Source organism: Duganella sacchari (assembly GCF_900143065.1).
Classification (GTDB): Bacteria; Pseudomonadota; Gammaproteobacteria; order Burkholderiales; family Burkholderiaceae_D; genus Rugamonas; species Rugamonas sacchari.
In genome coordinates this window covers 339,799-396,998 of sequence record NZ_FRCX01000006.1, presented here as the reverse complement: position 1 = coordinate 396,998, position 57,200 = coordinate 339,799, and the positions used below count along the sequence as shown (strand labels likewise).

Sequence of the window (57,200 nt, the reverse complement as noted above, 5' to 3'; positions counted from 1 at the left end):
TTGGCCTCGATTTTGATGCCCTCGTCAATACGGGCCTGGAACGCGCGCTCTTCGGCGCTCATGTCGTCGGCCGTGCGGACCTGTTTCAAGCCGGTCTCTACCAGTTGTGCGTACATGGCTGTCTCCTCCTTCCTCACATATTACGATACATATTTTCGTTTGACTACGATTATTTTGACTCATATTAAAATGGTGCATTATGTTAATTTTTTGCTGCGGCCAGCGTGCGGCAAAAGTAAACTATTGATTCCATGTACAGATTAGTAAGCTGCCTATGAATTGCAACGACTGGATTGCCGGATTTCTGGCCAGTGACCCGCCGCGCTCGAAATCGCTGGTGGTCACCATCTTTGGCGATGCCATCGTGCCCCATGGCGGCATGGTGTGGCTGGGCAGTCTGATCGAGCTGCTGGCGCCGTTTGGCGTCAACGACCGCCTGCTGCGCACCTCGGTGTTCCGGCTGGCGCAGGAAGGCTGGCTGGGCGCACAGCGCGATGGCCGCCGCGCCTCGTATGCGATCACGCCCGATGCGATGGCGCGCTTTGTGCACGCCTACCGCCGCATCTACGCGCCGCCCAATGTGCACTGGGACGGCAGCTGGACCCTGGTGCTCAACGGCGACGGCGCGCTCAACGCGGCCGAGCGCGCCAGCGTGCGCAAGGAACTGCTGTGGGAAGGCTATAGCGTGATTGCGCCCGGCATCATGGGCCATCCGGCAGCCGACGGTCCGGCGCTCGACGAGCTGCTCAAGCGGCTGGGCGTGGCCGGACGGCTGTTTGTGGTGCAGGGCAAGTCGATGCGCCAGGTAGCGGCACGCCCGCTCAGCGACCTGGTGGCGGCGGGCTGGGATGTGGCAGGCGTGGCGGCCGGCTACAACCGCTTCATCGCCCAGTTCGAGCCGCTGCTGGCGGCGCTGCGCGCGGGCGCTGCCGATAGTGCGGCATTGGCGCCGGAAGCGGCGTTTGTGGTACGCACCCTGCTGATCCACGCCTACCGCCGCGTCCAGCTGCATGACCCGCAACTGCCGGTCGAGCTGCTGCCGACACCGTGGCCGGGCGCGCTCGCCTACGAACTGGCGCGGCAAATCTACCTGCTGGTCTACGCCGCCGCCGAACAGCACATCGACGCCGCCCTACACCGCGAAGACGCCGCCGCCCCCGCCGCCGAAGCAGCCTTCTTCGACCGTTTTGGCGGGCTGGCTTGAGGCCAGCCGGGGGCGTGGCAGCGCAGCAAACCGGCGCACTGGTGCATGAGCCTGTATCATGTCGGCTCCGCGCCATAAGCGCGTCCAACTATTTTCATAGAATTCACCAGGATTCCGCCATGCCTATCAAAATCAGCCAGCAGTTCGATGCCGGCGCTATCGAAGTGGTCCGCGCCGCTGATCCGGCCGCCATCGACCTGAACATCCGCAAGGACTCCCACGCCGATATCATTCAGTGGTTCTACTACCGCGTCCAGGGCGCGCAAGGCACGCCGCTGACCATGAATTTCCTGAATGCCGGCAGCGCCGCCTACCCGGATGGCTGGAAGGATTACCAGGCCGTCGCCAGCTACGACCGCGACAGCTGGTTCCGCGTGCCGACCACCTACGATGGCAAGACCATGACCATCAACCACACGCCCGAGTACGACAGCGTCTACTACGCTTACTTCGAGCCGTATTCGTGGGAACGCCATCTGGCGCTGCTGGACAACGCCCAGCTGTCGCCGCTGGTCAAGCTGGTTGACCTGGGCAACACGGTCGATGGCCGCGACCTCAACATGCTGGTGATCGGCGATCCGGAAGCGGAGCAGAAGGTGTGGGTCATCGCCCGTCAGCATCCGGGTGAAACCATGGCAGAGTGGTTTGTCGAAGGCTTCGTCGAAGCGCTGCTGGACCCGGCCAATCCGTTTGGCCGCCAGTGCCTGAAGGAAGCCGTGTTCTACGTGGTGCCGAACATGAATCCGGACGGCTCGGTGCGCGGCAACCTGCGCACCAATGCGGCCGGCGCCAACCTCAACCGTGAATGGCTGAACCCGACCATGGAACGCAGCCCGGAAGTCTTCCTGGTCAAGCAGAAGATGCACGAAGTCGGCGTCGACCTGTGCCTGGACATCCACGGCGACGAAGGCTTGCCGTACGTGTTCGTGGCAGGCAGCGAATCGCTGCCGGACTTCACGCCGGACCAGATCGAAGCGCAGCAGTATTTCATCGATAATTTCCTGATCGCCAGCCCGGACTTCCAGGACGAATTCGGCTACGGCGAAACGCCGTATACGGCAGAGACGCTGACCATGGGGTCGCCGCATATCAGCCACGCGTTCGGCTGCCTGTCGCTGACGCTGGAAATGCCGTTCAAGGACAACGCCAACGATCCAGCCCCGGACACCGGCTGGAACGGCGCCCGCAGCGCCGAGCTGGGCAAGGCGATCCTGCAGCCCGTGCTGCAATCGCTGCTGGCGCAGCAGTAACGGCCGGACATTGCGGCGCCAGATTGGGTGGCGCCGCAGCCGTACGGCTTAAGACCCCGCCACCACCATATTTTCAATCAGGATCGAGCCGGTCTGCTTGGTGCCGCGCACCAGCACATCGTTACCGACCGCCACGATCTGCGCCAGCATATCCTTCATATTGCCGGCAATCGTGATCTCCTCGACCGGATACTGGATCACGCCATTCTCCACCCAGTAGCCGGCCGCGCCGCGCGAATAATCGCCGGTGACGTAGTTGGTGCCCTGCCCCATGAGTTCCGTGACCAGCAGGCCCGTGCCCATCTTGCGCAGCATGCCGGCAAAATCATCGGCCGGCTGCGTCAGCGACGAGGTCAGCGACAGATTGTGCGAACCGCCCGCATTGCCGGTAGTCTTCATGCCCAGCTTGCGGGCCGAATAGGTCGACAGGAAATAACCCTGCACCACGCCATCCTTGACCACATCGCGCTGCACCGTCCGCACGCCCTCTTCGTCAAACGGCGCCGAGCCGACGCCGCCGATCACATGCGGATCTTCATAAATCTGCACGTGCGCCGGCAGCACCTGCTTGCCCAGCGAGTCGAGCAGGAACGACGACTTGCGGTACAGCGCGCCGCCCGACGTGGCCTGCACAAACGCGCCCAACAGCCCGGCCGCCAGCGGCGCCTCGAACAGCACCGGGCAGTTGCGCGTATCGATGCTGCGCGCATTCAGGCGTGCCAGCGCGCGCTCTGCCGCATAGCGGCCGATCTGTTCCGGCGACGACATCTTGGCCGCATCGCGCACCGACGAATACCAGTCATCGCGCTGCATTTTGGCGCCCTTGCCCGCAATCGGCGCCACCGACAGCGTGTGGCGCGAAAACGGATAGCCGCCGATAAAGCCGCGCGAGTTGGCCGCCACAAAGTGCGACTGCTGCACGTGCACGCCCGCGCCTTCCGAATTGGTCACGCGCGGATCGACCGCAAACGCGGCCGCTTCGGCGCGCTGCGCCAGCGCCACCGCCTCGGCGGTCGCGATCTCCCATGGATAGAACAGCTGCAGGTCGCGCGGCGCCATTTCCATCTGGTCGGCGTCGGCCAGACCGGCGCAATCGTCATCGGCGGTAAAGCGCGCGATGTTGTAGGCCGCCTCCACCGTTGCCTTCAGCGCGGCAGGCGAAAAATCCGAGGTCGAGGCATTGCCACGGCGCTGGCCGATGAACACCGTCACCCCCATGCCCTTGTCTTTATTTTGCTCGATGGTCTCGATCTGGCTCTTGCGCACCGACACCGACAGGCCGCTGCCCTCACTGATTTCGACGGCACAATCGGTGCCGCCCTGGGCTTTCGCATAGCCCAGCACATCGCGTGCGAGCTGCTTTAACTGGTCCTGGGTATGGGTAAAATAGGTATCGCTCATGGGCTGTTTTCTTCGGGTGACCGCTAAAACAGTTATCATAGCAGTCGTTTACAGTTTAGAGGGTGCAGCCATGCGCCCTAGCGAAAGTTAATAATATGGTAAATCCTAACCGCGGCGCCGTCGGCTTCAGCTCTTCCGAGTTCGAAGAAGAGTACGAGCGCCCTTCCAAATCCGAGGCCAAGCGCCAGTCCAACGCCCTGCAAAAGATGGGCGAAACCCTGGTCGAAGCCCCGCGCGACCGCGTCAAGCGCGTGCCCATGCCGGAAGACGTGCTGGAGGCCATCCTGATGTGCCAGACCATCACCAACCATGAAGGCCGTCGCCGCCAGCTGCAGTTTGTTGGCAAAAAGATGCGTACCCTGGACGAAGAGGAAGTCGCGCTGATCCAGAAAGCCATCGACAGCTGGAAGGGCGCGTCCAAGTCGGAAACCGCCGCCATGCACGCGCTGGAGCGCCGCCGCGAGAAATTGCTGGCCGACGACAACGCGCTGACCACGCTGCTGGCGGAAAATCCGCAGCTCGAGGTTCAGCACCTGCGCACGCTGATCCGCAACGCGCGCAAGGAACAGGCCGAGAACAAGCCGCCCAAAGCCTACCGCGAAATCTTCCAGATCCTGAAACAGCTGGAAGCCGACAAGCGCAAGGCCGCCGGCATCGCCGACGACGAAGACGCCGGCACCGACGCCGATGACGAGTAACACCGTCGCCGCCGAGCCGACGCTGCTGATCGGGCTGGTGTCGGTCTCCGACCGCGCCAGCGGCGGCGTCTACGCCGACCAGGGCATCCCGGCGCTGCAAGCCTGGCTGGCGTCCGCGCTGACCACGCCGTTCCGCGTCGAAACCCGCCTCATCGCCGACGAGCGCGCACAGATCGAAGCCACCCTGACCGAGCTGGCCGACAGCGCGCGCTGCCACCTGATCCTGACCACCGGCGGCACCGGCCCGGCGCGGCGCGACGTCACGCCGGAAGCCACGCTGGCCGTGGGCACCAAGGAAATGCCCGGCTTCGGCGAACAGATGCGCCAGATCAGCCTGCACTTCGTGCCGACCGCCATCCTGTCGCGCCAGACCGCCGTGATCCGCGAAAGCGCCGGCCACGCCGCGCTGATCCTGAACCTGCCCGGCCAGCCCAAAGCCATCGCTGAAACGCTGGGCGGCCTCAAGGACGCCGACGGCAAGCCGCTGGTGGGCGGCATCTTTGCCGCCATCCCCTATTGCATCGACCTCATCGGCGGTCCCTATATGGAAACCGATGCGGCCGTGTGCCCAGCCTTCCGTCCCAAATCCGCCATCCGCCCACAAGGAGCCGCATGAGCCTGCTGCAAACCATCGAAAAAGAAACCGGCGCCAACCCGGCCGTCTCCATCATCTGGATGCACGGCCTGGGCGCCGACGCCAACGACTTCGTGCCCATGCTGCACGAGCTTGACTTCACCGGCCTGCCGGCGATCCGCTTCATCTTCCCGAATGCGGACACCATGCCCGTCACCGTCAACGGCGGCTACGTCATGCGCGCCTGGTACGACATCGTCGCCACCGACCTCGGCCGGCAGGAAGACGAAGGCGGCCTGCGCGCCTCGCAAGCCAAAATCGAAGCCCTGATCGCGCGGGAAAACGCGCGTGGCATCCCCAACGAGCGCATCATCCTGGCCGGCTTCTCGCAAGGCTGCGCGATGACGCTGCAAACCGGCCTGCGCCAGACCGCGCCGCTGGCCGGCATGCTGTGCCTGTCCGGCTACGTGCCGATCGCCACCCAGGCCGCCACCGAACACACGCCGGCCAGCAAAGCCACGCCGATCTTCCTGGTGCACGGCCGCATGGACCCGGTCATCCCGATCGCGCGCGCCACCGCCTCGCGCGACCTGCTGGTGCAGTGGGGCTACAACGTCGAGTGGCACGAATACGCGATGCAACACTCGCTGTGCCAGGAAGAAGTCCAGCACATCAGCGCCTGGCTCAAAAAAGTCCTGTAAAACTCCGGGGTCAGGTCCGTCATTTCTACACGAGCTCATGTAGAAATGACGGACCTGACCCCGTTTTTGCGCTAGGCCAGCGCTGCCGCCAGTGCCTGCTCCCAGTCGGGCGCCGCGCGCTCGGAATTGGACAGGTGGATCACCGATAGCTGCTGTTGCGGCAAGCGCAGCAGCAGCGTATTGAAACCCCACAGGCAGCCGCTGTGAAATACCACCTCCTGCCCCTGCCGCTGCAGCCACTCCAGCCCGAAGCGATAGCTCGGCGCCATGCCGTCATTGAGCGGTGACGGCTGCAGCATCGCGTGCAACAGGCTGTCCGGCTGCGCCCATTGCGCGTGCCACGCGCGCTCCCACAGCAGCAGCTCGCGCACGCTCGCATACAGGCCGCCGTCGCCCACCGTATTCGCATTGCCCAGATGCTGTTTGTAGCCGCCCGGCCTAGTGCCGCCAGCATCGGCCTCGTAGCTGAACACGCGCCCTGGCAGCACCGTCTGCCGGTCCTCATCAAAGCCCATGCGCGCGATGCCCAATGGCGCCAGCAACTGGGCGCGCACATAGCGCCCCAGCGACATGCCGCTCAGGCGCTCCACCAGCGCCGCCAGCAGGATGTAATTGCTGTTGCTGTAGCCGTGCTTTTCGCCGGTCGTGAACAGCACGCGGTCCATGCGTGCAATCACCTTCAGGATGTCGGCGTTATTGAAGTAGTCCGCTTCGTGCCGGCCCGGCTGGCAGCGCAGGAACTGGAAGTAGTCCGGTATGCCGCTGCTGTGATTGAGCAGCGAGCGCAAAGGAAAAGCCTGCTCAAACTCCGCCAGCTCCGGCAGATGGCGGCACACATCGTCATCCAGCCCGATCGCGCCCGCGCGCACCAGCAGCATCACCGCCGCTGCCGTGAACTGCTTGGATTCCGATGCCATGTAATACATCGAATCCGCCGACAGCGGTACGCCCAGTTCCAGCGACGCCAGCCCGTAATGCAGCTCGAACGCCACCTCGCCATCGCGCAGCACCGCCGCGCTGAATCCCGGACCATCGGCCGGCAGCGTGGCCGCCAGCCCTTCGAAATACCTGCGTAATTGCATACTCACTCCGGTAGCGGCGCGGCGCTGGACGCCGGCACTGCTGTCTGCGCCGCATTCATCACCATCGCCAACAATGTGTAATAGCCGTTGATGCCCATTAGATCCACCACGCCTTGCTCGCCGAACGCCGCCAGCGCCGCCGCGTAAGTGGCGTCATCGACGCGCTGCTGCTGATGCAGCTGCATGCAGAAGTCATACACCAGCGTTTCATCGGCCAGCATCGCCGCCGGCCGCTGACGCGCCGCGATGGCCGCAATCACTTCCGCCGTCACGCCGTAGTCGCGTGCAATCGGCGCGTGAATCGCCCATTCCACTTGCTGGCTCCAGTGCCGCGCCGTGACCAGTATCGCCAGCTCCGTCAGCCGCGTGCCGATTGCGCTGCGGTAGCGCAGGTATTCGCCCATGCGCTGCGCCGCCGACATCAGCTCCGGGCTGCGTATCAACGGCACAAACGGCCCATACAGCGCGCCGCGCGGTCCATCGATCACCGCTTGCGCCGCCACCTGCTGGCTCGCGCTCATCTGCGCAAACGGAATGGGTCCGAGCCGGTCCTGGTCTTCCATGCTGCCTCCTGTTGTATTCAGCCATGATCCGGCATACATCAAAAACCCGCAAGCCAATCGCCGCTATCGTCGTCCTTCCGCCCCTGACAAAAGGACGTCCCATGAGCCACATCATCCACCGCAACCTGCGCCGCGCACCGCGCCTGGCCGTGCGCGCCGCCGGCCTCACCGTCACCGACAGCGAAGGCCGTCACTATCTCGATGCCAGTGGCGGCGCCGCCGTCTCTTCGCTGGGTCATGCCCATCCTGAAGTGCTGGCGGCGATGCACGCGCAGATCGAACGCAACACCTACGCCCACACCGCCTTCTTCACCTGCGAAGCGGCCGAGGAACTGGCCAGCCGCCTGGCCGGCGACGCTCCCGGCGACCTCGATCACGTCTACTTGGTCTCGGGCGGCTCGGAAGCCATGGAGACCGCGCTCAAACTGGCGCGCCAGTACTGGCTGGAGCGCGGCCAGCCGCAGCGCACCACCTTCATCGCGCGCCGCCAGAGCTACCACGGCAACACGCTGGGCGCGCTGGCGGTGGGCGGCAACGAATGGCGCCGTGCTCCGTTCGCGCCCTTGCTGATCGATGTTCCGCGCGTCTCGCCCTGCTACGAATACCGCGACCGCGCCGACGATGAAACCGGCGACGGCTACACCGCCCGCCTGCTGCACGAACTGGAACAAATCATCCTCGCCACCGGCCCCGAAAACGTCATCGGCTTCGTCGCCGAAACCGTGGTGGGCGCCACCGCCGGCGCCGTGCCGCCCACGCCGGGCTACTTCCGCGCCGTGCGCAAACTGTGCGACCAATACGGCCTGCTGCTGATACTCGATGAAGTCATGTGCGGCATGGGCCGCTGCGGCACGCTGTACGCGTTTGAACAGGAAGGCATGCTGCCCGACCTGGTGGTGCTGGGCAAAGGCCTGGGCGCAGGCTACCAGCCCATCGGCGCCGTACTGGCGCGCACGCCCATCGTGGCTGCGCTGCGCGAAGGCAGCGGCGCCTTCCAGCACGGCCACACCTACATGGGCCACCCGGTTGCCGCCGCCGCCGCGCTGGCTGTGCAAAAGGTCATCCAGCGCGACAATCTGCTGGGCGCCGTCACCACGCGCGGCGCGGCGCTGCGGCGCATGCTGCGCACCGCCTTCAGCAACCATCCGCAGGTCGGCGACATTCGCGGACGCGGACTGCTGATCGGACTGGAACTGGTGGCCGACCGCGCCACTAAAAAGCCGTTCGATCCGGCGCTGGCGCTGCACGCGGCCATCAAGGAGGCGGCCATGGCGCGCGGCCTGATGGTCTATCCCATGGGCGGCACCATTGATGGCCGCCACGGCGATCACATTCTGCTGGCGCCACCGTTTATCGCCAGCGAAGCGGAGCTGGCAGAAATCACCAGCCGCCTCGCCGACGCGCTGCAGGCAGCGCTTACTTCTTCGCCGTCCAGGCGATAACTTCCGCCTGCTGCTCGCCCAGACCGGCGATGCCCAGCCGCAGCGTATCGCCCTTCTTCAGATAGCGCTGCGGCTTGCGGCCCATGCCCACACCCGGCGGCGTGCCGGTCGCGATCACGTCGCCCGGCTCCAGCGTCATGAACTTCGACAGGTAGCTGACAATCTGCGCCACCGAGAAAATCATGGTCGCGGTATTCCCGGTCTGCATACGCTTGCCGTTCACGTCCAGATACAGGTCCAGATCCTGCACATCGTACAGATCCTCGGACGTCACCAGCCACGGGCCGACCGGACCAAACGTATCGCAGCCCTTGCCCTTGTCCCACTGGCCACCGCGCTCGAGCTGATACTCGCGCTCCGAGACATCGTTGACCACCGTGTAGCCGGCCACATACTTGAGCGCATCCGCCTCGCTCACGTACTGCGCACGTGTGCCGATGATGACGCCCAGCTCCACTTCCCAGTCCGTCTTCTTCGACCCTTGCGGCAGCATGATCGCATCGTCCGGGCCATTCAGCGCGCTGATCGCCTTCATGAACACGATCGGCTCCTTCGGCACCGGCTGGCCCGATTCCGCCGCATGGTCGGCATAATTGAGGCCGATGCAAATGAACTTGCCCACGCGCGCCACCGGCACGCCAAAGCGCGGATTGCCGCGCACCAGCGGCAGCGACGCATGGGGAATCTTTTCCAGCTTGCGCAGCGACTTCGGCGCCAGCACCGCCGCATCGACATCGGCGATCACGCCCGACAGGTCGCGCAGCTTGCCTTCCTCGTCGATCAGGCCTGGTTTCTCTTTGCCTGGACGGCCATAACGCACTAATCTCATACATCACCCTACAGTTAAAAAATCGCCGTCATTTTACCCGTAGCGCTCCTGCCGCAGCCATTTATTGGCGATGATCTTGGTGCCGCTGACCACCGGCGCACCACCATGCAGCGTTTGCGGGTCGGGCTGGTGGTTGCTGTCGGTGTTCAGGAACCACAGCGCATTGCCCTTCTTCGGGAACACCTCCAGCCCCAGATTCGGGAACACCGTGCCGCCGCCCTGGTCCACATCGCACAGGTACAGCACAAACGTCGCCAGCCGCTGGCCGCCGCGCGCCAGGTGCGAGCGATGGCCGGCGCTGTCCGGATCGAGCCAGTCGTAGTGCGGACGGTACTCCTGCGTCTTGCCGTATTTTTGCAGCTGGAATGGCTCGCTGCATTCGTGCGACCAGTGCGCCAGCGCCGCCAGCCGGCGGTCGATGCGCTCGGCCACTTCCGCCTCGCCGCGCTGGATGAACGCCATCTCCGAAGTGCGGCCCTCGTGCACCACGCTGGCGCCATCGGCTTCCGCCGTCACCGTCGACCGCGTGTAGCGCGCGCCGCAGTGTTCGACAATCGCATCGCACTCCTCGTCGCTGAGCACATTCCCGAGCAGGATCACCTGCGGCTTCTTGAGCACGAACAGCACCTCCACCTCGCGGTCCGGCACCACGATGCGGTTGCTGCTGACGTCAATGAAAGGCATCTCGCGCGGCGCCGAAAACACGCTTTCCGCCGCCGGTGAAGGCGCCGCCAGCGCGCTGCCGTCAACGCCGCTGGCGCGCAAGCGCAGCGCCTCGTCGATCGCCGCGCGCGCCACCGTCATGCTGTGCTGGCCCGAGCGGGCCATGCTGTTGGCCATGTCCAGCGGGCTGCAGCCGCGTTCCAGGTTGTCCATGATCCAGCCGCGCCAGGTTTGAGGCAGGCTGCTAAAAGCATTTGCAGAATCAGTCATCGCGTCGTCAAAGGCGGGAAGGATGGGAAGCCCATTCTACCGGATTGCCTGCCCGCCGCCGCATAAACCACAGCAATCCGGGCAGCTGCAACAACACCAGCGCGCCAAACGCCGTCTGGTACGCCGCTGCAGGATAGTGGCCCGGCCCATCCGGCCGCCAGCAGCCCACCACCAGCCCGAAGCCCGCCTGCACCGCAAAGGCGCCCAGGAAGATCAGCAGGTTCAGACAGGTGGCCGCCCGTCCTGTCAGCGCAGCCGGCAGGCTCTGTGCGACGATGGTGTACTCGATCCCCGTCACCGTGCCCACCAGCGTAAACAGCACCGACAGCAACTGATAGCTGGGCCGCCAGTTGCACACAAAGCCCAGCTGCACGCCGATGAACAGCGCCACCCCGACCGCCGCCACGCTGATGGTACGTACGCCGCGCCGCCCCATCCATTCGGTCAGCATGCCCGTCGCGATCGCGCCAAAGATCACCGCCGCCATGCCCAGGTACAGCAGATAGCCGACCGCCTCCTCATTGAATCCCGCCACGTCGCTGAGCCAGCGCGCGATCCACAAACCCTGCAGGCCAAAGAACACCATGTGCGGCACCAGCACCAGTGATGCCGTCTCGCGGAAAGCCGGATGGCGGTACACCGCACGCATCGCTTCCAGCAGCGCCGGTTTGCGCGCGTCATCCGGCGGCGACGGCGACAGCACGCGTATCAGCATGCCAGTCAGCGCCGCCGCTGCCGCCAGCCACAGAAACAGTCCGCGCCAGTCCATATAGTGCAAGGCCAGCCGCACCGGCAAGGTCGCCGACGCGGCCCCGAGGCCGCCGACCGCTATCAGATAACCCTGCACCGACGGCAGACGCGCCGGCGCGATCCAGGCCGAGATGGCCTTCACCGCCGACATGAAGCAGCCGCCCAGTCCCAGCCCGATGACAGCGCGCGCCGCCAGCAGCTGCGCAAACGTCTGGCCGCCGGCAAACGCCAGCGTCCCCACCGCCGCCAGCAACAGCATCGGCAGCTGCACGCGCGCCGGCCCCCAGCGGTCCAGCGCAATCCCGACCGGCAGCTGCGCCAGCGCGAACGCAAAAAAGAATGCGCTGGTCAGCAGGCCAAGCTGCCCCGGGGTCAGGCCCAGCGCCGCCACCAGTTGCGGCGCCAGCGTCGCATTCACCGTGCGGATCAGGCACGATAGAAAATGCCCCAGCGCGAACGGCAGGAACACCAGCACCAGCACCGCGCGGCCGGACAGTTCACGCCCGGCCGCCAGCGGCGATGTGGCGGCCGGTATGGAGTCGGGCGCGCGCATGCTCGCCGCCTAGGCCGCGTTGTGCGAATCGCAGCCGCCACCGCTGGCCGCTGCCCCCTCGCCGCGCGCGGACGTGGCGGCCATCAGCGGTATCACCTTGCGTGTGCCCGGCGGCGCGACGCCGTATTCGCTGCGGCTGCCGCCCTCCTCCTCGAAAAAAAACTTCTCCTTGCCAAACGCTGGTTTCAGCTGGTCCATCCAGGTCGCCTGTGGATCGAATTTTGCGTAGAACGGCTTGCGTACCCAGTCCGCGTTACGCGCCTGCAGGAACTGCAAGGCAAACACCTTTTCGCCGCCGATCTGCGCAATCCCGTCAATCACCACCTTGCCTGGAAACGCGCTCATCGACGGCCCGCGCACCGTGCGCGACAGGCCCGACACCATCTGGTAGGCCGCCTGGAAAATCTCATGCGCGCGCACCAGCGGCAGCTGGAAATACTCGTGCGGCCCGGTATCGCGCTCGACAAACATATAGTACGGAATCGCCCCCAGCCGCACGCCGGTCTGCCACAGCTCGGCCCACGAGGCCGGATCTTCATTGATATGCCGTATCAGCGGCCCCTGCATGCGCAAGGTCGCACCGGTGCCGACGATGCGCTTGACCGCCAGCTGCGCCATCTCCTGCCGCAGTTCCACCGCGTGGTTGTAATGGCCCATGATGGCCATGTTCTTGCCGCTCGCGACCACCCGTTCGAACAGCCGCAGCAAGTCGTCCGCATCGCGGTCCGAGACAAACCGCTGCGGCCAGTACGCCACCGACTTGGTGCCGATGCGGATGTTCTGGATATGCGCCAGCTCCGGCGCCAGCAGCGGCTCGATATACGCCGCCAGCGACCGCGTGTTCATGATCAGCGGATCGCCGCCCGTAATCAGCACATCGGTCACCTCGGGATGCACGCGCAGATATGCCGCCAGCTCGTGCGTTTCCCTGGCGTCGAACTTCATATCGTCCATGCCCACGAACTGTGGCCAGCGGAAGCAGAAGGTGCAGTAGGCATGGCAGGTCTGGCCCGAACTGGGGAAAAACAGCACCGTCTCCTTGTACTTGTGCTGCAAGCCCTTGAGCGGCGCATCATTCACGCGCGGCACATTGTGCGTCATCTGCCCCGCCGGATGGGGGTTCATCCGCATGCGGATGCGCCGCACCAGCTCCACCAGCGCCGGCTGGTTGGCCTTGCCCAGCACCAGCTCGCGCAAGCGCGCATAGTCGTCCGGCGCCAGCATGTCGCGGTGCGGAAAGGTCAGCCGGTAAATCGGATCGTCCGGGATATTGTTCCAGTCGATCAGATGATCGAGCACATACTCGTTGGTGCGGAACGGCAGCACATGCGACACCACCTGCACCGCCTCCTGCAAATCCGGCGGAATCCACTCCCACTGGCGGGAGTGCGAAATAGTCTGGCGTATAAACGGTTTGAATTTGGGCGTATCCATCGCGGGTTCCTGTTTGGGAGTCAGAGCCCTCATGCTAGGCCGCTTGCCATCAGGCAAATTGCCACAAATCAAGTGACACATGGAAATGTTGCAGGGCTTGCGCCAGCGCAATTCGCGGCCGCTGCAGATGCGTACAGTTCATCGGGCCATCCACCCACAGGAGCCGTCCATGCACACCCTGACCGCCGCCATCTGCCTTGCCGTCGCCGCCGCCGCCATGCCTCTGCCAGCCGCCGCCAATGAACCCACCGAAAAAGACGCCATCGCCATGGCGGAAAAAGGCGCCGCCTTCATCAAGGCCAACGGCAAGGACGCCCTGATTAAAAGGGTCGCCGCCAAGGACCCCGACTTCCTGCAGGGCGCGCTGTACGTCGACATCCGCGACCTCCACACCGGCATCGTGCTGGCGCACCCGGTCAACCCGTCCATCGTCGGCAAGGACCTGACCGACATCCCCGACGCCAGCGGTAAAAAATACCGCCGCGAGATCATCGAGCTGGCAGCAAAAAAAGGCCAGGGCTGGGTCGATTACCAGTACAAGAATCCCACCACCGGCAAGATCGAACCCAAGACCACCTACATCCTGCGCGTCGGCGACGTCGTGCTGGAAGCCGGCATCTACAAGAAATGAGCGAGAACGCCATGCTGAACAAACTGCGCATCGGTCCCAAACTGCTACTGGCGCCCGGCCTGGTGCTGGTGCTGCTGATCGCCACCGCGGGCGCGGCCTACCTCGGCATGGTGCGCCAGAACGCCTCGCTGGAAAACCTGGTGCAGGTACGCGCCGCGCGCCTGCAAGCGGCCGCCGACATCAGCGGCGAGGCGCGCTACGCCCACGCCCACATCTACCAGCTGCTGGCCTGGATCAACGGCAGCTTCGCCCCGGCCCGGCTCGATGCGCTCACACGCGACATCAAGACCCGCCACGCCGCCATCGACCAGCAGCTGCACCAGTTGGCCGGCGACACCACCGCCGCCGGCACCGAACGCGCCATCGCCACCCAGGCGCAGCAGGCGCTGGCCGCTTACCGCAAGGCCGTGCTGGACACCATGGAGATGGCGCAGATGGACCAGAGCATCGCCACCAACGCCATGGCGCGCGCAGAAAAGCAGTTCCTGCTGCTCAACGAACAGCTGGCCCAGCTCTCGGCGCTGGAAAAGCAGCTCAGCGTGCAGGCCCACGCGCGCGCCAAGGCCGACTTCCACACGCTGAACACCAGCATGCTGGTGCTGGTGCTGCTGTCGATCGCGCTGTCGCTGGGCGTCACCATGGCCGTGCGCAGCGCCATGCTGCGCGACATCCGCACCATCGCCGACGTGGTGATGGCGCTGGCCGCCGGCCGCCTCGCCACCAGCCAGCGCCAGCACGGCCGCGACGAAATCGCCGACACCGCGCGCATGCTGGACCAGACCATGGCCACGCTGACGCAAACGCTGACCACCATTCTCGGTTCGGTGCGCTCGATCGACACCGCCGCGCGCGAAATCGCCAGCGGCAACCTGGACCTGTCGACGCGCACCGAAATGCAGGCCAGCTCGCTGGAGCAGACCGCCAGCGCCATGAACGCGCTGACCCACGCCGTGCAGGCCAACGCCGCCCACGCGCGCGACGCCAGCCAGCTGGCAGCCGACGCCAGCCAGCTGGCCCGCCATGGCGGCGCCGCGATGGCGGACGCGGTACACACCATGGCCTCGATCCGCGCCAGCTCGCGCCAGATCGTTGACATCATTGCCGTCATCGACGGCATCTCGTTCCAGACCAACATCCTCGCGCTCAACGCCGCCGTCGAAGCGGCGCGCGCCGGCGAGCAGGGACGCGGCTTTGCCGTGGTGGCCTCCGAGGTCCGCACGCTGGCGCAGCGCTCGGCCGCCGCCGCCAAGGAAATCAAGGCCCTGATTGCCGCCTCGGTGGCCACCATCGACAGCGGCAGCGCCTCGGTGCAGCAGGCCGGCGCGCGCATGCAGGGCATCGTCGCCGCCGTGCAGCAGGTCAACGACATCATCGCCCGCATCAGCGCCGCCAGCGCCGAGCAGGCGCAGGGCATCACCGAAGTGAACCAGGCAGTGGGGCAAATGGATGATGTGACGCAGCAGAACGCCGCGCTGGTGGAACAGGCCGCCGCTGCGGCCGCCAGCCTGCAGGACCAGGCTGTGCAGCTGTCAACGGCGGTTGCCGTGTTCCAGATCGAGCCCGCCGCGCATGGGCTTGCTCAAAAAACGCGAACCGGCTTCCACGAAACGCCACGGCAGCTCCACCGCCTTGGAAATGCCAATCCGCGGCCCGGCTAGCACCTGCGGCGGATCGACCGGGTCGCGCGCGACCAGCGTAAACGGCGGCGCGCTGAGCGGCAGGTCGTTGAACGCGCGCGTCACGTCCAGCGCCTGGCACAGCCGTCCCGGCCCGGCGCACAGCAGCCGCTCGTCGTCCAGGCCGCGCCTTGCGCGCATCGTGTCGAGGCCGGCCAGCGGTTCCAGCGCGCGGATCAGCACGCCGGCGCCATGGCCCGGCTCGCGGCAGACAAAATTCAAGCACCAGTGCAGCCCGTGCGAGCGGTACACATAGCTGCGCGCGGGCGCTCCGAACATGGCAAAATTGCGCGGCGTCAGGCCGATATAGCAGTGCGACGCCGGCTCCGTGCCGTCATACGCTTCGACCTCCACAATCCGGCCGCCGACGCCGTTGACCAGCAGCATCACCCCGATGAGTTGCGGCGCCACGAGCTGGGCCGGCGCGCTGAAATCGATGTCTGCCAGAGTGGTAATCATGCATCTATTCTAAATGCCAATCTGGACCACACGATTACAAAAGTCGTGCCAAATGGTTATCGATTCCACGCAATACGCGACAAAATATGGTGCGGTGCATAGAAAATCACGACAAATTCACGCAAACCGTGCCTGCTTGCGGCGATAATCGAGGGTAAGATTGCGCATGTTGCGCAGGCCATGAGCCGCCTTTACCCTTGAATAACACAATGACGACAGTTGCTGCCCCAGCTTTGCCTACAGAAAACGCGGTGGAAGACGCGCTGATGCGCTCCATCCGTATTCCGCCACGGCCCAGCCTGCTCGTCGACCTGCAGCGCGAGCTCGGCAAGGACGACCCGTCGCCGCGCAGTATCGCCCGCATCATCGCCAACGACGTCGGCATGTCCGGCGCCCTGCTCAAGCTGGCCAATTCGCCGTTCTTTGGCGCCGCGCGCAAGGCCAAGTCGGTGGAACAGGCGATCAACTTCCTCGGCATCAACCAGTGCGCGGCCCTGCTGACCGGGCTGCTCGCGCGCCAGGCCATCGAAGGCAAGGAGGCCGACCTCAACGCCTTCTGGGAAATCTCCGCGCGCCGCGCGCAGGCGCTGGTGTTCACCTCGCGCAAGCTGCGCATCGCCCCGCCCGACATCGCCCACACCTTTGGCCTGTTCTGCGACATCGGCGTGCCGCTGCTGATGAACCGCTTCGAGGACTACGCCGACACCTACGACCAGGCCTGCAACGACGCCAGCGGCGTTTTCACCGCGATTGAAGATGCGCGCTACAGCACCAACCACGCGGCCATCGGCTGCCTGCTGGCGCGCAACTGGGGCCTGTCGCCGGACGTCTCCTGGGCCATCCTGCTGCACCACGACTACCGCGTGCTGGACGACCCGTCCACCGACGACGCCATCCGCTCGCTGGTGGCGCTGTCGCTGCTGGCGGAAAAAGGCATCCAGCGCCTGCACGGCCGCACCATGTCCTATGAATGGGACAAGGGCGGCGAAGCGGCCTGCCGCCACCTCGGCCTGTCCGAGGACGAAACGGCCGACCTGCTCGACGAGCTGAACGAAACCTTCCACACCGAACGATAAATGTCCAAAAATAATAAGCGTCCTGGCGCCGCCCCGGCCCCGCGCAAAGCCGCCAACACGCCTGAAGCCAAAGACGAACAACAAACCGCCGAACTGTGCGCGCTGGCGCTGGACCTGGCCGACGAATCGGCCGGCGCCGACATCGTGGCCGCCAGCACGCGCGAAGAACTGAGCCAAAAACACCTGGAATTCCAGCGCCTGCTGCGCCGCCTGCTGTCGCAGGGCAAGGATGAAGTGCTGTACGGCGCCATCGAACTGGCGCGCGAGGAGGCGCTGGACGCCTACCGCTACCTGCGCACCGCGATTGAAGAAGGCGCGGCCAACCTGATCCTGCGCCGCGACAATGCGCCCGACCTGGAAATCGATGCGTTTGCGATTCCCGTATTCGTGCACAGCCAGGGCGGCCTCGACCCGGCCGCCGACTTCCAGGACGCCGACGCCTACGACGCGCTGCTGGACAGTTTCACCAGCGCCGGTCTGGAAAGCGGCAAAGCCAAGGTGGTGCTGGTCAGCCACGCCTACGACCTCGGCGAGATCGAACGCATCACCTACGGCCAGTTGCACGCCATGGTGCGCGAAGCGGCCCACTCGCTGACCGAAAAGAAAATCGCCGCCGCGCCGGCGCTGGAACGCAGCATGCAGCACGGCTGGTCCGCCACCAGCTTTGGCGCCGACGACAGCGCGGTCGAACTGCGCTTCCTGCTCGGCTTTGCGCTCAAGCGCGCCGATGACGCCTTCTATCAAGTGCCATCCGGCGAAAAAGCCGCCGACGCCTACTTTGCCAAGCGCGCCGAGCGTTATCAGAAATGGACTGAGGAGTACGCGCCGCTGGTGGCGCGCTGCCTGGGCCGCGCACGCGGCGCCGACCCGGCGCTGACCCTGAATTTCCTCTACCAGGACCTGTTCTTTGGCGCACGCGCCCAGGGCCAGTCCGAGTACGACATGCTGGGCCTGCTGTCGACGCTGAACCAGGCGCTGGCTGCGCACGATCCGGCCACGGTGCAAGCCGTCATTGCGCCGTCGGACGATGACGACGAGCCGCAGCTGCACGTCCAGCTGTCGCACGGCGGCGCCGTGCTGGTCACTGCCGGCAAGCCGCACGATCCGGGCGCCGACCTGGAAGCGGCGCTGGACGACCTGGCCGACGCCCTGGCCAGCCTGGGCCTGACCCAGGTTGCCGTCTCTGCCGACCCGCTGGCCTGAAAGCGATTTCCTGTTTGACAGTCACCCGCGAGCCGAGGATACTTTCCTGAACGCGGAACGCAGATTCCGCTGCCTGGTGCGGCGCCGGCCTTGTGCTCCGCAGCAAAGGGAGACCTGTCATGAAATCATGGGCCATGCTAGTGTGCGCCGCCGCCCTGCTGTGCGGCTGCGCCAGTGAACGTGTCGCGCCCGTCGCGCCGGCGCAGCAGCTATTCCACGACCAGCTATTCCAGCCGCCATCGGCGCCGGTAGACACCAGCAGCGTCTTTGCGCTGAGCCCGGCCATGCACACCTATCTGCAGCGCGAGATAGGCAATAACTCGCCGGGCAAGGACACGCGCCGCATGCTGTTTGACGCGCTCTACCGCCGCGACAAGCTCCAGCTCGAATACGATTCCGCGGTCACCCGCAACGCCGCCCAGACCTTCGAGGCGCGCGCCGGCAACTGCCTGTCGCTGGCCATCATGACCGCCGCGCTGGCGCGCGAGCTCAACCTGCCGGTGCAATTCCAGCAGATCGAACTAGACGAAGTGTGGAGCCGTGCCGGCAACCTGTACTTTGCCAGCAACCACGTCAACCTGTCGCTGGGCCGCGCGCGCAGCGAGCGCAATCCCTACATGACCTACAATATGGACACCGCCACGGCGCTGACGGTGGACTTCATCCCGGTGCCGCCGAAAGCGCGCGACACCGCCAGAACGCTCAGCGAAACCACCATCGTGGCGATGTTCCTCAACAACCGCGCCGCCGAGCTGCTGTCGATCGGCCACATTGATGACGCCTACTGGTCGGCGCGCAAGGCGGCCGAGGTCGATCCCCTGTTCCTCAACGCCTACAACACGCTGGGCGTGATCTACCAGCACCACGGCAATCCGGACGCCGCCGAGCAGACGCTGCGCTACGCCCATGACCAGGCGCCCAATAACACGATTTACCTGGCCAACCTGGCGCAGACGCTGGAAAGCCAGCACAAGCTTGATGAGGCGGCCACGCTGCGCACCCGCCTGGCCCAGCTTGAACCCTACCCGCCGTTCTACTTCTTCCAGCAAGGCCAGGAGGCCATGAAGCTGGGCGATTACACGCGGGCCCGGAACATGTTCGAACGTGAGCTGGAACGCGTGCCGGACTACCATGAATTCCACTTCTGGCTGGCGGTCGCCAATTATCAGCTCGGCAACCTGCGCGCCGCCGACAGCCATATGGCGCTGGCCATGGAAAACAGCACCACGCGCGGCGCCCATGACCTGTATGCAGGCAAACTGGACCGCCTGCGCGCCTATGAGGCACAGCTCAGGGCAAAATAAGCGGACACCGGTGGTATGCTGGAGCAGTCAGTACCGTATAAAACGGTACATTTACTTGACACTTAGTTGCGTTCACGCAACAATTGCAAGTAAATTAAGCTGCACCTACCACAAGGATTCCGTCATGCTGAGACTCAGGCCCGCTTACGCCGCCGTCCCCCTGTTTATCGCCACCTGTCTTGCCGCCGTCTTGTCCGCCTGTGGCGGTGGCGGCGGCGGGGGTAGTGGTGGCGGCGGTAACACCACGCCCCCCGTCACCAGTCCAGCCCTGAACTTTACCCCCGCCACCGTCACTGCCAGCGTGACCGCAGGCACCTCGCAGACCCTGAGTGTCGCCGCCGCCGTGGTCCGTCCCGGCGATTTCAGCAACGCCACCGCCATCTTTGCCCTGCTGACCGACACCACCGGCGTCATCCTGCCGAGTGCGCAAGTGGTGCGCGACAGCGATACCCAGTACCACGCCACGCTGCAAACCGCGCCCACGCTGGCGGCCGGCAACTACAAAGGCAGCTTCAGCGTCAAGCTGTGCCGTGACAACGCCTGCGCCAGCCAGTTCCCCGGCTCGCCCATGTCGCTGCCGTATGACATCACCGTGGTGCCTGCCGGCCAGACCACCCTGACGGCCGTGCCGACCATGCCGCTGACCGCCAGCGTGCAGTCCGGCGGCGCCGCGCCCGCCAGCGTGACCGTGGCCATCACCAGCGGCGGCCGCAGCTGGACCGCCAGCAACGGCGGCGCCAGCTGGCTCAAGCTCAGCGCCACCAGCGGCAGCGGCGACGGCAGCCTGACCGTCAGCTATGACGCCAGCGGCCTCGCGCAAGGCGACTACAGCAGCACGCTGACGATTGCCAGCGATACCCAGAATGTCGTGCTGCCGGTCGCCCTGACCGTGCTGCCGCCGGGCCTGGTGCTGGGGTCGTCCAGCGTCACCTTCAACGCCGTCAACGGCGCACCGGTGCCGAGCCAGATCATCAGCCTGGACACCGACAACAAGATCAGCACCGGCTTCACCGCTGCCAGCAATGCGGCCTGGCTCACGGTATCGCCAACCAGCGGCGCCACCCCGGCCACCACCATCCTGAGCGTCGATCCGACGGTCGGCAAGCTGACCAGCGGCAGCTACAGCGGCGCCGTGACGCTCACCGCCAGCAACCAGACCGCGCGCACCTTGCCGGTCACGCTCAACCTGACGCCGGCCAAGCTGCAGACCTCGGTCGCCAGCCTGGCGTTTGGCGGCCCGTATGGCCGCGACTTCAGCAGCAGCCAGTCGCTCACGCTCAACCTCAACACCAGCACCAACAGCTGGCCATGGCAGCTCGATACCCTGCCCAGCTGGCTGGGCGCCAACGTTACCGGCGGCAGCGTCAACCAGGCCGGCACCACGCTGACCTTCAAGGCCTTGCCGGCCAACACCGGCCTGGGCGCCAACTCCGCGATGGTCACCGCCACCGGCAAGGTCAATGGCGACAGCGTCACCACGCAACTGCTGTTCTCGATTAACAAGGACGCCCACAAGCTGCTGCCGTCGGAAGTTGCGGTGCCGCTCATCAGCGTACCGGGCTGGAGCCGCCTGACCCGCACCATCACCGTCGCCGACAACTACGGCAGCTTTGGCGGCATGAGCGCCACCAGCGACCAGTCGTGGCTGGTGGTGGCCGTCAGCGGCAACAAGCTGACCCTGACCGCCGATCCAAGCCAGCTCACCGACGACAGCCTCAACACGGCCACCATCACGGTCACCGCGTCGGACAATGACGTGACCGCGCTGGAACGGATCCGCGTGTCCCTGTGGCGCGGCGCGGCCAAGCCGGCCGCCGCCACCACTGCGGCCCTGCCCTACACCAACCTGGTCGCCGATCCGCTGCGCCCGTATGTGTACGCACACAACGGCGGCGCCTACATCGACATCTACAATGTGTACACGGGACGCAAGGAAGGCACGCTGACCGGCTTCTCGTCCAGCCTGGGCGACATGGCCGTGACGCCCAATGGCGATTCGCTGTACGTGGTGGACATCAACAACAGCCGCGTGACCATCGTCAACCTGGCCACGCGCAGCATCAGCGCCCAGCTGCCGCTGGCAGTGGCCGGCACCAGCAACACCCGCATCAGGCTGATCCGCCCCAACGGTGTCGAACTGCTGCTGCTCAGCGATGGCCAGGTCTACCTCACGCTGGACACCAAGCGGCTCAACGACCTGCCGCTCAGCGGCGGCGGCGTCATGGCCATCAGCGCCGACGGCAAGCGCCTGGTGCAGCAAAGCGAAACCAGCAGCATCAAGCACACCAGCGTCAACCTCGACTACGCCACCTTTGGCGGCGGCACGCTGTTTGCCGCCAAGGTCAACGCCGCCAGCCATGCCAGCCCGGGCACCCAGGGCCAGGATGTGGCGATCAGCGCCGACGCCACGCGCATCTACAGCGCCGCCTCGGCGCCGAAGTCCTGCGCCATCATGAATACCAGCGACCTCGGGATTCTCGGCTACATGGCGATCGGCGACGCCGCGCCGAACAACATCAAGGTGTCGATCGACGGCCGCATCTTCTGCGGCGGCGCCACCCGCAGCGGCAACAGCGACATCTATATGTACGACAGCGCTGGCAGCAAAATCCTGCAGCAGTACAAGCTCAGCACCACCGGCAAGCAGTTGCTGCCGCGCCAGATGGTGCTGTCGGGCGAAGGCTGGGTCCTGAGTGCGATTACCGACGACGGCACCGTCACCTTCCTCGCCATCGGACCGTAACACGCGACCGGCCAATAAAAACGCCGCCCGCAGCAAGTCGCTGCGGGCGGCGTTTTTTGTGCAGGGAGGTCAGTAGCCGGTGTTGCGGCCGGCAATCACGGGCAGGTCATCGTCCGTGGTCATGGACCAGATCAGGCGGGCGATGGTTTCCGAGGCCACCACAGTGTGATGGTTGGCTTGCGCCATCAGCTTTTCGCGGATCTCGCGCCGCACGGCGGCGATGCCGGTCAGGTCGAACAGAATATCCACGCCGCTGCCCATCGCCAGTATCTCGTCCAGCGTGGCGATATGCAGGCCGGCCGTGACCGCCTCCTGGCGGCCCGGCGTGTCGCCGGTTTCCGCCACGCCCACCAGTTCCACACCGCGCCCGCTGCGGGCCAGCATATTGCGCAAGAATGCCGCCCCAATCCGGCCCAGGCCGATGATGGCGATTTTTTGAGTATCCACTTATCCCCCGTTTTTTAGCTACACTGCGATCGTGACCCCATCAGAAACTGTTTTAGACAAACAAGCATAACACTCAGGCACACCGCATGGAACCAATTCCCCTGCTGGACCATATTTTCTGGCACGCGCTGAATGGCCCGCACCGGCAATACTCCAACGGCACGGCGCAGATCCGGCGCTACACGCAGGGCTTCTCGCCCATCATCGCCTTTGCCGATCCGTCCCGGCCGGACCTTGCCGCGCTGGCGCCGTGGTGCGCTGCGGGCGAGCAGTTCTACTGCGACGGCTGGACTGGCGCCGCGCCGCCCGGCTGGCGCATCGCCGTCGAAAGCACCATGTTCCGCATGCTGTGGGACGGCCCGCTGCCCGCCAGCGATCCCGCGCCCGATGCGCGCCCGCTGGGTGCGCAGCACGCGGCGGCAGCGCTGGAACTGGCGACGTTGTGCAAGCCCGGTCCGTTCGGCATCCGCACCATCGAACTGGGCGACTACTACGGCTATTTTGACGGCGAACGCCTGATGGCCATGGCCGGCGAGCGCCTGCGCGCACCGGGCCTGTGCGAAATCAGCGGCGTCTGCACCCACCCCGATTACCAGGGCCGGGGGCTGGCGAAAAAGCTCATCACCAGGCTGCTGCTGCAACACCGGCAGCGCGGCGACCGCTCCTTCCTGCACGTCATGCGCGCCAACCACAGCGCCCACCAGCTCTACCTCGACATGGGCTTCCAGGACTATCTGGAATCCACCGTGCGCGTGGTGGTCGCGGAGTAGACCGCCCTAGCCCTTGAGGATGGCGCGCACCATGGCCAGCAGCTTGGACGCCAACGGTTCGGCGCACATGGATGGACTGGAATGGACCGCGCGCGTCTTCCGCCACTCGCCGTACACGCGCGCAGCCACGGGCTGGCCGCACGCCGCCGGTCTGGGCCGGCAATGCCTCAGCGGCTGGCGCGTAACGCCAGCCAGGCCTCGCGCTTCTGCGCGAGCGCCATGGTGTAGGCCGGGCTTGAGGAGGGCAGCTCAATCAGATTCAACTGGTCTGCCAGCGTGGCGATCTGTTTGCGTCCGACCTTGGCGGCCGTGCGGCCGTTGAAGCCGATGGTGGTCAGTGCGGGCAGCGATTGAATCAAGCCAGGCAGATCGTTGCTGCGGTGCTGCTTGATATTGCTGTCCAGGCTGCCATCACGGCGGGCCTCGGCAATCACGTCCCACAGGCCGACGCCATGCGCGAGCAGGGTCGTCAGCCGCGCCGGGTACTCGAGCGGCACCAGATCGACGCCGATCACCTGCGACATCAGATACCAGAACGCATTCTGCTTATGGGCGTAATAGCGCCCTTCCGCTAATGACTTCTCGCCTGGCAGGCTGCCCAGCACCAGCAGCCGGGTATGCGGGTTCACCACCGGGTCGAAACAACGCTTGCGCAATTCATCACTCATGCGCGTATTCTACAGGTGTAGAATCCTTGAGCAGCCAACAACAATAACTTGCAGGAGACAACCATGCCGGAACACCGCACCATCGACACACTGCTGGCCCAGTACAGCGAAAGCCACCTCAACCCGACCAACGAAGTGATCCACTTTATCTGCGTGCCCGTCATCGTGTTCACGCTGCTCGGCCTGCTATGGTCGCTGCATCCGCTGGTGGCGCTGGCGTTTGCCGCCGCCTCGATGGTGTACTACTTCCGCCTGTCCAGGCCGTTCGCTGTGGGCATGCTGCTGATGGCAGGCGCGATGCTGGCCATCCTGGCCGCGCTGCCGCAATCCACCGTGCTGCCGCTGTCGATTGCCGTGTTTGTGCTGGCCTGGATAGGCCAGTTCATCGGCCACAAGATCGAAGGCAAGAAGCCCTCCTTCTTTGACGACGTGCGCTTCCTGCTGATCGGGCCACTGTTTGTGCTGAGCTTCCTGTACCGCCGCCTGCACCTGGCGTATTGAAAGCCGTTAGCGGAAGAAGGCGTGGGCAAATAGCGCCTGCGCCGCGCCCTGCACCTCGTCGTCCGCCAGCATCAGCACCAGCGCGGTGCTCAGGGCCACATAGCCCAGCAGCGTGACAACTTTGATTTGCAGCGCGGTACTCATAGCGCTCTCCTGGCGAAGAAAGATGGTGAAATGTCATTTCACTATACTTGGTCTTGCGGCCTGCACTGCTGAATTTACACGTCTGATACAACTTAATCCCCGAGCTGTTGCGTCGCAACAAAAAGCTCGCCGCTAGGCAAGATATCGCCGCTCCAGCTATACTGGTTTGATGTCCTCTCCACTGCTATTCATCATCGCCTGTTTGATCTGGGGCTCTACTTTTTTCGCCATTACGCTACAACTGGGTGAAGTGCCACCCGCGGTTTCCGTGGTATACCGCTTCGCGCTGGCATCGGCCGTGCTGTTTACATGGTGTGCAGCGCGCGGCCATCGCCTGCTGCTGCCCTGGCGCGCGCAGCGCTGGCTGATGCTGCAAGGCTGCGCCACTTTTGCGGTCAGCTACATCTGCACCTACAGCTCCGAACAGTATCTGGTGTCCGGCCTGGTGGCGGTGCTGTTTGCCTTGATGGTGTTCTGGAACCCGATACTCAACCGCATCGCCTACGGCATGGCGCTGAGCTGGCGCACCTGGGCGGCGGGCGGCGTGGCGATCTGCGGCGTGACCTTGCTGTTTTACCGCTCGATTCATGGCGCATGGAATGAAATTTTAAACGGTGGCAATGGCCATTTCCTGCTGGGACTGGTGCTGGCGCTATGCGCCACCATCGCCAGCTCGGTGGGCAATATCATGGTCGTCAAGGTGCGCCAGCAATGCGACAATGTGCTGCTCACCATGGCCTGGTCGATGATGTGGGGTACGCTGCTGGTGGCCCTGTTCGTGCTGGTCAGCGGCCAGTCGTTCGTCATGCCCACCACCGCGAAATACTGGGGCGGCTTGCTGTACCTGTCGCTGCTGGGCTCGGTAATTGCGTTTGCCGCCTACTTCACACTGATCCACCGCATCGGCTCCGACAAGGCCGTGTACATCGGCGTGGTGACGCCGGTGATCTCGGTGCTGCTGTCGATCCAGCTGGAACACTACCGTCCCGGCCCGATGGAATGGCTGGGCATGGTGTTATGCTTGTCCAGCGTGGCCTGGGCTTTGAAACCACCTTCTTCTACTACTGCAAAAAACTGATGAGTACTTCCGAACTGACCATCCGCCCGGCCACGCCGGCCGACGTCCCTGCCATCTTTGGCATGATTTTCGAGCTGGCCGTGTTTGAAAAGCTGGAGCACATGGTGGTCGCCAACGAAGCCGCACTGCACGACAGCCTGTTCTGCGACAAGCCGGTGTGCGAAGCGCTGGTCGGCGAAACGGGCGGCGAGGTAGTGACCTTCGCGCTGTTCTTCCACAACTTCTCCACCTTCCTGTGCAAGAAGGGCCTGTACCTGGAAGACCTGTACGTACAGCAGGCGCACCGTGGCAAGGGTTATGGCAAGCAGATGCTGGTGGCGCTGGCGCAGCTGGCGACCGACCGCGACTGCGGCCGCTTTGAATGGTCGGTACTGGACTGGAACGCCAATGCCATCACGTTCTACGAGAACATGGGCGCGACCGTGATGCCGGACTGGCGCATCTGCCGCGTCACCGGCGACGCGCTGGCGCGGCTGTCGGCGCAGGCGTAAAAAAACCCATCCGGTTTGCGCCGGATGGGAGAACCCTTTGTCAGGGGGAGGGAGATTGAATCAACACCTCCACTATATCGTCCCCGCTGCAAACACGACGCACGGCTTACAAATCATTACGGCGACTTTACAGAAAGCCGATGTCGATTAGTCACTGTGCGCTCCAGCAGTTCAAACAAGCCTTGCGTGATGAGCGCCAGCAGCGCCGCCGGAATCGCTCCCGCCAGCAGCATATCGTTATCGTTGAGCGCCAGGCCGATGGTGATGCGTTCGCCATAGCCGCCGGCGCCGATGAACGCGGCAATCGTCGCCGTCCCCACGCTCATCACCGCCGCCGTTTTGACGCCCGCCAGTATGACCGGCAGCGCCAACGGCAGATCCACATGCCACAAGCGCTGCCAGCGGCGCAGTCCGAGCGCCTGCGCTGCCAGTTTGAGGCCGGCCGGCACTTGCAGCAGACCGGTGCAGGTATTGCGCACGATGGGCAGCAAGGCGTACACCACCAGCGCCACCAGCGCCGGCGCGGTGCCTATCATGCCAAGCAGGGGAATCAGCAGCGCCAGCAAGGCCAGTGACGGCACGGTTTGCAGCACGCCGGTCAGGCCCAGTACCACTTGCCGCAAACGGGGCCGCGTCGCCGCCAGCACGCCCAGAGGCACGCCGGCCACGCAGGCCAGCGCCACCGCCATCAGCACCAGTGCGATGTGCTGGCGCGTGAGGCGGCCAAGGTTTGGGTCGAACAGTTTGCCGAACAAGCCATCGCGCACCGCAGGCGCTGCGGCGCCAGGCGCCGTGCCCTGTCCATGCCGCGCCAGCCAGTCGCCGGCAATGCGGCTGAAGCCTTGCCCGTCAATTTCAGCGGCCGCATTCATCGCGATCATGTCGGCCGCGCTGATGCGCCCTTCCAGCCGGCTGATCGCCTGCCACGCCTGCGGGAAGCGCTGCGCCGCGTCGAGCCGGTACAGCAGCACCGCGTCGTAGCGCGGGAAGTAGCCGCGGTCATCGTCCAGCACACGCAAGCCGTACTGCTTGATCTTCGCATCGGTCGAATAGATATCGATGACATCGACCTGCTTCTGCTGCAAAGCCTCGTAGGCGATGCCGTGGTCCAGCCCTTCCGGCCGCTGTTGCAGGCCATAGCGCGCCGCCAGTCCGGGCCAGCCATCGGCGCGGCCGATAAACTCGTGCGACAAGCCAAAGCGCAAGGACGGCTGCGGCGCCAGCTCGCTGAGCTTGTACAAGCCATCCGCACGCATCGCCAGCGCATAGGTATTGTTGAAGCCCAGCGGCACCGCCACGCCCAGCCCCATCGCCGCCAGCTCCTTGCGCATCTGCTCCAGTGACGCCGGCTGCTGATGCTTGAGGATTTCCAGATCGATCGTGCCCAGGTACTCGGGATAGACGTCGATCCGCCCCGCCTGCAAGGCCGCCAGCACAATCGCCGTATTGCCCAGCCCCTGCAAATGCTCGGCCTTTGCATGCGGCGCCGCCGTTTGCGTCAGCAGCTCACCGAGGATGTACGACTCCGTAAAACGCTTAGAGCCCACATGCAGCGTATCGCCCGCCGCATGCGCCACCGTGGCCGCGCACAGCAGCGCGGCCAGCCACCATCGCCGCACCATCTCAGGCACCCGCGCGCAGCATGGAGGCCTTCAACGCCTGCCCCAGCGTCTCATAGCTTTCCGACAGGTGCGCCTTGGCCTCGCGGCTGACCGGCCGTGCCATCGCCACGCGCAGATCGCGCTGCAACTGCACGGCGTTCTGGCGCTGCAGGCTACGCACATCGGCTGGCGTGCCCGCCGATACGCGCAGCAAGGCCGCCACCACACGTTTCAGATGCTCGCGCTGCAGGTTACGCCGCATGCCGCTGATATCCTTGCCGGATTTGAGCTCGCTCCACACCGCGTTCTGCAATGTCAGATACAGCTCATCGAGGCTCAGCGCCTCCTTGCGGTTATCCAGCTTCTCCTGCGAATCCAGCAGGCGCACGGCAACGCCATCCGACATCAGCTGGTCCAGTACCGCCGACTGCAGGAACAGCACGCGGCCGCCCACCGACACATCCGGCCGCCCCGGACGCTCACTGAAGTGATCCACGCCCAGACGGCTGATGATCGCCGGCGAGAATTTGAAACTGTCCGCCTTGAACAGGCTGTCCGTCACCATCTGCAACGCGGCGCGCTGGCGCGGCAGGGGCACCGGCGTAAAGGTGGCGCGGCCGGTGCCGGCATGGTCGCGCAGATAGGTCACACCGCCGACATACTTGACCACCACCGGCATGGTGCGCGCAAACTGCTGGAAGCCATAATCGAAACTGCGGCGCAGCACTTCGTAGCTCTCGCCCGGCTTCAAGGTGCGGTTCTGAATGCGGTCCCACAATTCGCGCGAAATCGTCAGGCGGCGCTGGAAGTACGCCAGCGGATCGCTGCCCAGGTCAAACACATTGACGTCCGGGTCCAGGTTGAAGCCATTCGCATCCTGGTCGGTGCCAAACGCCAGCTGCGGCTCATTCGAACGGCCGGCGATCTTCGCCAGCTCCTCCTTCTCGTGCGCCGCATCGACAGGCTTGTAGGCATATTCAATCGCCCAGTAGTCGTAAGGCCCCAGCGTGGACGGCACATACTCGCCCTGCTTCTCGCCTTTGAGCGACAGGTTGAACGGCGTGTAGTCCATCACCGATCCCGCCAGGCCATTCTTTTTGGTGAACTCGGGGTCCTGCAATTCCTTGAGCGAATAGACCGTCGATGAGCGGAAGTTATGCCGCAGCCCCAGCGTGTGTCCCACTTCGTGCATGACGACCGACTTCACATACGCCTGCGCCACCGCATCCGCTTCCGGACTGCCCATTTCCAGTTCGCCGCGCGCTTCCAGCAGGTCCATGGCAAAGCCCATCTCGGCGGCCGATTCCTGCAGGTAGTCGCAACGCGCAGCGGCGGACTGCTGCGGCAGCAGCTGGAGCGCATCTTCGCCGATCAGGCGGCGCGCACCGCGTGCGAAGATATCGGAGATGGCGATGTCCGCATCCAGAATTTCGCCGCTGCGCGGATCGACCTGGCTCGGGCCGATGGCAAAGCTCACATCGGTGCCGACAAACCAGCGTATCGACGCATGGCGCGCATCCATGGTGTCGAAGCGGTCGGCCTCGGTCTGCTGCTTGACCACGATGGCGTTCTTGAAACCGATGCGTTCAAATGCGGCATTCCATGCCAATGCGCCCTGCCGCACCGCTTCACGGTATTTCTCCGGCACGTTGGCGTCGATCCAGTACACGATAGGCTGCCTGGGTTCGGACAGCGGCGCTTCCGGGTCCTGCTTCTCCAGCCGCCAGCGTTCGACCAGATGCACGGCGGTGGTGGGCGTCACGTCATCCGAATAATCCTGGCTGGTGCTGACGAAGTGGCCGATACGGTCATCCGCGCGGCGGCTATGCATGGCTTGCGCCGGCAGCGGCATGAAGCTGTAGTAGAAACCGAGGAACATGCTGCGCGGGTCCGGCAGCGTGGACGGCGCATGCGGAACCGCAGCGGCCATGTTTGGCGCCACCACAGCGGGCGCGGCGGCGATGCGCGGCACAAAGAAGTGGGCGTTGACCTGGAAGCCCGTCATCGCCTCATCCGCGCGGATGGTCAGGAAGCTGCTGTTGCGCGCATCCATGGCATACGGCATGCGGAAGGCAGCCTCCAGCCGCGTCGTCATCGACGGGATATCGCCGAGCAGCAGGATGTTGGCTTCCACCAGGATGCCCTTGTTCTGCGGATTCGGACCGCTGGCCACGGGCGCAATCGCCAGCAGGCTGTCCGAATAGGCCTGCTGCACCGCCATCGCTTGCGGCGTGCCGCCCTTGGCGCCAAATTCCACGTTCTTGGCGATCATCTGCACCAGGTTGCCGATGCGGTGGAACACCACCACCTGGCTCAAGCCCATCTGGCTGCCGTAGATGCCACGCTCGCCTATGCCGTTCGGCATATTCACGGACATGAACAGGGGACGGTCGAACTGGTCGGGGCGCAGCTCGATCCAGACTTTTTCCTCTTTCTGGTACAGGCTCAGAAAGCCCGGCAGGTGGGCAGCGCCACGCACCATGTCAGCAAAAGGCCGCGGCACGGCTACCGGCGCGGCAACCGCCGGCGTCGGCGTGGCGGCGGGTTGCAGCGGAGTGGTGGCAACCACGGGCACTTCAGGGGCATGCGGCACAGGCGGCGTCGGCTCCTGGGCCAGCGCCTGTACGCTCAGCGCCGCCAGGACGGCGGCGCGTACGGTATTCGGGACGAACATGGATATCCTGCTTCTTTCAAATGGCATCCGGATAATGTAACCGAAAGCACAACGAAGCGAGGGATTTTTACATGGCCGGAGAGCGTAATTTGCCTGCGTTGACGACACCGCGACACGGATTCATGCCAATCGCATAAGACAGATCCGCCGGGCGCGCGATGCGCCACAGCGCGAAGTCGGCCCGCTTGCCCACTTCCAGCGTGCCGATTTCATCGTGCAGGCCCAGTGCGCGCGCGGCATAGGCGGTGCAGCCGGCCAGCGCTTCCTGCGGCGTCAGGCGCCACAGCGTGCACGCCATATTCATCGCCAGCAGCAGCGACGTCATGGGCGAGGTGCCAGGATTGCAGTCGGTCGCCACGGCCATGGCCACGCCGGCCGCACGCAGCGCGGCCACTGGCGGCGGCGTGGTATCGCGCAGGAAGTAGTAAGCGCCCGGCAGCAGCACTGCCACCGTGCCGGCTTGCGCCATGGCGGCGATGCCCGCTGCGCTCAGATGCTCCAGGTGATCGGCCGACAAGCCCTGGTAGCGCGCCGTCAGCTCGGCGCCACGCTGGTCGGACAGCTGCTCCGCATGCAGCTTGACGGGCAGGCCGTGCGCCTGCGCGGCCTGGAATACGCGCTCCGTCTGCTCATACGAAAAGCCGATGCGTTCGCAGAACACGTCCACTGCGTCCACCAATCCTTCGGCGGCCAGCGCGGGAATCATCCTGCAGACTTCTTCGATGTAATCGTCGGCGCGGCCGGCAAACTCGGGCGGCAAGGCATGCGCGCCCAGGAAGGTGGTCGCCACGCGCACTGGCAACTCGCGGCCGATGCGGCGCGCGGCGCGCAGCATGGCCGCCTCGGATTCCTGCGTCAGGCCATAGCCGGACTTGATTTCAATGGTGGTCACGCCTTCCGCCAGCAGGCTGTAGACGCGCGGCAGGGTTTGCCGCAGCAGCTCATCTTCCGATGCCGCACGGGTAGCACGCACGGTCGACATGATGCCGCCGCCGGCGCGGGCGATGTCTTCATAAGTCGCACCGTTCAGGCGCGCTTCGAATTCATCGCTGCGGTTGCCGGCATGCACGATGTGGGTATGGCAGTCGATCAGGCCCGGCGTCAGCCAGCTGCCGCCGCCATCGTGCACGGTGACGGCCTGCGCGCCTTGCGGCATATCGGCCTGCGCGCCCAGCCACGCAATGCGGCCATCCTTGACCGCGATTGCGGCATCACGAATCTCGCCGTACCCGCCCACCATGGTGGCCAGATGCACATTGGTAAACAACACGTCCCACATACTTCGCTTTCTTAATTACGGATGATATCGGCCACCATCACGGTGGCTTGCTGGGCTTCCAGCGTCCAGTCTTCCCCGGCCTCGATGATGACCGTGTCATAGCGCACCATGGCAATGCGTTCGCGCGCGCTGCTCAGCGTCAGGCTTTCGCCGTCCGCCAGGAACAGCAGCGTGGTGGCGCTGCGGCGCTTGAGCGCCTCCGTGCCGCGCACCACGCGCAGTTCCAGGCGATGACGGCACACGCCGCGCCGCGTCATGACATTGAAATCTGTGGTCTGCTGGCCGGAGACGGTGGCGTGCACCGCATCCTCGCCCGCGAACTCGATCAGCGGCTCGCTGGGGCTGAGCACAAAGCGCTCATCGCCGAAGTCCAGCAGCACGCCGTCGCCGGCCACCAGCGCCAGCGAACGGTCAATGCCGGGGAAAGAAGAGAACGGGCCATCCTGCGCAATCGTGGCCAGGCTGATGCGCCAGTCGAAAGCATCGAAGCTGGCGCCAGCCGGAAAGACGGTAATTTCCGTCGTGCTGCCGCCGCCATTCTTCCACGGTGCGGGCCGCAGGTTTGCATACTGGATCAGCTGGGTCATCGGAACTCCCTCAGTTCGGCCAAGGTCTGCTTGAAGCGCGCAGCGATCGCCTGCTGCGCCACGTGCTGCTGATTGCGCACTACCCACTGGCCGCCGACCATGACGTCCTTGACCAGATTGTCGTTGCCGTTGAAGACAAAGGAGCCGAGTACCTCGTCCAGCGTCAACCCAAACATATTCGGGTGAGCGTCATCCAGTACCACGATGTCCGCCCGCAGTCCCACCGCCAGCGCGCCTACCGGCCGCCCTGCCGCCTGCGCGCCGCCACGCAGCGCACCCTGCCACAGGAAGTCCGCCACATTACGCTGTGTATCGGACACCGCGATATTGCGGCGCTGATGCTGCAAACGCTGGCCGTACTCCAGCCAGCGCAGTTCTTCCACCGCGCTTTGGGACACATGGCTGTCGCTGCCGATGCCAAACACGCCGCCCTGCGCCAGGAAGCTCTCGAGCGGGAACAGGCCATCGCCCAGATTCGCTTCCGTGGTCGGACACAGGCCCGCCACCGCACCGCTGCGGGCGATACCGCTGACTTCATCTTCCGTCAGATGCGTCGCATGAATCAGGCACCAGCGCGGGTCCACGCCCACATTCTCCAGCAGCCACTGCACCGGACGGCGTCCGCTCCAGTTGATCGACTGCTGCACTTCCGCCATCTGCTCGGCGATATGGATGTGCACCGGACGCGCCTTGGGCAGCGTCGCCAGCACTTCCTGTATCTGCCCGACCGACGCCGCGCGCAGCGAATGCGGCGCCACGCCCACTTCAGTCTGCGCATCGCGCAGCGGCTCCAGCGCCTCAATGATGCGCAACACATCCTGCGCATCGGTTTTAAAACGCTGCTGCTCCGGTTTCAGCGCCATTTCGCCAAAGCCGGAATAACTATACAACACTGGCAGCATGGTCACGCCGATTCCGGCCAACCGTGCGGCGCCGATGACACGCTCCGCCGTTTCCGCCGGCCGCGCATACATGGCGCCGTCCTGCGCACGCTGCACGTAGTGGAATTCGCACATCGAGGTATAGCCGTGGCGCAGGCATTCGCTATACAGCTGCGCGGAAATCGCCTCGATATGTTCCGGCGTGATGTTGCGCGCAAAGCGGTACATCAGGTCGCGCCAGGTCCAGAAGCTGTCCTTGCTGTCGCCCGCCTTCTCGGTGCGCCCGCCCAGCGCGCGCTGGAAGCTGTGCGAGTGCAGATTGATCATGCCCGGCAGCGCATACGCCACCGTCTCGGCGCCGGCACGCGCGTTCTCCGCAGCGCCCGGCAGGAGCGCCGTGATGCTGCCGTCCGCGTCCCACTCGATGAGCACATCTTTCACCCAGCCTTCCGGCAACAGCGCTTGGCGCGCAAATAGCCTGCTCATGCGCGGCTCCATTCCGCAGCAGCCTGCATCATCGCGCGCAGCGGCGGCTGCACCTGCGCCGCCAGGTCGGCGCGGTAGCCGTATGGCGCATTCTCGTCCATGTAGGTGGACTGGCACATCTCCAGCTGGATCGCGTGCACGCCCCTTGCCGGTTCACCGTAAAAGCGCGTGATATGGCCGCCCTTGAAGCGGCCGTTGACGGCAATGGTGTAGTGCTGGTCCGCGCGCGCAGCGGCCACGATGGCATCGGTCAGGCCGGCATCGCAGCTCTTGCCGTCGGCCGTGCCGAAATTCAGGTCCGGCAGCTTGCCGTCAAAGAAGCGCGGCACGTGCGAGGCGATCGAATGCGCGTCCCACAGCACCACGCGGCCATGCTGCGCCAGCAGGCGGTCCAGCTCTGCGCGCAGCTGGTTGTGATACGGCTTCCAGTATGCCTGCAGGCGGCGCTCTACCTCGGCCTGGTCTGGCGTGCGGCCTTCGCGGTACAAAGGTTCGCGGTGGAAGGTATCGACCGGGCACAGGCCCGTCGTGTCCTGGCCCGGATACAGATTGGTGTTTTCCGGCGGACGGTTCAAGTCGATCACGTAGCGCGACCAGCGCGCCGACAGGACCGATGCACCCATCTCGCCCAGGAATTCATACAGGCGGACCAGATGCCAGTCCGTGTCCTGCTTGTCGACGGCGGCCGGCGTCATCGCCGCCAGCACATCGTCGGGAATATCGGTGCCCACGTGCGGCATGGACACCAGCAAGGGAATACTGCCTGCTTTGAACTGATAGTCCATGCCGTTCTCCATCAAGGATGCAGCGCGGTGAACAGCTCTTTGCACGATGCGCTCAACTCGCCGCGCATGACCATGCCCTTGGCTGCCTCGATGTCCGGTGCGAAGAAGCGGTCTTCCTCGTAGAACGACACCTTCTGGCGTAGCTGCGCATGCACATGCTCCAGATGCGGCGAGGTTTTCAGCGGACGGTGGAAGTCGATGCCCTGGGCGGCAGCCAGCAGTTCGATACCGATGATGACCGCGGTATTCTGCGCCATGTCGTCCAGGCGGCGCGCGGCGTAGGTCGCCATGCTCACGTGGTCTTCCTGGTTGGCCGAAGTCGGGATGGTGTCCACACTGCCCGGATGCGCAATCGACTTGTTCTCCGACGCCAGCGCGGCGGCGGTGACGTGGGCGATCATGAAGCCCGAGTTCAGGCCGGGGTCGCGCACCAGGAACGGCGGCAAGCCGGACAGGGTGGCGTCGATCAGCAGCGAGATGCGGCGCTCGGAGATCGAACCGATTTCCGCGATGGCAAGCGCCAGCGTGTCGGCGGCAAACGCCACCGGCTCGGCGTGGAAGTTACCGCCCGAGACCACTACCGACAGCTCGCCGTCCTTGAACAGCAGCGGATTGTCGGTCACGGCATTGGCTTCGATCAGCAGCGTGCGCGAAGCGTTGTTGATGATGTCCCAGCAGGCGCCCATGACTTGCGGCTGGCAGCGCAGGCAGTACGGGTCCTGCACACGCTCATCGCCCACCAGGTGCGAGGCGCGGATCGCGCTGTCCGACACCAGCTGGCGGTAAATCGAGGCGGCGGCGATCTGGCCCGGCTGGCCGCGTACTTCATGCACGCGGGCGTCGAACGGCGAATCGGAACCCTTGGCCGCATCCAGCGACAGCGCGCCGGAGACCATGCCCGCTTCCAGCAGGCGCTCGGCCATGAACAGGCCATGCAGCGCCAGTGCGGTCGATACCTGGGTGCCGTTAATCAGCGCCAGGCCTTCCTTGGCGGCCAGTACCACCGGCTCGATGCCGGCGGCCTTGAGTGCGGCGCCGGCTTCCTGCAGCTCGCCGTTGACACGCACCTGGCCCACACCCATGATGGCCAGCGTCATGTGCGACAGCGGCGCCAGGTCGCCCGATGCGCCGACCGAACCCTTGGCCGGAATCGCCGGCATGATGCCGGCGTTGTAGATCGCGATCAGCGCATCGATAATCAGTGGGCGCACGCCCGAGTAGCCACGCGCCAGGCTGCCAATCTTCATCAGCACGATCAGGCGGCACACCGCATCCGACATCAGCTCGCCCGTGCCCACCGAGTGCGACAGGATCAGGTTGCGCTGCAGCTGTTCCAGCTTGTCGTCCGGGATGCGGGTCTTGGCCAGCAGGCCGAAACCAGTGTTGATGCCGTAGGCGGCATCGCCCTTGGTCACGATGGCGCGCACCGCGGCGGCCGAAGCTTCGATCACGGGATAGGCTTCCGCCGCCAGCGACAGCGGGCCACGCGCATTCCATACGGCGCGCAGTTCGGTGAGCGTCATGGCGCCCGGTTTCAACATCAGTGCATTAGCATTCATAGTCTTCTCAATCATTTAATCATTGGCAGGTTCAGGCCATTGCGCTTGGCGCAGGCGACGGCGCTTTCATAGCCGGCATCGGCATGACGCATCACGCCCGAGCCGCTGTCGTTGACCAGCACGCGCGCCAGGCGCTTGGCGGCGGCGTCGGTACCATCGGCCACGATCACCACGCCGGAATGCTGCGAGTATCCCATGCCGACGCCACCACCGTGGTGCAGCGAGACCCAGGTGGCGCCGCCAGCGGTGTTCAGCAGCGCGTTCAGCAGCGGCCAGTCGGAGACGGCGTCGGTGCCATCCTTCATGCTTTCGGTTTCGCGGTTAGGGCTGGCCACCGAGCCGGTATCCAGGTGGTCGCGGCCGATCACGACTGGCGCTTTCAGTTCACCGTTGCGCACCATCTCGTTGAAAGCCAGGCCGGCGATGTGGCGCTCGCCCAGGCCCAGCCAGCAGATACGCGCCGGCAGGCCCTGGAAGGCGATGCGTTCGCGCGCCATGTCCAGCCAGCGGTGTACCTGCGCGTGATGCGGGAACAGTTCCTTGATCTTGGCATCGGTCTTGTAGATATCTTCCGGATCGCCGGACAGCGCCACCCAGCGGAACGGGCCGCGGCCTTCGCAGAACTGCGGACGGATGTAAGCCGGTACAAAACCAGGGAAGTCAAACGCGTTCTTGACGCCGTGGTCAAACGCCACCTGGCGGATGTTGTTGCCGTAATCAACCACCTTGGCGCCCAGCGCCTGGAAGTCCAGCATGGCCTGCACGTGCACGGCGCAGCCCTCGGTGGCGGCAGCCTTCAGCTCTGGATGGCGCGCCGGATCCTGCTGCGCGGCCTTCCACTGCTCGATGCTCCAGCCTTGCGGCAGGTAGCCGTTGATCAGGTCATGCGCCGAGGTCTGGTCGGTCACCATATCCGGTACCAGGCCGCCTTCCTTGGCGCGGCGGACCAGTTCCGGCAGCACGTCGGCCGCATTGCCCAGCAGGCCGATGGAAATAGCGTCGCCATTGGCCTTGTGCTGCTGGATCATCGCCAGCGCTTCGTCGATCGACGCGGCCTGCTTGTCCAGGTAGCGGGTACGCAGGCGGAAGTCAATGCTGCTTTGCTGGCACTCGACAGTCAGCGACACGGCGCCGGCCATGGTCGCGGCCAGCGGCTGCGCGCCGCCCATGCCGCCCAGGCCTGCGGTCAGCACCCAGCGGCCTTTGAGGTCGCCGCCGAAGTGCTGGCGACCGGCTTCTGCGAACGTCTCGAAGGTGCCCTGCACGATGCCCTGGGTGCCAATGTAAATCCACGAACCGGCCGTCATCTGGCCGTACATGAACAGGCCTTTGCGGTCCAGTTCATTGAAATGCTCCCAGTTCGCCCACTTCGGCACCAGGTTGGAATTGGCGATCAGCACGCGCGGCGCGTCTTCGTGGGTCTGGAACACGCCCACCGGCTTGCCGGACTGAATCAGCAGGGTCTGGTTTTCTTCCAGCTCGCGCAGCGACGCCAGGATCTGGTCATAGCACTCCCAGTTGCGTGCAGCGCGGCCGATACCGCCATAGACCACCAGATGCTTGGGGTTTTCCGCCACTTCCTTGTCCAGATTGTTCTGGATCATGCGGTAAGCCGCTTCCGCGCCCCAGGTCTTGCAAGTGCGCTCAGGGCCGCGTGGTGCGCGGATCTCGCGGGTGGCGTCGTAACGTGGGTCGCTGTCTAAATGGCTGGTCATGGGAGTCTCCTGCACGTGATTGATATGCTCGCAGCATAAGTTGTATAGACAACCAAGTCAACGAGTTTGTGCGCTGTTGCCCTTACTCAAGAATTTTTTATTTCATTTCAATTAACAAAATTTGTTAATTCACAACGAAATTGCACCAGGAAATCATTCGTAAAAAAAACAGATGACAATTTAGCCCCTGCATTAAAAATTCCTATTCACCACATTACCTTCATCAAAATATTCAGCGTGACAGTGTTATCGCAGGCTTCTATCGTCAATTTGCTGTTGGTGATTTTCGGAGATTTTTTAACAGTGAGTAACACAGGGGAAAGAAATGGATAAAAAGAAATTGCACCTGCAAACTTTGGCGCTGGCTGTCATGCTGGCCGCATCTTCTCTGGCTGCCGCAGCGGCGGCGCCACCTCAAGGTCCTGGGGCCGTCACGCTAACCAATACGGCCGGCAATCTATGGACTGCATCCATCGGCAACACGCCGCTACTGGGAGCGTTCACGGACGTATTTACTTTCACCAATCCGGTATCAGCCGGTTCTACCGCCTGGGGAACCTTGGTCAATACCAGCTTTCTGGGCTACGCCAACGTCACCTTCACCGGTGCCGACTTGAATGGTATTTCACTGCTGACCGGCGCGCTGCCGGTCTGGCCCGTGACGTTCAACGTTGCCACCTTGCTGCCGGCATCAGTCACCGGCCCGTTGAAGCTGACAGTGCACGGCGTCAGCAATGGCGGCAGCTATGGCGGTGACATCAATGTCGTGATGTCGCCCGTGCCAGAGCCTGTCACCTACGGCATGATGATCGGCGGCCTGGGCATCCTGGCCATGCTGTCGCGCCGCCGCAAGCAATGAGTTTCTGCACCACAGCAAAAAGGGAATCCGTATGGATTCCCTTTTTTTATTTACGTCCGTAGACTTTTTTCCCGCCCATCCAGGTTTGTAGCACCTGCGTCTTGCCCAGCTGTTCAGGCGGGATCTTGAAGATGTCGCGGTCTACCACCACAAAGTCGGCCCACTTGCCGGGCTCCAGCGAGCCGATGACGTTTTCCTGGTGCGCCGCATAGGCGGCATCCAGCGTGAAGCAGCGGAAGGCTTCGGTCATGCTCATGGCCTGGTTCTTGTACCAGCCGCCCACCGGCACGCCGGCATTGTTCTGCCGCGTGACCGCCGCATGCAGGCCCTCAAACGGATTCGGCGACTCGATCGGGAAATCGGAACCGCAGGCGATCTTCGAACCCTGGTCGAGGAAGCTGCGCCACGCGTAGGCGCCCTTGATGCGCTCATGGCCGACGCGCTGCTCGGCCATATTCTGGTCCGAGGTCGCATGGGTCGGCTGCATCGACGGGATAATGCCCAGCTGCTTGAAGCGCGGAATATCCTCCAGCGTCACCACCTGCGCATGCTCGATACGGTGGCGCAGCTCGACGTTCTTGTACTGCGGGAGCAGCTGCGCGTAGGCGTCCAGGATCTGGTGGTTGCCGGCGTCGCCGATGGCGTGGATGTTGACCTGATAGCCGGCCTTCATCGCCTTGTTCATCTTGGCGCGCATCTCCGCGTCCGGATAGAACAGCAGGCCCTTGGTGGACGGCATATCGGTGTATGGCGCCAGCAGCGCCGCGCCACGGCTGCCCAATGCACCGTCTGAGTACAGCTTGACCGCAGCCAGCGCGTAGACGTCATTGGCGTAGGACTTGAGCGGGCCATCCTTGGACAGTTCATCGAAATCCGCCGTGGTGTCGCCGATCATGGCGTACACGCGCGTGGTCAGCTTGCCGTGGTCGGCATAGTCGCGGTAGATATCGTCCTGCACCACCTTGATGCCCGCATCATGCACGCTGGTCAGGCCCACCTTGGCCAGCGAGACCAGCGCCACATCCAGCGTGGCGCGCGCCTCGGCCGGCGTCGGCAGCGGCACCACGCGGTTCACCAGCTCCATGGCCGCATCGACCAGCACCCCGGTCGGCTTGCCGCTGGCATCACGCTCGATCTTGCCGCCCGCCGGATCACGCGTCTCTCTGGTGATGCCGGCCATCTCCAGCGCCTTGGTATTCAGCCACACTGCATGGCCATCCACCCGGTGCAGCAGCACGGGACGGTCGCTGACCACCGCATCTAGCTCGGCGGCCGTGGGGAAACGGCCCAGCTTCCAGATTTCCTGATTCCAGCCAAAGCCGATGATCCAGACCTTTTTAGGGTGGGTGCGGGCGAACTCCCCGACCGCCTTGACGGCCGCATTCAGCGAGGTAGGGCTGAACAGCTCGACGCCGGACGCGATCTCGCCCAGCTCGAATACATGGCCGTGGGCGTCGATCAGGCCTGGCAGCAGGGTCTTGCCCTGCACGTCGACGTGCTCCGCCTTCGGCAGCGCGGCCGCCGTTTCCGCCTCGCTGCCCACCGCCACAATACGGCCCAGGTCATCGAACGCCAGCGAGGTAAAGCGCTGCAACTGGCCGGCCGCGTTCAGCGTGTAGCCGTTGGCACGGTCGATGATGGTGTCGGCATGGGCAGGCAACGTGACCAGCACGGCGGCGAGTAAAAGGGTGGTGCGCATCGGGTTCTCCATTCGGCAGCAAGATTCAGAGTGTAGCGAAGTTTGCGCCGTGGTCAATCGAACAGTGTTGCAAACCGGGGATTTCGGTGTCCGGGCGGGTACAATGCGCACAGATTCCCTTTTGCGAACCGTCCTGTGTCCAGTCGCCTACTCTACTTCCGTCTTGCCAAAGAATTCCGCCCCTACGCGTGGATCGCCCTCGTCACCATGCTGGCGGTCGGTATGGCCGCCGCCACCGACGTGCTGCTGATCCGCCAACTGCAAAACGTCGTGGACGCGCTGGCGCCGTCGCACACCCTCGGTCCCAAGGCGCCGGCCACCGGCATCCTGGCCTTCGTGCAGGACACCCTGAGCCACTTGCTGCCGCGAGATCCCGGCAAGGCCGCGCTGTGGACCATCCCGGCCGTGATCTTCGGCCTGGCCGTGATGCGCATGGTCTCCAGCTTTGCCGGCGAATACGGCGCCGCGTGGCTGAGCAGCCGGGTGCAGGCCAATCTGCGTGAAGTCATGTTCGCCCGCATCATGCGCCTGCCGAACGGCTATTTCGACCAGTCCTCCACCGGCACCACGCTGTCGCGCGTGGCCTTCGATGCGGCCCAGGTGGCGCAGGCCGTGATCACCGTGGTCAACGTCGCCATGCGCGACTCGGTGGCCACGGTCGGCTACCTGGTCACGCTGTTCACCATCGACTGGCAACTGGCGGTGTTCTGCCTTGGCCTGCTGCCGCTGGTGGCGGCCATCGTCACCTTTGCCGGCCGCCGCATGCGCAAATTGAGCAAGAGCGCGCAGGCGGCCATGGGCGACCTGACCAATGTGCTCGACGAAAGCATCAGCGGCCAGCGCGTGGTGAAGATCTTCGGCGGCCAGAAATATGAGCAGAACCGTTTCGACGGCGTGGTCAAGCTGAATCGCCAGCTGGCGGTCAAGCACGCGGCCACGTCGGCGCTCAACTCCGGCATCATCATGCTGCTGATCGGGATTACGCTGTCGTCGGTGATCTACTTTGCGCTGCTGCGCGCGCAGGCGGGGGCGCTGTCGCCGGGCGCCTTCGTGGCGTTCATGTCCTCGCTGATGGCGATGCAGTCGCCGATCAAGAACCTGACCAAGATTAACGAACCGATGCAGCGCGGCCTGGCGGCGGCGGAATCCGTGTATGGCCTGATCGACCTGGAGTCGGAGGCCGACCAAGGCAAAAAAATCATCGCGCGCGCCGAAGGCCGTCTGTCGGTGCAGGACGTGAGTTTCCACTACCGTGGCATCGATGGCGCAACGCTGGACCCGGATGCGCGTCCGGCGCTGGACCACGTGTCGCTGGAGATCACCGCTGGCGAAACAGTGGCGCTGGTCGGCAGCTCGGGCAGCGGCAAGACCACCTTGGCCGGCCTGCTGCCGCGCTTCTACGACGTCAGTGGCGGCAGCATCCAGCTGGACGGCGTCGACCTGCGCGACTACACCATGACCTCGTTGCGCCAGCAAATCGCGCTGGTGTCGCAGGACGTGGTGCTGTTCAACGACACGCTGGCCGCCAACATCGCTTACGGTGATCCGGCGCCATCGATGGAGCGCGTGATTGCGGCGGCCCGCGCCGCCCATGCCCATGAATTCATCGAACGCCAGCCGGATGGCTACCATACGCCGGTGGGCGAAAACGGCCTGCGCCTGTCAGGCGGCCAGCGCCAGCGCCTGGCGATTGCGCGCGCCCTGTACAAGAACGCGCCCATCCTGATCCTGGACGAAGCCACCAGCGCGCTGGACACGGAATCGGAACGCCTGGTGCAGGCGGCGCTGGAAGTGCTGATGAAAGGCCGCACCACAGTGGTCATCGCCCACCGCCTGTCGACCATTGAAAACGCCGACCGCATCGTGGTGCTGGACCGTGGCCGCATCGCCGAAGCCGGCACCCACGACGCGCTGCTGGCGCAGAACGGCATCTACGCCCGCCTCTATCAAACGCAGAAAAGCGTTCAAACCTAAGTTCGGGGTCAGTGCCGACATTCGGACACGGGCTCAACTGCGTGCAGCTGAGCCCGTGTCCGAATGTCGGCACTGACCCCGAACTTTTAGGTGGCGTCGTGAAAGATGATGCCTAGGGTGTGACGCGCGCCGGCGCGCAGCCGGCTCACGCCATGCCGCAGGTTGACGCGGTAGACGCCGCGCGTGCCTTGCACCGGACGCTGGTGGACGGCAAAGATCACCATGTCGCCGCGCTTGAGCGGCACCACTTCCACCCGCGACTGCATGCGCGGCCGCTGTTCGGTCAGCACAAACTCCCCGCCTTCGAAATCCTTGCCTGGTTGGCTCAGCAGCACGGCGGCCTGCAACGGGAACACGTGCTCGCCATACAGGTCCTGATGCAGGCAGTTGTAGTCGCCCGCCGTATATTCCAGCAGCAGCGGCGTCGGACGCTGCTGGCCCGCCGCGTGGCAGCGCGCCAGGAACTCGTTATGCTCGGCCGGGAAACGCGCGGGCAGCTCCATGAGCTCATGCCAGCGGTTGGCGATGGCGGCCAGCGGTCCATACAGCGCTTGCCGCAACGCCGCAATCGTTGATGGCAGCGGATAGCGGAAGTATTGGTATTCGCCACGGCCGAAGCCATGCTGCGCCATCACCACGCGGCTGCGGAACAGCTGCGGCTGCGCGTACTGCGCCGCCATCGCCGCGCATTCGTCGGCGGTCAGCATGCCGGGCAGGATGGCGTAGCCGTGCACATTGAGTTCGTCGGCAATCGCTTGCCAGTCCAGCCCCGCCACATGCACGGCGATGCCTGCCGCCGCGCCAACGGCCTTGCGTGCAGCCAGCGGCGCGGCGGCCAATGGCACAGCGGGAGGCTGCACCACGGGCGGCGCCAGGCGCCGCTTGCGCTCCGCCGCCGGGTCGCCGAAATCCAGTTCGCCGTTACTCATTACCCGCCTCGCGGTTGAGCAGCTGCGCCTTGCGGTCCACGCCCCAGCGGTAGCCGGAGATCGAACCGTCGTTGCGCACCACACGATGGCACGGTATCGCCACCGCAATCGCATTCGCCGCGCAGGCGCTGGCCACGGCGCGCGCACCGCGCGGCACGCCGGCGAGTTCGGCCAGTTCGGCATAGGTCACGCGCCGCCCGGCAGGAATCGCACGCAGCACCTGCCACACGCGCTGCTGGAAGGCGGTGCCGCGCACATCGAGCGGCAGGTCGAGGCCAATCTCGGGATGCTCGACCATGCCGACCACGCGCGACACCACCTGCTCGTATTCCGGCTCGGCGCCGATCAATTCCGCCTTGGGGAAGCGGTCCTGCAAATCCTTGACCAGGAAGTCGGGATCATCGTCGATCAGGATGGCGCAGATGCCTTGCACCGTGCTGGCCACCAGAATCGGCCCCAGCGAACACTCGGCAATCGCAAACCTGATCTGCTCACCGGCGCCGCCGCTGCGGAACGCCGATGGCGTCATGCCCAGCACCGCTGGCGATTGCGCATAGAAGCGGCCACTCGAATTGAAACCCGCCGCATACATCGCATCCGTCACCGTGGCCTCCTGCGCCAGCCCGGCCTGCACCCGCCGCGCCCGCGCTGCATTGACATAGGCTTTGGGCGTAATTCCCGTCACCGTCTTGAACATGCGGTGGAAGTGGAAGCGGCTGACGCCAACCGCACTCGCCAGGCTGTCGAGATCCAGCGCCTCTTCGGAAGCATCGATCAGATGGCAGGCCTGCGCCACGATGGCGGCCTGGCGTTCGGCCAGCGGCGGCTGGTCCGGCTTGCAGCGCAGGCAGGGACGAAAGCCGGCCGCCTCGGCCTGCGCGCGGCTGTCGTGGAAAGCGACGTTCTTGCGCAGCGCCGGCCGCGCCGCGCACGATGGACGGCAATACACGCCCGTGCTGCGCACCGAATACCAGAACACGCCGTCGGCGCCGCCGTCACGCTGCTGCACGGCGCGCCAGCGCGCTTCGTCGCTGCTGTACGCCAGTTGGTTTTCACTCTTGCCCATTTCAGACTCCGTGATGTGGTGGAATGCAGCCATCTTAGCCAGCGCATCAATCCGTCGCACTCCGCCTCTTGCTTTTGAATTGTACAAGCATGCGATGCTAGAATGTCCTCTTTCCAGGAGAAGCCGTTTGGACGACCAACTGATGCACGACAACGCGCACGACAGCACCCCCATATTCCAGCGCATCAAAGACTATCTGCTGGCCGAAATCGCCGCCGGCACCTGGAAGGAAGGCGATGTGATTCCATCGGAGCAGGCGCTGGTCAAACAGTTCGGCGTCTCCCGCATGACGGTCAACCGCGCCGTGCGCGAACTGACCGCTGAACAAATACTCACGCGCCGCCAGGGCTCCGGCACCTACGTCGCCCAGCAGAAGTATCAGGCCACGCTGCTGGAAATCAAATCCATCGCCGACGAAGTGCGCGCCCGTGGCCACGCCCACCGCAGCAGCCTGCAGCAGCTGGAACGGGTCAAGGCCAGCGAGTTGATGGCCAAGCAGTTCGACCTGCCGCCCGGCCATGCGCTGTTCCATTCCGTGATCGTCCACTTTGAGAACGGCGTGCCGATCCAGGTCGAGGACCGCTGGGTCAATCCGGTCTGCGCGCCGGACTACATGGAACAGGACTTCGCCCACCTCACGCCCAATGAATACCTGATGCGTGCCGCGCCGCTGCAAGGCGCCACCTACAGCATCGAAGCGCTGGCGGCGCCGCGCGACATCGCCGACATGCTGGCCATCGACACCCGGCAGGCCTGCCTGGTGCTCAGGCGCCAGACCCACTCGGGCGGCATGATTGCCTCGTTGGCAACCATGTGGCACCCAGGACACCGCTACCAGTTCGCGGGCAGCTTCAACCAGTAGAAGCCGTGGCTAGCAGTGCGCTAGCCACAAGCCGCCGGACTTTCTCACAAATTGTCACGAAAACAGCCATCAAATGTTAAATTTGGGGATGTTTTTTAGGCGCGCAAGATGCAATCGTATTCCTGTCTACGACACCGGCATCGATGCTATAGTTTCCAGGCAAAGTCCACCGAAAGGGATGCTCTTGTTTCACCGCCGTTCGCGCTTGCGCCAGCTTCTCTGGCCACGTCTGTCGCATCCGCTGGCAGCGTGCGCGCTCGCGCTCATGCTGACGCCGGCCAGCCCTGCGGAGAAGGTCTCGATCCAGCTCAAATGGCAGCATCAGTTCCAGTTTGCCGGCTACTACGCCGCGCAGGACCAGGGCTATTACCGCGACGCCGGCCTGGATGTCACGCTGCTGGAAGCGCGCCCCGGCGCCGATCCCCTGCAAAGCGTGACGCAGGGCCAGGCCCAGTACGGCGTCGGCAACACCACGCTGCTGCTGGCGCGCGGCATGGGGCAGCCGGTGGTGGTGGTGGCCTCGGTCTTCCAGCATTCCGCCGCCAGCCTGCTGCGCCGCATCGAGGCCGATGGCAAGCCGCGGCCATGGTCCGGCAGCCGCCTGATGATCGCGCCCAACAACGAAGAGCTGACCGTCTTCCTGAAAAAACAGGGCGTGCGCATGGAGACCGTGTACCAGGTCCCGCACAGCCAGAATTTTGACGACCTGGCCGAAGGCCGCGTCGATGCCATGTCGGTCTATCAGACCGAAGCGCCGTATGTGCTGGAACGCCTGAACCTGCGCTACGAGATGATCTCGCCGCGCGCCCATGGCCTGGATTTTTACGGCGACGTGCTATACACCACCGAAAGCGAGCTGCGTGAACATCCGGCGCGCGCGCAGGCGCTGCGCGAAGCCACGCTGCGCGGCTGGGTCTATGCCATGCAGCATCCGGGCGAAATCGCCGATCTGATACGCGCCCGCTACCCGGACCGCCACAGCCGCGAACACCTGATGTTTGAAGCCCAGCATACGGCGCCGCTGCTGGAGCAGCCGCTCATCGAACTGGGCTACAGCAATCCGGAACGCTGGCGCGCCATCGCCCGCGCCTACAGCGAACAGGGCATGCTGCCGTCGAACTTCAGTCTGGACGGCTTTCTGTACCAGCCGCCGGAAGGCCTGCCCCTGCTGCGCTACGGCGGCCTGATGATCGCGGCGCTGCTGCTGGCGATGTCGCTGGCGGCTGCGTGGCGGCTGCGCGTGCAGGGCCGCGCGCTGCGCAGCGTGCAGGCGGACCTGGGCAGCGCTGAACGCATGGCCAGCTTTGCGCTTGAAGGATCGGGCCAGGGCAGCTGGGAGTGGCGGCTCGATACCGGCATGCTGACGCTGTCGCCGCGCTACTGCGCGCTGCTCGGCTACAGCCCCGACGAATTCCATCCGACGCTGACCGAGTGGCTCGAGTATGTGCATCCGGAAGACCGCCAGCGCGTCGAGCGCGGCATCCAGGACTACCTGACCAGCACCAGCGACGCCACGGGCCAGATCCGCAGCGAACACCGGCTGCGCGCCAGCGACGGCAGCTGGAAATGGGTGCTGGCGCGCGGCATGATACTGGAGCGCGATGCGGCCGGCCTGCCGGTGCGCGCGGCCGGCACGCTGGCCGATATCGGCGAACGCGCCGTCGCCGAGGAAGCCCGCATGTGGGCCGTGGTCGATGCGACGCCGGGCGCGGTGCTGATCGCCGAGAAAAATGGCCGCGTGCGCCACGCCAATCCCTCCTGCGCCCACAGCTTTGGCTACGACGGCAATATGACCGGCCGCTCGATCGAGCAGCTGGCGCCGGAGGCCATGCGCAACAACGGCCGCGTGCGCGAACTGTTCTCGCGCCCCAACCTGCCGGGCCGCGTGCTGTGTGCGATCCGCGCCGACGGCAGCAGCTTCCCGGCCATGGTGCATATGTCGCCGGTGGAGCTGGCCGGGCAGGAGCTGGTGATCGTCGCGCTGCGTGACATGACGCAGCGCCAGCGCGCCGAGGAAGCGCTGCACGCAAGTTCGGAACGCTATCGCCAGATCGTGCAGACGGCCGCAGAAGGCATCTGGATGACCAATGCCGACGACCGCACCACCTTCGTCAACCCGACGCTGGCGCGCATGCTCAATTACGACATCGAACAGATCATGGGCCGCGCCATGACCGACTTCATGGACGACACCGGCCGCGCGCTGCTCAAGCAGCACCTGCAGCGGCGCCTGTCCGGCCAGGCCAGCCAGGGCGACGTCTGCTTCCTGCGCAGCGATGGCAGCACCGTGTGGTGCCTGCTGTCGACCACCGTGATGAACGCCGATTCCGGCCACTACGCCGGTACGCTGGCGATGCTGACCGACATCACCGCGCGCCGCCAGGCGGAAGGCGCGCTGCACGAGTCCAGCCAGCGCCTGGCCTCCATCTTCAACGCCGTCACCAACGGCCTGGTGATGGTCGATGCCCAAGGCCTCATCATCGAACGCAATGTCGCCGCCGCGCGCATGCTGGCGCACACCGAGCAACTGAGCCGCGATGGCCTGTGGGCTGGCGTGCGCGAAGACGGCACGCCTTACGATGCGGCCAGCCACCCGGTGCAACTGGCGCTGGTCACCGGCATGCCGGTGCGCGACGTGGTGATGGGCCTGACGCATCCGGACGGCAGCCGCCGCTGGCTGTCCGTCAATGTGGAGCCCATCCCCGACGACGGCGGCGCCGTGCACCTGGTGGTGGCCAGCCTGACCGACATCACCGAACGCAAGAACAGCCAGGACGCGCTGCGCGAACTCAATGAACATCTGGAAGAACGCGTGGCGACCCGCACCAGCGAGCTGGATCACGCGCGCCGCGTGGCCGAGGAAGCCAGCCAGACCAAAGGCCAGTTCCTCGCCAACATGAGCCACGAAATCCGCACGCCGATGAATGGCGTGATCGGCATGGCCTATCTGGCGCTGAAGACCGAACTCGATCCGCGCCAGCGCGACTACCTGGAAAAGATACGCTTCGCCGGCGAGCACCTGCTGGGCATCATTGACGACATCCTCGACATCTCCAAGATCGAGGCGGGCAAGCTGGAAATCGAGCAGGTCGATTTTGCGCTCGACCATGTGATCCAGACGCTCAACACGGTGGTGGCGCCCAAGGCCGCCAGCCGCGAACTGGAGCTGGTCTACGATCTCGACCCGACGCTGCCCCGGGTGCTGCGCGGCGATCCGCTGCGGCTAGGCCAGGTGCTGATCAATTACGCCAACAACGCCATCAAGTTCAGCGAAAAGGGCCGCATCGAAGTGCGGGTGCGCCAGGTAGTCGGCGACGCCTACGGCTGCCTGCTGCGCTTTGAAGTCAGCGACTGCGGCATCGGCCTGTCGGAAGTGGAAATCGACAAGCTGTTCCAGTCCTTCCAGCAGGCCGACACTTCGACCACGCGCGAATACGGCGGCACCGGCCTGGGTCTGTCGATCTGCAAGCAGCTGGCGCAGCTCATGGGCGGCGATGTGGGTGTGCATAGCCGTCCCGGGCAAGGCAGCACGTTCTGGTTCACTGCGCGCCTAGGCATCAGCAACGCCAGCGTGCCGGACCTGATCGACCGCGTCAAGGACGCCGCCGCCGAGCTGCTGGCCTCCTCGCGCAGCGCGGCCGTGATGTCGGCGCTCAAGAACGCCCGCATCCTGCTGGTCGAGGACAACACCTTCAACCAGCAGATCGCGCTGGAGATGCTGGAAGAAGTCGGCTCCTCGGTATGCCTGGCCGCCAACGGCATGGAAGCGCTGGAGCTGCTGCGCCAGACCGCGTTCGACTGCGTGCTCATGGACGTGCAGATGCCGCTCATGGATGGCCTGGAAGCCACGCGCCGCATCCGCGCCGATCCGCGCCTGGCCGACATGCGCGTGCTGGCCATGACCGCCACCGCCACCAGCGAAGACCGGGTGCGCTGCATCGAGGCGGGCATGGACGATTTCATCTCCAAGCCGATCCAGCCGGCGCTGATGTACCAGACCATCGCCAATTGGCTGCCCGAGCGCGACGCCACGGCGCAGGGCGATACGCCGCCGGCGCGCCCCGCGCGGCCCGCCTTCAAGACCACGCTGGGCGGCGACCCGGCCGTGATTGATTTGTCCATCCTGGCCAAGCTGCTGGGCTACCATCCGCATAAGGTGCGCAAGTTCGCCTTCAAATTCCTGCAAAATACGCAGGATGGCCTGACCCAGATGGAAGCAGCGCTAGGCCGCGGCGATGTGGGCACGCTGCGCGAGCTGGGGCACCGCCTCAAGTCGCCGGCCCGCACCGTCGGTGCGCTGGGCATGGGCGAACTGATGCTGGCACTGGAACAGCTGCCGGCCGACGACAGCGATGCCGCCAATGCCGCGCGCGCCAAGGCCCTGCTGCAAAAACTCTGGCCGCTGCTGGAGCAGATCACCGAACAAATCATGACCAATACCACCTTCGCCGACGATAACTGAGATGCGGATACTGCTGCTGGATGACGATGCCTTCATGCTGGAACTACTGGCCGACATGATCGCCGAACTGGGCGACCATACGGTGCTACGCGAAACCGATGGCCGCCGCGCGCTGATCGAGCTGCGCCTGCGCCCGCCGGACCTGGTGGTGTGCGACCTGTCGATGCCGGTCATGGACGGCATCGATTTCCTGCGCCTGGCGGCGGCGCAGCAATATCAGGGCTGCGTGGTGCTGCTGTCCGGCGTCGATGGCGCCGTGCTCAAGACCGCCGCGCGGCTGGCCGAAGCCCAGGGGCTGACCATCCTCGACGCCTGTCCCAAGCCGCTCAGCACCGAGGCGCTGGCCGTGCTGCTGGCGCGCGCCGCCGCACGTTGCGCGGCGCCAGCAGCTGTCCTTCCTGGCAATCTTGGTAAATAGTTTAGAGGGTTGCCACAAACAACCGCACATTTTTAAAAAATGGGTTATTATTTACGCCATCCCTCGCCTGCCGACCTTGTTGCCATCCCCTCCGAGACATTGAAATCGTGCAAATGGCACCCAACTGCTGCCCATGGCAGCGTTTGAGGCCCGTCCCCAGGCGTTATTACTTTCACTGACCTCGATTGAGGAAACTATGAGCGAAAATATCAAACACATTACCGATGCATCTTTTGACACCGACGTGCTGAAATCGGACCGTCCAGTACTGGTCGATTTCTGGGCTGAATGGTGCGGTCCATGCAAGAGCATCGCCCCGATCCTCGAAGAAGTCGCCAAGGAATACGAAGGCAAGATCCAGATCGCCAAGATGGACGTCGATTCGAACCAGGCAGTACCTGCCAAGTTCGGCATCCGCGGCATCCCGACCCTGATCCTGTTCAAGAACGGCGTTGCGGCCGCGCAGAAAGTTGGCGCCATGGCAAAAGGCCAGCTGACCTCTTTCATCGACAGCAATATCTAACTGAGCGAATTTAGGCTACTATCGCTACGTTGTGCCAGCGACGCCGCGCCCGCGGCGCCGCTGAATAAAATGAGACAACCCACGTAGGTCCTCCCCCACCTTTACTTTCCCGTCACGGGACACTCAAACAATATGCATCTATCTGAACTAAAGGCCTTACACGTCTCGGCATTGCTGGAGATGGCGATCGGGCTGGATATCGACAATGCGGCACGCCTGCGCAAGCAGGAACTGATGTTCGCGATCCTGAAAAAACGCGCCAAATCGGGCGAGCAGATCTTCGGCGATGGCGCCCTGGAAGTGCTGCCGGACGGTTTCGGCTTCCTGCGTTCGCCGGACGCCAGCTACATGGCCTCCACCGACGATATCTACATTTCCCCTTCGCAGATCCGCCGCTTCAATCTGCACACCGGCGACTCGATCGAAGGCGAAGTGCGTACCCCGAAAGATGGCGAGCGCTATTTCGCGCTGGTCAAGGTCGACAAGGTCAACGGCGAGTCGCCGGAAGCCTCGAAACACCGCATCCTGTTTGAGAATCTGACGCCGCTGCACCCGAACGAGCCGCTGCGCCTGGAACGTGACATCAACGGTACCGAGAACATCACCGGCCGTATCATCGACCTGATCTCGCCGATCGGCAAAGGCCAGCGCGGCCTGCTGGTGGCGTCGCCGAAGTCCGGTAAATCGGTCATGCTGCAGCACATCGCCCACGCGATCACCTCCAATCACCCTGACGTCACGCTGATCGTGCTGCTGATCGACGAACGTCCGGAAGAGGTCACCGAGATGCAACGCTCGGTGCGCGGCGAAGTCGTGGCCTCGACCTTCGACGAACCCGCCACCCGCCACGTGCAGGTGGCCGAGATGGTGCTGGAAAAAGCCAAGCGCCTGGTCGAAATGAAAAAAGACGTGGTCATCCTGCTGGACTCGATCACCCGCCTGGCGCGCGCCTACAACACCGTGATCCCGGCCTCGGGCAAGGTGCTGACCGGTGGTGTGGACGCCAACGCGCTGCAACGTCCGAAGCGCTTCTTTGGCGCCGCACGTAACGTCGAAGAAGGCGGCTCGCTGACCATCGTCGCTACCGCGCTGATTGAAACCGGTTCGCGCATGGACGACGTGATCTACGAAGAATTCAAGGGTACCGGCAATATGGAGGTGCACCTGGAGCGCCGCCTGGCCGAAAAACGCGTCTACCCGGCCATCAACCTGAACAAATCGGGCACGCGCCGCGAAGAACTGCTGATCAAGCCGGACCAGCTGCAGAAGATCTGGATCCTGCGCAAGCTGCTGTACTCGATGGACGAGATCGAGGCGATGGAGTTCATCCTCGACAAGATGCGCGCCACGAAGAACAACACCGAGTTCTTCGACATGATGCGCAGGGGCGGCTAACCACTAGTCAGCCTTAACAAACAGGCAACCTCGGTTGCCTGTTTGCGTTTCCGGGCGTATAATCGCCGATCGCATTATTTTTTAACTCTGGCAAGTGAGCGGCAATCGGGTCAAGAAGCAGAACAGACCGCCGAAGTGCTGTTTGGCTACCAACCTATACCGAGGCTACAAATGAAAGCAGAAGGTCACCCAGAATACCGCGAAGTTGTTTTCCACGATCTGTCGTGCGATTTCAAATTCATCACCCGTTCGACCATCCAGACCCGCGAAACCATCAATCACGAAGGTAAAGACTACCCACTGATCAAGATCGAGGTTTCGGCTGAGTCGCACCCGTTCTACACCGGCAAACACAAAATCGTCGACACCGCTGGCCGCGTTGAGAAATTCCGCCAGAAGTTCGGTACCGTCGGTTCGAAAACCGCCGTCGCTGCAGGCTAATTTCAGCCGCTTCGATAAAAAAAGCAGCCTCTGGCTGCTTTTTTTGTTTGTTCGCCCGTTTTGATTCATACTCCGGTTCTACTCATAAAGCACACTGATCGATGAAGCCAGTCCGTCTTCCCGCCGCCGCTACCCTGGCACTGCCGCGCTGGGCGTTGTTTGCCCTTGGCCTGCTGTACATCCTGCCTGGCCTGATCGGCCGCGACCCGTGGAAGAACGATGACGCAGCCAGCTTTGGCATCATGTGGACCATGGCGCATGGCACCTGGCAGGACTGGCTGTGGCCGAATATCGCCGGCCTGTCGTGGCCGGACGAAGGCCCGCTGGCGTTCTGGCTGGGCGCGGCCGGCATCAAGTTATTTGGCTGGCTGCTGGGCGATGTGCACGCGGCCCGCATCGGCACCGTGGCGGCCTTCCTGCTGGGCGTGCTGTCGCTGTGGTACGCCACCTTCCACCTCGGGCGCCGTCAGGATGCGCAGCCGCTGCGCCTGGCCTTTGGCGGCCAGCCTGAACCGGACGACTTCGGCCGCACGCTGGCCGACGCCGCCGTCCTGATCTACCTCGGCTGCCTGGGTCTGCTGCTGCACAGCCACGAGACCACGCCGGAAGCGCTGCAAGTGTCGATGACCGCGTTCCTGCTGTACCGCACCGTGCGCTACGTGGAAAAACCGTCGCTGCGCAATGCCGCGCTGAGCGGCCTGGCGATCGGCCTGCTGACGCTGACGCGCGGCTGGATCACGCCGGTGTTCATGATGCTGGCCCTGTTTGCCTGCACGCGCTTCCTGGCCCAGCCGGCCATCCGCGCCGTACGTGACCTGGGCGCCATGATTGCCGTCGGCGGCGCCGTCACCGCGCTGTGGCTGATTCCCGCGCAAGTGCTGGCGCCCTACCACCAGCAACCGCTCAACGCCTGGCTGGGCTGGAACTGGCTGCAGCTGGACTGGCCGAGCCTGATGTCGCTGAAATTCCTGTTCCGCGTCGGCGTCTGGTTCTTCTGGCCGGCCTGGCCGTTTGCCGGCTGGGCCGTATGGGCCTGGCGCCGCCAGCGCGGCGTGCTGCACATTGTCGTGCCGCTGGCCTTTGTCGCGACCGGCGTGCTGCTGACCTGCTTCAACCCGCAGCCCGAACAGGGCCAGCTGCTGGTGCTGCTGCCGCCGCTCGCGGTCATGGCCGCGTTCGGCCTGCTGACCATGAAGCGCGGCGCCATCAACTTCATCGACTGGTTCTCGGTGATGGCGCTGACGCTGTGCGCGGCCGTGATCTGGGTGTTCTGGATTGCCAAGCTGACCGGCTGGCCAGCCCAGGCCGCCAAGAATGCGCTCAAGCTGGTGCCCGGCTTCCATCCGGAGCTGGGCTGGGTCGCCTTCTTTGTGGCGCTGGCCGCCACCATCGGCTGGTTTGTGCTGGTGCATTGGCGCGTGTCGCGCCGCCCCTCCGTGCTGTGGCGCGCGGTGGTGCTGTCGTCGGGCGGCCTGATCCTGATCTGGATTTTGCTCATGACGCTGTTCCTGCCGGACGTCAACTACAGCAAGAGCTACGCCACGGTGGCGCGCCAGATCGCCGACAAGCTGCCCGCCAACGCCCGTTGCATCGAATCGAATGTGGGACCGGCCCAGCGCGCCTCGTTTGCCTATTACGCCCAGTTGCCGTTCGTGGGCGTGGAAGGTGGCCGCTGCGATCTGCTGCTGTTGCAAGATAGCATCAAGGTCCGCGACGACCGCGAGATCCAGGCGCAGCACCGCGGCAAGCAGTGGGTGCTGCTGTGGGAGGGACGCCGCCCGGCCGACCGCGAAGAACGCTTCCGCCTGTATCGCCGCGCCGACTAAGCTGTGTTGCCGCCGGGCTGGCATTGCTGCTATGCTTTTCAGCAGAAAGCGGCCAGCCCATGCGACTTATCATACTGACATCCCTACTGCTGGCGTCCGGTCTGCACGCGGCATACGCCGCGTCGCTGCAGATCACCACCGAGCACTCGCCACCGTCGAGCATGCTTGGTCCGGATGGTGTGGTCACCGGCCGCGCCACCGACAAGATCCGCGAAATGATGGTGCGTACCGGCACCGATTACAAGATAGAACTATTGCCGTGGAAGCGCGCTTTGATGCAAGCGCAGACGCAGCGGGGCACGTGCGTATATTCCACCTCGCGCACGCCGGAACGCGAGGCCATGTTCAAATGGGTGGGGCCGACCGATGAGGCCGAATGGCAATTCTGGGGACGCGCCGATCACAGCTTCCCGCTCACCTCGGTCGACGACGCGCGCAAGCTGCGCATCGGCACCGCCATCGGCGACGCGCGCGACGAGTATCTGCGCAGCCGCGGCTTCAATGTGGATGCGGTCAGCAACGACCTCGCCAATCCGCAAAAGCTGCTGCTCAACCGTATTGACCTGTGGGCAGTTGCCACGCGCAGCGGCAGCACAGGCATGGCACAGTTCGACTGGTCGGACAAAGTGGTGCCGCTGTTGGTGTTCCACCGCGTCAAGGTCTACCTGGCGTGCAACCCGTCCGTACCGGACGAGCTCATCGACAAGCTTAACGCCGCACTGGCTGACATGCGGCGCGACGGCACCCTGACGCGGCTGGACCGCAAATACGATCACTACGGCAAATAGCGCGCCTCAACGGCTGGCCACCACGGTGGTGTTGGCAGGCAGCTGGGCGGTCATGGGCAGGCGTTCATAATTGTCGATGGTCAGCGCATCGCCATCCTCGGTAAAGCTGATGCGGCTGCCCGCCTGCGTGACGAACTCGCCAGGCGCAACCGGGTAGATTTCCACTTTACGATGGCCATTCACCTCGGCATAGTAGTGCGCCACTTTTTGCGTGAACTTCAGCTTGTCGCCGTTGCTCAGCGCATAGGAGTACAGATACTCCTGGAACTCGTACGGTTTGAACTTGAAGTCGCCGGCGGCGGGCGCCGCGATCTTCACACTTTCATTGTCTGGCGATGCAGCGTGGGCCAGGGTGGTGATCGACAAAGCAGCGGCTACAGCCAGGCTCAACAGCGTGGTGTTCATGATGTCTCTCCAATATAAAAAGTATCGTGCCGGTCGGGTGGCGGCTTAGCGGTGCGCCATGACCATGGTGTTGGCCGGCAGGTTGCCGGCCAGTGGCAGCTTTTCAAAACTGGCGATACCCACGGTTTCGCCCTGGTCGAGGAACTCGAAGCGGGCCCCGCTGTCCGTCACAAAAGCCGTGCGCGACACCGGATAGATCCGGATGCGCTCACCGTTATCCAGCTGGGCGTAGTAATGGTCCATGCGGGCGCTGAATGCGATCTTCTGGCCATTGGTGAGCTGGTAGGTATTCTTGAAATTGTAGAAATCTTGTTCCACAAGGTGGTAGCGCTGCGGCGACTTGACTTGCACGCTGTAGTCGGCGGCATGGGCTATGGACAGCGACGTCAGGGCGAGCGAGGCCGCGATGCCGGCGAGGATCGTTTTCATTGGTGTGCTCCTAAGTGGGCTTGCTGATGTTGAGTACCGGGAGCCACCGCTGCAATTTGTGCATTCAGCGGTAGACGTAGGCAGATTAACAAAGCCCCGCGCAAATATCCTGCGCATGCGACGAGCGGTTAAAGCGCTGGCACCAGATGCAAAAACACGGGATAAACGGCAGGTCGCCGCGATCTGTTGCGTGCAGCGGCTTTTTGTCGGGGTAAAGCGATACAAAAGACCGCAATCGGGCTATAGTTGCGCATAGCTTTAGTTGCCGCACGGCACAAATATTTCGCATACCGACTTTTCCGGCCCGCCCCGCTCCGCGCGCCGGTCACGGCGGCCCCGGCTGCTGCGCCCCACTCCCGCGCCCGGCCCTGGCTCTACTGCCCTGGATGGCGCACATGTTCACTTTGCACAAACTTCAATCCGCGCTGCGGAAAACCTATGTCCGTGCGGCGCTGCTGGTGCTGACCGCATCGCTGGTCATTCTGCTGGGTTTGCGCGCCGACGTGCCGCAGGACAGCAGCCCGGTCTTACATACCCAGGACATCGCCCAGATCACGGCACTGCCCGCCAAGCGCGCCCAGCTGGACTACCTGCTGGTGGCCGCGCCGCAGTCGGACGCACCGCGCTACATCTTCAAACTCAAGAACGACGACAAACTGTACGTGGTCAAGGTGCCGGGCACGACCCACCTGAGCCTGGAACGCGAAGTCCTGCTGCGCAATAACATTCCGTACGCGATTGCGCGCGACGACTTCCTCGCCTCGCACAAGGCGGTGATGCAGGATGACGAAAGCAAGCTGGCGCGCGTGGGCGCGTTCGTGATGCGTCACCTGCTCGACATCCTGCTGATCGGCCTGGCCCTGTTCCTGCTGCGCAATGGCCTGCCAGGCATGGGCGTGAGCGCCACCGTGCTGACGCCGGACCAGCTGGGCGGCAGCATGGACGACCTGAT

The 57,200-nt window shown here is 64.5% G+C and carries 52 protein-coding genes and 1 pseudogene (2 of these 53 only partly in view); 27 read left to right on the top strand and 26 right to left on the bottom strand.

Annotation, left to right across the window (positions count from 1 at the left end):
• A protein-coding gene (gene paaA, locus BUA36_RS15790) for a 1,2-phenylacetyl-CoA epoxidase subunit PaaA (protein WP_072786099.1) crosses the window boundary here: on the bottom strand, positions 1-116 show its 5' portion. 874 nt of this gene lie to the left of the window's left edge; the window shows 116 of its 990 coding nt (coding positions 1-116); the start codon lies at positions 114-116; the stop codon falls past the left edge of the window.
• Positions 117-274: 158 nt separating this feature from the next.
• On the opposite strand from paaA, the gene paaX reads away from it, so the two are divergent.
• Both paaX and BUA36_RS15780 read left to right on the top strand, forming a co-directional pair.
• Complete coding sequence (gene paaX, locus BUA36_RS15785) at positions 275-1,204, top strand: phenylacetic acid degradation operon negative regulatory protein PaaX (RefSeq protein ID WP_072786098.1); 930 nt, start codon at positions 275-277, stop codon at positions 1,202-1,204.
• A gap of 119 nt (positions 1,205-1,323) precedes the next feature.
• Positions 1,324-2,454, top strand: a complete 1,131-nt coding sequence (locus BUA36_RS15780) for a M14 family metallopeptidase (protein ID WP_072786097.1) — start codon at positions 1,324-1,326, stop codon at positions 2,452-2,454.
• A 48-nt stretch (positions 2,455-2,502) separates the two neighbouring features.
• Here BUA36_RS15780 and pmbA read toward each other — a convergent pair whose 3' ends face one another.
• A complete protein-coding gene (gene pmbA / locus BUA36_RS15775; RefSeq protein ID WP_072786096.1) occupies positions 2,503-3,855 on the bottom strand; it encodes a metalloprotease PmbA in 1,353 nt (450 codons plus the stop codon).
• 95 nt (positions 3,856-3,950) lie between these two features.
• Between pmbA and yjgA the strand changes: the two genes are divergently transcribed.
• The 3 genes from yjgA to BUA36_RS15760 are packed head-to-tail and all read left to right on the top strand — an operon-like array spanning position 3,951 to position 5,828.
• Positions 3,951-4,553, top strand: coding sequence for a ribosome biogenesis factor YjgA (gene yjgA / locus BUA36_RS15770; RefSeq protein WP_072786095.1), 603 nt, complete (start codon positions 3,951-3,953; stop codon positions 4,551-4,553).
• Complete coding sequence (mog, locus tag BUA36_RS15765; protein ID WP_072786094.1) at positions 4,543-5,169, top strand: molybdopterin adenylyltransferase; 627 nt, start codon at positions 4,543-4,545, stop codon at positions 5,167-5,169. The genes yjgA and mog overlap by 11 nt, the downstream gene beginning before the upstream one ends.
• Positions 5,166-5,828 (top strand): alpha/beta hydrolase, encoded by a 663-nt coding sequence (locus BUA36_RS15760; RefSeq protein WP_072786093.1) that lies wholly within the window; start codon positions 5,166-5,168, stop codon positions 5,826-5,828. Before mog ends, BUA36_RS15760 begins: the two co-directional genes overlap by 4 nt.
• Positions 5,829-5,899: 71 nt before the next feature.
• On the opposite strand, the gene BUA36_RS15755 is transcribed toward BUA36_RS15760, so the two are convergent.
• Positions 5,900-6,910 carry a serine hydrolase domain-containing protein gene (locus tag BUA36_RS15755; RefSeq protein ID WP_072786092.1) on the bottom strand — a complete coding sequence of 337 codons (1,011 nt, stop codon included), beginning with the start codon at positions 6,908-6,910 and terminating at the stop codon, positions 5,900-5,902.
• 2 nt (positions 6,911-6,912) lie between these two features.
• Positions 6,913-7,473, bottom strand: a complete 561-nt coding sequence (locus BUA36_RS15750) for a carboxymuconolactone decarboxylase family protein (protein WP_072786091.1) — start codon at positions 7,471-7,473, stop codon at positions 6,913-6,915.
• 101 nt (positions 7,474-7,574) lie between these two features.
• On the opposite strand from BUA36_RS15750, the gene BUA36_RS15745 reads away from it, so the two are divergent.
• Positions 7,575-8,915 (top strand): aspartate aminotransferase family protein, encoded by a 1,341-nt coding sequence (locus BUA36_RS15745; protein ID WP_072786090.1) that lies wholly within the window; start codon positions 7,575-7,577, stop codon positions 8,913-8,915.
• On the opposite strand, the gene BUA36_RS15740 is transcribed toward BUA36_RS15745, so the two are convergent.
• Genes BUA36_RS15740 through BUA36_RS15725 form a run of 4 tightly spaced genes read right to left on the bottom strand, consistent with a single transcriptional unit; the run spans position 8,890 to position 13,414 of the window.
• On the bottom strand, positions 8,890-9,744 hold the full coding sequence (locus tag BUA36_RS15740) for a fumarylacetoacetate hydrolase family protein (protein WP_072786089.1): 855 nt from the start codon (positions 9,742-9,744) through the stop codon (positions 8,890-8,892). The two genes, BUA36_RS15745 and BUA36_RS15740, sit on opposite strands and share 26 nt — an antisense overlap.
• A 33-nt stretch (positions 9,745-9,777) precedes the next feature.
• The gene (locus tag BUA36_RS15735; RefSeq protein WP_072786088.1) at positions 9,778-10,677 is read right to left on the bottom strand and encodes a 2OG-Fe(II) oxygenase; all 900 of its coding nucleotides are present in this window, start codon (positions 10,675-10,677) and stop codon (positions 9,778-9,780) included.
• 7 nt (positions 10,678-10,684) lie between these two features.
• Entirely contained in the window at positions 10,685-11,980 is a 1,296-nt protein-coding gene (locus BUA36_RS15730; protein WP_084560180.1) for an MFS transporter, read from the bottom strand.
• A gap of 9 nt (positions 11,981-11,989) precedes the next feature.
• A complete protein-coding gene (locus BUA36_RS15725; RefSeq protein WP_072786087.1) occupies positions 11,990-13,414 on the bottom strand; it encodes a KamA family radical SAM protein in 1,425 nt (474 codons plus the stop codon).
• Between the two features lie 169 nt (positions 13,415-13,583).
• Here BUA36_RS15725 and BUA36_RS15720 point away from each other — a divergent pair, with 169 nt between their 5' ends.
• Together BUA36_RS15720 and BUA36_RS15715 are read left to right on the top strand one after the other, a co-directional pair.
• The gene (locus BUA36_RS15720; RefSeq protein WP_072786201.1) at positions 13,584-14,045 is read left to right on the top strand and encodes a cache domain-containing protein; all 462 of its coding nucleotides are present in this window, start codon (positions 13,584-13,586) and stop codon (positions 14,043-14,045) included.
• Positions 14,042-15,442, top strand: a pseudogene (locus tag BUA36_RS15715) (methyl-accepting chemotaxis protein); the annotation flags it as partial. The gene BUA36_RS15720 and the pseudogene BUA36_RS15715, both read left to right, overlap by 4 nt.
• A 132-nt stretch (positions 15,443-15,574) precedes the next feature.
• Here the strand turns inward: BUA36_RS15715 and BUA36_RS15710 are convergent.
• Positions 15,575-16,180 carry a DNA-3-methyladenine glycosylase gene (locus BUA36_RS15710; protein ID WP_072786085.1) on the bottom strand — a complete coding sequence of 202 codons (606 nt, stop codon included), beginning with the start codon at positions 16,178-16,180 and terminating at the stop codon, positions 15,575-15,577.
• A gap of 209 nt (positions 16,181-16,389) precedes the next feature.
• Here BUA36_RS15710 and BUA36_RS15705 point away from each other — a divergent pair, with 209 nt between their 5' ends.
• From BUA36_RS15705 to BUA36_RS15690, 4 genes are all read left to right on the top strand, one after another.
• The gene (locus BUA36_RS15705) at positions 16,390-17,256 is read left to right on the top strand and encodes an HDOD domain-containing protein (protein WP_072786084.1); all 867 of its coding nucleotides are present in this window, start codon (positions 16,390-16,392) and stop codon (positions 17,254-17,256) included.
• Entirely contained in the window at positions 17,257-18,459 is a 1,203-nt protein-coding gene (locus BUA36_RS15700; RefSeq protein WP_072786083.1) for a hypothetical protein, read from the top strand.
• A gap of 119 nt (positions 18,460-18,578) precedes the next feature.
• Positions 18,579-19,763: a tetratricopeptide repeat protein gene (locus BUA36_RS15695; RefSeq protein WP_072786082.1), complete on the top strand. Its 1,185-nt coding sequence runs from the start codon at positions 18,579-18,581 to the stop codon at positions 19,761-19,763.
• A gap of 124 nt (positions 19,764-19,887) precedes the next feature.
• Entirely contained in the window at positions 19,888-22,506 is a 2,619-nt protein-coding gene (locus BUA36_RS15690; protein WP_072786081.1) for a BACON domain-containing protein, read from the top strand.
• Positions 22,507-22,575: 69 nt separating this feature from the next.
• Here BUA36_RS15690 and BUA36_RS15685 read toward each other — a convergent pair whose 3' ends face one another.
• The gene (locus tag BUA36_RS15685) at positions 22,576-22,953 is read right to left on the bottom strand and encodes a homoserine dehydrogenase (protein WP_072786080.1); all 378 of its coding nucleotides are present in this window, start codon (positions 22,951-22,953) and stop codon (positions 22,576-22,578) included.
• Between the two features lie 86 nt (positions 22,954-23,039).
• Here BUA36_RS15685 and BUA36_RS15680 point away from each other — a divergent pair, with 86 nt between their 5' ends.
• Positions 23,040-23,723 (top strand): GNAT family N-acetyltransferase, encoded by a 684-nt coding sequence (locus tag BUA36_RS15680; RefSeq protein ID WP_072786079.1) that lies wholly within the window; start codon positions 23,040-23,042, stop codon positions 23,721-23,723.
• A gap of 6 nt (positions 23,724-23,729) precedes the next feature.
• Here BUA36_RS15680 and BUA36_RS31440 read toward each other — a convergent pair whose 3' ends face one another.
• Positions 23,730-23,852, bottom strand: a complete 123-nt coding sequence (locus BUA36_RS31440) for a hypothetical protein (RefSeq protein WP_267875108.1) — start codon at positions 23,850-23,852, stop codon at positions 23,730-23,732.
• Positions 23,853-23,890: 38 nt separating this feature from the next.
• A complete protein-coding gene (locus BUA36_RS15675) occupies positions 23,891-24,391 on the bottom strand; it encodes a DNA-deoxyinosine glycosylase (protein ID WP_072786078.1) in 501 nt (166 codons plus the stop codon).
• Between the two features lie 63 nt (positions 24,392-24,454).
• Here BUA36_RS15675 and BUA36_RS15670 point away from each other — a divergent pair, with 63 nt between their 5' ends.
• On the top strand, positions 24,455-24,892 hold the full coding sequence (locus BUA36_RS15670; RefSeq protein WP_072786077.1) for an Mpo1 family 2-hydroxy fatty acid dioxygenase: 438 nt from the start codon (positions 24,455-24,457) through the stop codon (positions 24,890-24,892).
• 6 nt (positions 24,893-24,898) lie between these two features.
• On the opposite strand, the gene BUA36_RS30755 is transcribed toward BUA36_RS15670, so the two are convergent.
• Positions 24,899-25,036 carry a hypothetical protein gene (locus tag BUA36_RS30755; protein WP_167544298.1) on the bottom strand — a complete coding sequence of 46 codons (138 nt, stop codon included), beginning with the start codon at positions 25,034-25,036 and terminating at the stop codon, positions 24,899-24,901.
• 169 nt (positions 25,037-25,205) lie between these two features.
• Here BUA36_RS30755 and BUA36_RS15665 point away from each other — a divergent pair, with 169 nt between their 5' ends.
• Positions 25,206-26,114, top strand: a complete 909-nt coding sequence (locus BUA36_RS15665; protein WP_072786076.1) for a DMT family transporter — start codon at positions 25,206-25,208, stop codon at positions 26,112-26,114.
• Complete coding sequence (locus BUA36_RS15660; RefSeq protein WP_072786075.1) at positions 26,114-26,605, top strand: GNAT family N-acetyltransferase; 492 nt, start codon at positions 26,114-26,116, stop codon at positions 26,603-26,605. The genes BUA36_RS15665 and BUA36_RS15660 overlap by 1 nt, the downstream gene beginning before the upstream one ends.
• 116 nt (positions 26,606-26,721) lie before the next feature.
• Here the strand turns inward: BUA36_RS15660 and BUA36_RS15655 are convergent, their stop codons facing one another.
• The 8 genes from BUA36_RS15655 to hutU all read right to left on the bottom strand — a co-directional run bounded on the left by BUA36_RS15655 (position 26,722) and on the right by hutU (position 38,172).
• Complete coding sequence (locus tag BUA36_RS15655; RefSeq protein ID WP_072786074.1) at positions 26,722-28,227, bottom strand: ABC transporter permease/substrate-binding protein; 1,506 nt, start codon at positions 28,225-28,227, stop codon at positions 26,722-26,724.
• 1 nt (position 28,228) lies between these two features.
• The gene (locus BUA36_RS15650; protein ID WP_072786073.1) at positions 28,229-30,880 is read right to left on the bottom strand and encodes a zinc-dependent metalloprotease; all 2,652 of its coding nucleotides are present in this window, start codon (positions 30,878-30,880) and stop codon (positions 28,229-28,231) included.
• A 67-nt stretch (positions 30,881-30,947) separates the two neighbouring features.
• Positions 30,948-32,159: an imidazolonepropionase gene (hutI, locus tag BUA36_RS15645; protein WP_072786072.1), complete on the bottom strand. Its 1,212-nt coding sequence runs from the start codon at positions 32,157-32,159 to the stop codon at positions 30,948-30,950.
• A gap of 11 nt (positions 32,160-32,170) precedes the next feature.
• The gene (locus BUA36_RS15640) at positions 32,171-32,746 is read right to left on the bottom strand and encodes a HutD/Ves family protein (RefSeq protein WP_072786071.1); all 576 of its coding nucleotides are present in this window, start codon (positions 32,744-32,746) and stop codon (positions 32,171-32,173) included.
• Entirely contained in the window at positions 32,743-34,113 is a 1,371-nt protein-coding gene (locus BUA36_RS15635; protein ID WP_072786070.1) for a formimidoylglutamate deiminase, read from the bottom strand. The genes BUA36_RS15640 and BUA36_RS15635 overlap by 4 nt, the downstream gene beginning before the upstream one ends.
• Complete coding sequence (gene hutG / locus BUA36_RS15630) at positions 34,110-34,898, bottom strand: N-formylglutamate deformylase (RefSeq protein WP_072786069.1); 789 nt, start codon at positions 34,896-34,898, stop codon at positions 34,110-34,112. The genes BUA36_RS15635 and hutG overlap by 4 nt, the downstream gene beginning before the upstream one ends.
• 11 nt (positions 34,899-34,909) lie before the next feature.
• A complete protein-coding gene (gene hutH, locus BUA36_RS15625; RefSeq protein WP_072786068.1) occupies positions 34,910-36,457 on the bottom strand; it encodes a histidine ammonia-lyase in 1,548 nt (515 codons plus the stop codon).
• Between the two features lie 11 nt (positions 36,458-36,468).
• Entirely contained in the window at positions 36,469-38,172 is a 1,704-nt protein-coding gene (hutU, locus tag BUA36_RS15620) for a urocanate hydratase (protein ID WP_072786067.1), read from the bottom strand.
• Positions 38,173-38,497: 325 nt separating this feature from the next.
• On the opposite strand from hutU, the gene BUA36_RS15615 reads away from it, so the two are divergent.
• A complete protein-coding gene (locus BUA36_RS15615) occupies positions 38,498-39,031 on the top strand; it encodes an FxDxF family PEP-CTERM protein (RefSeq protein WP_084560179.1) in 534 nt (177 codons plus the stop codon).
• A gap of 46 nt (positions 39,032-39,077) precedes the next feature.
• On the opposite strand, the gene BUA36_RS15610 is transcribed toward BUA36_RS15615, so the two are convergent.
• Positions 39,078-40,730, bottom strand: coding sequence for an amidohydrolase (locus BUA36_RS15610; protein ID WP_229255722.1), 1,653 nt, complete (start codon positions 40,728-40,730; stop codon positions 39,078-39,080).
• A 135-nt stretch (positions 40,731-40,865) separates the two neighbouring features.
• Between BUA36_RS15610 and msbA the strand changes: the two genes are divergently transcribed.
• Positions 40,866-42,704, top strand: a complete 1,839-nt coding sequence (gene msbA / locus BUA36_RS15605) for a lipid A export permease/ATP-binding protein MsbA (protein WP_072786065.1) — start codon at positions 40,866-40,868, stop codon at positions 42,702-42,704.
• 86 nt (positions 42,705-42,790) lie between these two features.
• Here the strand turns inward: msbA and BUA36_RS15600 are convergent, their stop codons facing one another.
• Both BUA36_RS15600 and ada read right to left on the bottom strand, forming a co-directional pair.
• Positions 42,791-43,633, bottom strand: coding sequence for a 2OG-Fe(II) oxygenase (locus BUA36_RS15600; RefSeq protein WP_084560178.1), 843 nt, complete (start codon positions 43,631-43,633; stop codon positions 42,791-42,793).
• Entirely contained in the window at positions 43,626-44,699 is a 1,074-nt protein-coding gene (gene ada / locus BUA36_RS15595; RefSeq protein WP_072786064.1) for a bifunctional DNA-binding transcriptional regulator/O6-methylguanine-DNA methyltransferase Ada, read from the bottom strand. Before ada ends, BUA36_RS15600 begins: the two co-directional genes overlap by 8 nt.
• 142 nt (positions 44,700-44,841) lie before the next feature.
• Here ada and hutC point away from each other — a divergent pair, with 142 nt between their 5' ends.
• From hutC to BUA36_RS15555, 8 genes are all read left to right on the top strand, one after another.
• Positions 44,842-45,561, top strand: coding sequence for a histidine utilization transcriptional repressor HutC (hutC, locus tag BUA36_RS15590; RefSeq protein WP_072786198.1), 720 nt, complete (start codon positions 44,842-44,844; stop codon positions 45,559-45,561).
• Positions 45,562-45,739: 178 nt separating this feature from the next.
• On the top strand, positions 45,740-50,023 hold the full coding sequence (locus tag BUA36_RS15585) for a PAS domain S-box protein (protein ID WP_139260589.1): 4,284 nt from the start codon (positions 45,740-45,742) through the stop codon (positions 50,021-50,023).
• Between the two features lies 1 nt (position 50,024).
• The gene (locus BUA36_RS15580) at positions 50,025-50,441 is read left to right on the top strand and encodes a response regulator (protein WP_072786063.1); all 417 of its coding nucleotides are present in this window, start codon (positions 50,025-50,027) and stop codon (positions 50,439-50,441) included.
• Between the two features lie 196 nt (positions 50,442-50,637).
• Positions 50,638-50,964 carry a thioredoxin TrxA gene (gene trxA, locus BUA36_RS15575; RefSeq protein WP_072786062.1) on the top strand — a complete coding sequence of 109 codons (327 nt, stop codon included), beginning with the start codon at positions 50,638-50,640 and terminating at the stop codon, positions 50,962-50,964.
• 132 nt (positions 50,965-51,096) lie between these two features.
• On the top strand, positions 51,097-52,359 hold the full coding sequence (gene rho / locus BUA36_RS15570; RefSeq protein ID WP_072786061.1) for a transcription termination factor Rho: 1,263 nt from the start codon (positions 51,097-51,099) through the stop codon (positions 52,357-52,359).
• A 171-nt stretch (positions 52,360-52,530) separates the two neighbouring features.
• Positions 52,531-52,800 (top strand): type B 50S ribosomal protein L31, encoded by a 270-nt coding sequence (locus BUA36_RS15565; RefSeq protein WP_072786060.1) that lies wholly within the window; start codon positions 52,531-52,533, stop codon positions 52,798-52,800.
• 101 nt (positions 52,801-52,901) lie between these two features.
• A complete protein-coding gene (locus tag BUA36_RS15560; RefSeq protein WP_072786059.1) occupies positions 52,902-54,626 on the top strand; it encodes an ArnT family glycosyltransferase in 1,725 nt (574 codons plus the stop codon).
• A 59-nt stretch (positions 54,627-54,685) separates the two neighbouring features.
• Complete coding sequence (locus BUA36_RS15555; protein ID WP_072786058.1) at positions 54,686-55,414, top strand: substrate-binding periplasmic protein; 729 nt, start codon at positions 54,686-54,688, stop codon at positions 55,412-55,414.
• A gap of 6 nt (positions 55,415-55,420) precedes the next feature.
• On the opposite strand, the gene BUA36_RS15550 is transcribed toward BUA36_RS15555, so the two are convergent.
• Both BUA36_RS15550 and BUA36_RS15545 read right to left on the bottom strand, forming a co-directional pair.
• Positions 55,421-55,819 (bottom strand): hypothetical protein, encoded by a 399-nt coding sequence (locus BUA36_RS15550; protein ID WP_072786057.1) that lies wholly within the window; start codon positions 55,817-55,819, stop codon positions 55,421-55,423.
• 45 nt (positions 55,820-55,864) lie between these two features.
• Positions 55,865-56,248, bottom strand: coding sequence for a gel scht (locus BUA36_RS15545; protein WP_072786056.1), 384 nt, complete (start codon positions 56,246-56,248; stop codon positions 55,865-55,867).
• 395 nt (positions 56,249-56,643) lie between these two features.
• Between BUA36_RS15545 and BUA36_RS15540 the strand changes: the two genes are divergently transcribed.
• Positions 56,644-57,200: the 5' end (the start) of an AAA family ATPase gene (locus BUA36_RS15540; RefSeq protein WP_072786055.1), read on the top strand. It continues 1,330 nt past the right edge of the window; the window shows 557 of its 1,887 coding nt (coding positions 1-557); it begins with the start codon at positions 56,644-56,646; its stop codon lies beyond the right edge, outside the window.

Coding starts and splice junctions, on each gene's coding strand:
- BUA36_RS15670 (WP_072786077.1), top strand. CDS start 24,455: ATGCCGGAACACCGCACCATCGACACACTGCTGGCCCAGTACAGCGAA.
- BUA36_RS15650 (WP_072786073.1), bottom strand. CDS start 30,880: ATGTTCGTCCCGAATACCGTACGCGCCGCCGTCCTGGCGGCGCTGAGC.
- BUA36_RS15720 (WP_072786201.1), top strand. CDS start 13,584: ATGCACACCCTGACCGCCGCCATCTGCCTTGCCGTCGCCGCCGCCGCC.
- mog (WP_072786094.1), top strand. CDS start 4,543: ATGACGAGTAACACCGTCGCCGCCGAGCCGACGCTGCTGATCGGGCTG.
- BUA36_RS30755 (WP_167544298.1), bottom strand. CDS start 25,036: ATGAGTACCGCGCTGCAAATCAAAGTTGTCACGCTGCTGGGCTATGTG.
- BUA36_RS15780 (WP_072786097.1), top strand. CDS start 1,324: ATGCCTATCAAAATCAGCCAGCAGTTCGATGCCGGCGCTATCGAAGTG.
- BUA36_RS15550 (WP_072786057.1), bottom strand. CDS start 55,819: ATGAACACCACGCTGTTGAGCCTGGCTGTAGCCGCTGCTTTGTCGATC.
- BUA36_RS15555 (WP_072786058.1), top strand. CDS start 54,686: ATGCGACTTATCATACTGACATCCCTACTGCTGGCGTCCGGTCTGCAC.
- hutG (WP_072786069.1), bottom strand. CDS start 34,898: ATGGACTATCAGTTCAAAGCAGGCAGTATTCCCTTGCTGGTGTCCATG.
- BUA36_RS15695 (WP_072786082.1), top strand. CDS start 18,579: ATGAAATCATGGGCCATGCTAGTGTGCGCCGCCGCCCTGCTGTGCGGC.
- BUA36_RS15615 (WP_084560179.1), top strand. CDS start 38,498: ATGGATAAAAAGAAATTGCACCTGCAAACTTTGGCGCTGGCTGTCATG.
- hutI (WP_072786072.1), bottom strand. CDS start 32,159: ATGTGGGACGTGTTGTTTACCAATGTGCATCTGGCCACCATGGTGGGC.
- BUA36_RS15735 (WP_072786088.1), bottom strand. CDS start 10,677: ATGACTGATTCTGCAAATGCTTTTAGCAGCCTGCCTCAAACCTGGCGC.
- BUA36_RS15740 (WP_072786089.1), bottom strand. CDS start 9,744: ATGAGATTAGTGCGTTATGGCCGTCCAGGCAAAGAGAAACCAGGCCTG.
- hutH (WP_072786068.1), bottom strand. CDS start 36,457: ATGAATGCTAATGCACTGATGTTGAAACCGGGCGCCATGACGCTCACC.
- BUA36_RS15660 (WP_072786075.1), top strand. CDS start 26,114: ATGAGTACTTCCGAACTGACCATCCGCCCGGCCACGCCGGCCGACGTC.
- BUA36_RS15680 (WP_072786079.1), top strand. CDS start 23,040: ATGGAACCAATTCCCCTGCTGGACCATATTTTCTGGCACGCGCTGAAT.
- BUA36_RS15565 (WP_072786060.1), top strand. CDS start 52,531: ATGAAAGCAGAAGGTCACCCAGAATACCGCGAAGTTGTTTTCCACGAT.
- BUA36_RS15580 (WP_072786063.1), top strand. CDS start 50,025: ATGCGGATACTGCTGCTGGATGACGATGCCTTCATGCTGGAACTACTG.
- hutU (WP_072786067.1), bottom strand. CDS start 38,172: ATGACCAGCCATTTAGACAGCGACCCACGTTACGACGCCACCCGCGAG.
- BUA36_RS15585 (WP_139260589.1), top strand. CDS start 45,740: ATGCTCTTGTTTCACCGCCGTTCGCGCTTGCGCCAGCTTCTCTGGCCA.
- BUA36_RS15745 (WP_072786090.1), top strand. CDS start 7,575: ATGAGCCACATCATCCACCGCAACCTGCGCCGCGCACCGCGCCTGGCC.
- BUA36_RS15690 (WP_072786081.1), top strand. CDS start 19,888: ATGCTGAGACTCAGGCCCGCTTACGCCGCCGTCCCCCTGTTTATCGCC.
- BUA36_RS15750 (WP_072786091.1), bottom strand. CDS start 7,473: ATGGAAGACCAGGACCGGCTCGGACCCATTCCGTTTGCGCAGATGAGC.
- BUA36_RS15655 (WP_072786074.1), bottom strand. CDS start 28,227: ATGGTGCGGCGATGGTGGCTGGCCGCGCTGCTGTGCGCGGCCACGGTG.
- ada (WP_072786064.1), bottom strand. CDS start 44,699: ATGGGCAAGAGTGAAAACCAACTGGCGTACAGCAGCGACGAAGCGCGC.
- hutC (WP_072786198.1), top strand. CDS start 44,842: ATGCACGACAACGCGCACGACAGCACCCCCATATTCCAGCGCATCAAA.
- BUA36_RS15710 (WP_072786085.1), bottom strand. CDS start 16,180: ATGATTACCACTCTGGCAGACATCGATTTCAGCGCGCCGGCCCAGCTC.
- BUA36_RS15705 (WP_072786084.1), top strand. CDS start 16,390: ATGACGACAGTTGCTGCCCCAGCTTTGCCTACAGAAAACGCGGTGGAA.
- BUA36_RS15760 (WP_072786093.1), top strand. CDS start 5,166: ATGAGCCTGCTGCAAACCATCGAAAAAGAAACCGGCGCCAACCCGGCC.
- BUA36_RS15545 (WP_072786056.1), bottom strand. CDS start 56,248: ATGAAAACGATCCTCGCCGGCATCGCGGCCTCGCTCGCCCTGACGTCG.
- BUA36_RS15600 (WP_084560178.1), bottom strand. CDS start 43,633: ATGAGTAACGGCGAACTGGATTTCGGCGACCCGGCGGCGGAGCGCAAG.
- BUA36_RS15635 (WP_072786070.1), bottom strand. CDS start 34,113: ATGAGCAGGCTATTTGCGCGCCAAGCGCTGTTGCCGGAAGGCTGGGTG.
- BUA36_RS15730 (WP_084560180.1), bottom strand. CDS start 11,980: ATGCGCGCGCCCGACTCCATACCGGCCGCCACATCGCCGCTGGCGGCC.
- BUA36_RS15725 (WP_072786087.1), bottom strand. CDS start 13,414: ATGGATACGCCCAAATTCAAACCGTTTATACGCCAGACTATTTCGCAC.
- trxA (WP_072786062.1), top strand. CDS start 50,638: ATGAGCGAAAATATCAAACACATTACCGATGCATCTTTTGACACCGAC.
- BUA36_RS15560 (WP_072786059.1), top strand. CDS start 52,902: ATGAAGCCAGTCCGTCTTCCCGCCGCCGCTACCCTGGCACTGCCGCGC.
- paaX (WP_072786098.1), top strand. CDS start 275: ATGAATTGCAACGACTGGATTGCCGGATTTCTGGCCAGTGACCCGCCG.
- rho (WP_072786061.1), top strand. CDS start 51,097: ATGCATCTATCTGAACTAAAGGCCTTACACGTCTCGGCATTGCTGGAG.
- pmbA (WP_072786096.1), bottom strand. CDS start 3,855: ATGAGCGATACCTATTTTACCCATACCCAGGACCAGTTAAAGCAGCTC.
- BUA36_RS15755 (WP_072786092.1), bottom strand. CDS start 6,910: ATGCAATTACGCAGGTATTTCGAAGGGCTGGCGGCCACGCTGCCGGCC.
- BUA36_RS15640 (WP_072786071.1), bottom strand. CDS start 32,746: ATGACCCAGCTGATCCAGTATGCAAACCTGCGGCCCGCACCGTGGAAG.
- BUA36_RS15675 (WP_072786078.1), bottom strand. CDS start 24,391: ATGAGTGATGAATTGCGCAAGCGTTGTTTCGACCCGGTGGTGAACCCG.
- BUA36_RS15665 (WP_072786076.1), top strand. CDS start 25,206: ATGTCCTCTCCACTGCTATTCATCATCGCCTGTTTGATCTGGGGCTCT.
- BUA36_RS15700 (WP_072786083.1), top strand. CDS start 17,257: ATGTCCAAAAATAATAAGCGTCCTGGCGCCGCCCCGGCCCCGCGCAAA.
- yjgA (WP_072786095.1), top strand. CDS start 3,951: ATGGTAAATCCTAACCGCGGCGCCGTCGGCTTCAGCTCTTCCGAGTTC.
- BUA36_RS15610 (WP_229255722.1), bottom strand. CDS start 40,730: ATGCGCACCACCCTTTTACTCGCCGCCGTGCTGGTCACGTTGCCTGCC.